This is a genomic window from Tateyamaria armeniaca (assembly GCF_045797845.1).
Taxonomy (GTDB): Bacteria; Pseudomonadota; Alphaproteobacteria; order Rhodobacterales; family Rhodobacteraceae; genus Tateyamaria; species Tateyamaria armeniaca.
On record NZ_JBHDIY010000004.1, the window covers coordinates 1 to 55894 of the forward strand.

General features: G+C 59.7%; 67 protein-coding genes and 4 pseudogenes (1 of these 71 cut by a window edge). 39 read left to right on the forward strand and 32 right to left on the reverse strand.

All coding sequences use genetic code 11. The annotated features are described in order from the left end of the window. The 3 genes from ACERZ8_RS21175 to ACERZ8_RS21185 all read left to right on the forward strand — a co-directional run. A partial coding sequence (locus tag ACERZ8_RS21175) for a PP2C family protein-serine/threonine phosphatase (protein WP_407594426.1) occupies positions 1-281 on the forward strand: 281 nt, incomplete at its 5' end. A gap of 82 nt (positions 282-363) precedes the next feature. After that, on the forward strand, positions 364-1104 hold the full coding sequence (locus tag ACERZ8_RS21180) for a M15 family peptidase (RefSeq protein WP_407594427.1): 741 nt from the start codon (positions 364-366) through the stop codon (positions 1102-1104). 2 nt (positions 1105-1106) lie between these two features. Beyond that, the gene (locus ACERZ8_RS21185) at positions 1107-1232 is read left to right on the forward strand and encodes a M15 family metallopeptidase (protein ID WP_407594571.1); all 126 of its coding nucleotides are present in this window, start codon (positions 1107-1109) and stop codon (positions 1230-1232) included. Between the two features lie 237 nt (positions 1233-1469). Here ACERZ8_RS21185 and gmd read toward each other — a convergent pair whose 3' ends face one another. From gmd to ACERZ8_RS21230, 9 genes and pseudogenes are all read right to left on the reverse strand, one after another. Then, the gene (gene gmd / locus ACERZ8_RS21190) at positions 1470-2588 is read right to left on the reverse strand and encodes a GDP-mannose 4,6-dehydratase (protein ID WP_407594428.1); all 1119 of its coding nucleotides are present in this window, start codon (positions 2586-2588) and stop codon (positions 1470-1472) included. A gap of 31 nt (positions 2589-2619) precedes the next feature. Continuing rightward, the gene (locus tag ACERZ8_RS21195) at positions 2620-3750 is read right to left on the reverse strand and encodes a WcaI family glycosyltransferase (RefSeq protein WP_407594429.1); all 1131 of its coding nucleotides are present in this window, start codon (positions 3748-3750) and stop codon (positions 2620-2622) included. 164 nt (positions 3751-3914) lie between these two features. Beyond that, positions 3915-4625 carry a sugar transferase gene (locus tag ACERZ8_RS21200; protein WP_407594430.1) on the reverse strand — a complete coding sequence of 237 codons (711 nt, stop codon included), beginning with the start codon at positions 4623-4625 and terminating at the stop codon, positions 3915-3917. A gap of 406 nt (positions 4626-5031) precedes the next feature. Then, positions 5032-6439: pseudogene (locus ACERZ8_RS21205) on the reverse strand (mannose-1-phosphate guanylyltransferase/mannose-6-phosphate isomerase); the annotation flags it as partial. Positions 6440-6453: 14 nt separating this feature from the next. Then, positions 6454-7473 (reverse strand): polysaccharide biosynthesis/export family protein, encoded by a 1020-nt coding sequence (locus ACERZ8_RS21210; RefSeq protein WP_407594431.1) that lies wholly within the window; start codon positions 7471-7473, stop codon positions 6454-6456. Between the two features lie 358 nt (positions 7474-7831). Further along, positions 7832-8482: a YjbF family lipoprotein gene (locus ACERZ8_RS21215; RefSeq protein WP_407594433.1), complete on the reverse strand. Its 651-nt coding sequence runs from the start codon at positions 8480-8482 to the stop codon at positions 7832-7834. Continuing rightward, complete coding sequence (locus tag ACERZ8_RS21220) at positions 8479-9198, reverse strand: YjbH domain-containing protein (protein WP_407594434.1); 720 nt, start codon at positions 9196-9198, stop codon at positions 8479-8481. Before ACERZ8_RS21220 ends, ACERZ8_RS21215 begins: the two co-directional genes overlap by 4 nt. Next, complete coding sequence (locus ACERZ8_RS21225; protein WP_407594436.1) at positions 9155-9964, reverse strand: YjbH domain-containing protein; 810 nt, start codon at positions 9962-9964, stop codon at positions 9155-9157. Before ACERZ8_RS21225 ends, ACERZ8_RS21220 begins: the two co-directional genes overlap by 44 nt. Beyond that, entirely contained in the window at positions 9961-10395 is a 435-nt protein-coding gene (locus ACERZ8_RS21230; protein WP_407594437.1) for a YjbH domain-containing protein, read from the reverse strand. Before ACERZ8_RS21230 ends, ACERZ8_RS21225 begins: the two co-directional genes overlap by 4 nt. Before the next feature lie 332 nt (positions 10396-10727). Here ACERZ8_RS21230 and ACERZ8_RS21235 point away from each other — a divergent pair, with 332 nt between their 5' ends. The 3 genes from ACERZ8_RS21235 (at position 10728) to ACERZ8_RS21245 (ending at position 12102) form a co-directional block, all read left to right on the forward strand. Continuing rightward, positions 10728-11453, forward strand: coding sequence for a metallophosphoesterase (locus tag ACERZ8_RS21235; RefSeq protein ID WP_407594438.1), 726 nt, complete (start codon positions 10728-10730; stop codon positions 11451-11453). 125 nt (positions 11454-11578) lie between these two features. Next, on the forward strand, positions 11579-11809 hold the full coding sequence (locus tag ACERZ8_RS21240) for a type II toxin-antitoxin system CcdA family antitoxin (protein WP_407594440.1): 231 nt from the start codon (positions 11579-11581) through the stop codon (positions 11807-11809). Next, the gene (locus tag ACERZ8_RS21245) at positions 11809-12102 is read left to right on the forward strand and encodes a CcdB family protein (RefSeq protein WP_407594441.1); all 294 of its coding nucleotides are present in this window, start codon (positions 11809-11811) and stop codon (positions 12100-12102) included. The genes ACERZ8_RS21240 and ACERZ8_RS21245 overlap by 1 nt, the downstream gene beginning before the upstream one ends. A 187-nt stretch (positions 12103-12289) precedes the next feature. On the opposite strand, the gene ACERZ8_RS21250 is transcribed toward ACERZ8_RS21245, so the two are convergent. Further along, the gene (locus ACERZ8_RS21250; RefSeq protein WP_407594443.1) at positions 12290-12550 is read right to left on the reverse strand and encodes a hypothetical protein; all 261 of its coding nucleotides are present in this window, start codon (positions 12548-12550) and stop codon (positions 12290-12292) included. A gap of 203 nt (positions 12551-12753) precedes the next feature. Here ACERZ8_RS21250 and ACERZ8_RS21255 point away from each other — a divergent pair, with 203 nt between their 5' ends. From ACERZ8_RS21255 to ACERZ8_RS21270, 4 genes are read left to right on the forward strand one after another with little or no spacing between them, the layout of a single operon-like run. Further along, complete coding sequence (locus ACERZ8_RS21255; RefSeq protein ID WP_407594444.1) at positions 12754-13278, forward strand: Wzz/FepE/Etk N-terminal domain-containing protein; 525 nt, start codon at positions 12754-12756, stop codon at positions 13276-13278. Next, a complete protein-coding gene (locus tag ACERZ8_RS21260) occupies positions 13259-13537 on the forward strand; it encodes a hypothetical protein (protein WP_407594446.1) in 279 nt (92 codons plus the stop codon). Before ACERZ8_RS21255 ends, ACERZ8_RS21260 begins: the two co-directional genes overlap by 20 nt. Further along, a complete protein-coding gene (locus ACERZ8_RS21265) occupies positions 13509-14396 on the forward strand; it encodes a GNVR domain-containing protein (protein ID WP_407594447.1) in 888 nt (295 codons plus the stop codon). Before ACERZ8_RS21260 ends, ACERZ8_RS21265 begins: the two co-directional genes overlap by 29 nt. Continuing rightward, positions 14338-14907: a tyrosine-protein kinase family protein gene (locus ACERZ8_RS21270; RefSeq protein WP_407594449.1), complete on the forward strand. Its 570-nt coding sequence runs from the start codon at positions 14338-14340 to the stop codon at positions 14905-14907. Before ACERZ8_RS21265 ends, ACERZ8_RS21270 begins: the two co-directional genes overlap by 59 nt. Before the next feature lie 31 nt (positions 14908-14938). On the opposite strand, the gene ACERZ8_RS21275 is transcribed toward ACERZ8_RS21270, so the two are convergent. The 3 genes and pseudogenes from ACERZ8_RS21275 to ACERZ8_RS21285 form a co-directional block, all read right to left on the reverse strand. Continuing rightward, positions 14939-15289 (reverse strand): hypothetical protein, encoded by a 351-nt coding sequence (locus ACERZ8_RS21275; protein ID WP_407594450.1) that lies wholly within the window; start codon positions 15287-15289, stop codon positions 14939-14941. A gap of 33 nt (positions 15290-15322) precedes the next feature. After that, positions 15323-15403, reverse strand: a pseudogene (locus ACERZ8_RS21280) (hypothetical protein); the annotation flags it as partial. Further along, entirely contained in the window at positions 15400-15699 is a 300-nt protein-coding gene (locus ACERZ8_RS21285) for a hypothetical protein (protein ID WP_407594451.1), read from the reverse strand. The pseudogene ACERZ8_RS21280 and the gene ACERZ8_RS21285, both read right to left, overlap by 4 nt. A gap of 865 nt (positions 15700-16564) precedes the next feature. Between ACERZ8_RS21285 and ACERZ8_RS21290 the strand changes: the two genes are divergently transcribed. The 21 genes from ACERZ8_RS21290 to ACERZ8_RS21390 all read left to right on the forward strand — a co-directional run bounded on the left by ACERZ8_RS21290 (position 16565) and on the right by ACERZ8_RS21390 (position 34428). Then, on the forward strand, positions 16565-16921 hold the full coding sequence (locus ACERZ8_RS21290) for a hypothetical protein (protein WP_407594453.1): 357 nt from the start codon (positions 16565-16567) through the stop codon (positions 16919-16921). Between the two features lie 162 nt (positions 16922-17083). After that, entirely contained in the window at positions 17084-18013 is a 930-nt protein-coding gene (locus ACERZ8_RS21295; RefSeq protein ID WP_407594455.1) for a hypothetical protein, read from the forward strand. A gap of 68 nt (positions 18014-18081) precedes the next feature. Next, positions 18082-18732, forward strand: a complete 651-nt coding sequence (locus ACERZ8_RS21300; RefSeq protein ID WP_407594457.1) for a sulfotransferase domain-containing protein — start codon at positions 18082-18084, stop codon at positions 18730-18732. Between the two features lie 72 nt (positions 18733-18804). Then, a complete protein-coding gene (locus ACERZ8_RS21305) occupies positions 18805-19431 on the forward strand; it encodes an NAD-dependent epimerase/dehydratase family protein (RefSeq protein WP_407594458.1) in 627 nt (208 codons plus the stop codon). After that, on the forward strand, positions 19391-19795 hold the full coding sequence (locus tag ACERZ8_RS21310; RefSeq protein WP_407594460.1) for an NAD-dependent epimerase/dehydratase family protein: 405 nt from the start codon (positions 19391-19393) through the stop codon (positions 19793-19795). The genes ACERZ8_RS21305 and ACERZ8_RS21310 overlap by 41 nt, the downstream gene beginning before the upstream one ends. A 48-nt stretch (positions 19796-19843) precedes the next feature. Then, positions 19844-20983 carry a glycosyltransferase family 4 protein gene (locus ACERZ8_RS21315; RefSeq protein WP_407594461.1) on the forward strand — a complete coding sequence of 380 codons (1140 nt, stop codon included), beginning with the start codon at positions 19844-19846 and terminating at the stop codon, positions 20981-20983. Positions 20984-20994: 11 nt separating this feature from the next. Next, positions 20995-21453, forward strand: a complete 459-nt coding sequence (locus ACERZ8_RS21320; protein ID WP_407594462.1) for a polysaccharide biosynthesis protein — start codon at positions 20995-20997, stop codon at positions 21451-21453. 2 nt (positions 21454-21455) lie between these two features. Continuing rightward, positions 21456-22043 (forward strand): polysaccharide biosynthesis protein, encoded by a 588-nt coding sequence (locus ACERZ8_RS21325; protein WP_407594463.1) that lies wholly within the window; start codon positions 21456-21458, stop codon positions 22041-22043. Next, a complete protein-coding gene (locus ACERZ8_RS21330) occupies positions 22043-22327 on the forward strand; it encodes a hypothetical protein (protein WP_407594465.1) in 285 nt (94 codons plus the stop codon). Before ACERZ8_RS21325 ends, ACERZ8_RS21330 begins: the two co-directional genes overlap by 1 nt. A 316-nt stretch (positions 22328-22643) precedes the next feature. Then, positions 22644-23402, forward strand: a complete 759-nt coding sequence (locus ACERZ8_RS21335) for a hypothetical protein (protein WP_407594467.1) — start codon at positions 22644-22646, stop codon at positions 23400-23402. A gap of 137 nt (positions 23403-23539) precedes the next feature. After that, positions 23540-25777 carry a glycosyltransferase family 2 protein gene (locus ACERZ8_RS21340; protein WP_407594468.1) on the forward strand — a complete coding sequence of 746 codons (2238 nt, stop codon included), beginning with the start codon at positions 23540-23542 and terminating at the stop codon, positions 25775-25777. A 154-nt stretch (positions 25778-25931) separates the two neighbouring features. Continuing rightward, complete coding sequence (locus ACERZ8_RS21345; protein WP_407594470.1) at positions 25932-27170, forward strand: hypothetical protein; 1239 nt, start codon at positions 25932-25934, stop codon at positions 27168-27170. Further along, the gene (locus ACERZ8_RS21350; RefSeq protein WP_407594471.1) at positions 27088-27867 is read left to right on the forward strand and encodes a hypothetical protein; all 780 of its coding nucleotides are present in this window, start codon (positions 27088-27090) and stop codon (positions 27865-27867) included. Before ACERZ8_RS21345 ends, ACERZ8_RS21350 begins: the two co-directional genes overlap by 83 nt. An 8-nt stretch (positions 27868-27875) precedes the next feature. Continuing rightward, positions 27876-28787: a phosphoadenosine phosphosulfate reductase gene (locus ACERZ8_RS21355; protein ID WP_407594473.1), complete on the forward strand. Its 912-nt coding sequence runs from the start codon at positions 27876-27878 to the stop codon at positions 28785-28787. Beyond that, a complete protein-coding gene (locus ACERZ8_RS21360; protein ID WP_407594474.1) occupies positions 28784-30034 on the forward strand; it encodes a hypothetical protein in 1251 nt (416 codons plus the stop codon). Before ACERZ8_RS21355 ends, ACERZ8_RS21360 begins: the two co-directional genes overlap by 4 nt. A gap of 122 nt (positions 30035-30156) precedes the next feature. Beyond that, the gene (locus tag ACERZ8_RS21365; protein ID WP_407594476.1) at positions 30157-30762 is read left to right on the forward strand and encodes a hypothetical protein; all 606 of its coding nucleotides are present in this window, start codon (positions 30157-30159) and stop codon (positions 30760-30762) included. A gap of 195 nt (positions 30763-30957) precedes the next feature. After that, positions 30958-31200 carry a hypothetical protein gene (locus tag ACERZ8_RS21370; RefSeq protein WP_407594478.1) on the forward strand — a complete coding sequence of 81 codons (243 nt, stop codon included), beginning with the start codon at positions 30958-30960 and terminating at the stop codon, positions 31198-31200. Next, complete coding sequence (locus tag ACERZ8_RS21375) at positions 31142-32239, forward strand: sulfatase-like hydrolase/transferase (RefSeq protein ID WP_407594480.1); 1098 nt, start codon at positions 31142-31144, stop codon at positions 32237-32239. Before ACERZ8_RS21370 ends, ACERZ8_RS21375 begins: the two co-directional genes overlap by 59 nt. A 61-nt stretch (positions 32240-32300) precedes the next feature. Continuing rightward, entirely contained in the window at positions 32301-33089 is a 789-nt protein-coding gene (locus ACERZ8_RS21380; protein ID WP_407594482.1) for a hypothetical protein, read from the forward strand. A 28-nt stretch (positions 33090-33117) separates the two neighbouring features. Then, a complete protein-coding gene (locus ACERZ8_RS21385) occupies positions 33118-34089 on the forward strand; it encodes a hypothetical protein (RefSeq protein ID WP_407594483.1) in 972 nt (323 codons plus the stop codon). 12 nt (positions 34090-34101) lie between these two features. Further along, positions 34102-34428, forward strand: a complete 327-nt coding sequence (locus tag ACERZ8_RS21390; RefSeq protein WP_407594484.1) for an alpha/beta hydrolase — start codon at positions 34102-34104, stop codon at positions 34426-34428. A gap of 469 nt (positions 34429-34897) precedes the next feature. Here ACERZ8_RS21390 and ACERZ8_RS21395 read toward each other — a convergent pair whose 3' ends face one another. From ACERZ8_RS21395 to ACERZ8_RS21425, 7 genes are all read right to left on the reverse strand, one after another. After that, complete coding sequence (locus ACERZ8_RS21395) at positions 34898-35380, reverse strand: hypothetical protein (protein ID WP_407594485.1); 483 nt, start codon at positions 35378-35380, stop codon at positions 34898-34900. After that, positions 35322-35780, reverse strand: a complete 459-nt coding sequence (locus ACERZ8_RS21400; protein ID WP_407594486.1) for a hypothetical protein — start codon at positions 35778-35780, stop codon at positions 35322-35324. Before ACERZ8_RS21400 ends, ACERZ8_RS21395 begins: the two co-directional genes overlap by 59 nt. Before the next feature lie 118 nt (positions 35781-35898). Beyond that, positions 35899-36087, reverse strand: coding sequence for a hypothetical protein (locus ACERZ8_RS21405; RefSeq protein ID WP_407594488.1), 189 nt, complete (start codon positions 36085-36087; stop codon positions 35899-35901). 248 nt (positions 36088-36335) lie between these two features. Then, positions 36336-36572, reverse strand: a complete 237-nt coding sequence (locus ACERZ8_RS21410; RefSeq protein WP_407594489.1) for a hypothetical protein — start codon at positions 36570-36572, stop codon at positions 36336-36338. Continuing rightward, positions 36508-37509: a hypothetical protein gene (locus ACERZ8_RS21415; RefSeq protein ID WP_407594491.1), complete on the reverse strand. Its 1002-nt coding sequence runs from the start codon at positions 37507-37509 to the stop codon at positions 36508-36510. The genes ACERZ8_RS21410 and ACERZ8_RS21415 overlap by 65 nt, the downstream gene beginning before the upstream one ends. A 156-nt stretch (positions 37510-37665) precedes the next feature. Continuing rightward, the gene (locus ACERZ8_RS21420; protein WP_407594492.1) at positions 37666-38256 is read right to left on the reverse strand and encodes a hypothetical protein; all 591 of its coding nucleotides are present in this window, start codon (positions 38254-38256) and stop codon (positions 37666-37668) included. Beyond that, positions 38202-38459 carry a hypothetical protein gene (locus ACERZ8_RS21425; RefSeq protein ID WP_407594493.1) on the reverse strand — a complete coding sequence of 86 codons (258 nt, stop codon included), beginning with the start codon at positions 38457-38459 and terminating at the stop codon, positions 38202-38204. Before ACERZ8_RS21425 ends, ACERZ8_RS21420 begins: the two co-directional genes overlap by 55 nt. A 284-nt stretch (positions 38460-38743) precedes the next feature. Between ACERZ8_RS21425 and ACERZ8_RS21430 the strand changes: the two genes are divergently transcribed. From ACERZ8_RS21430 to ACERZ8_RS21465, 8 genes are all read left to right on the forward strand, one after another. Beyond that, complete coding sequence (locus ACERZ8_RS21430) at positions 38744-39223, forward strand: hypothetical protein (protein ID WP_407594495.1); 480 nt, start codon at positions 38744-38746, stop codon at positions 39221-39223. 135 nt (positions 39224-39358) lie between these two features. Next, positions 39359-39790 carry a hypothetical protein gene (locus ACERZ8_RS21435; RefSeq protein WP_407594497.1) on the forward strand — a complete coding sequence of 144 codons (432 nt, stop codon included), beginning with the start codon at positions 39359-39361 and terminating at the stop codon, positions 39788-39790. Positions 39791-39823: 33 nt separating this feature from the next. Continuing rightward, positions 39824-40432, forward strand: coding sequence for a MotA/TolQ/ExbB proton channel family protein (locus ACERZ8_RS21440; protein WP_407594498.1), 609 nt, complete (start codon positions 39824-39826; stop codon positions 40430-40432). 83 nt (positions 40433-40515) lie between these two features. Beyond that, a complete protein-coding gene (locus tag ACERZ8_RS21445; RefSeq protein ID WP_407594500.1) occupies positions 40516-40752 on the forward strand; it encodes an ExbD/TolR family protein in 237 nt (78 codons plus the stop codon). A 170-nt stretch (positions 40753-40922) separates the two neighbouring features. Then, on the forward strand, positions 40923-41249 hold the full coding sequence (locus ACERZ8_RS21450) for an ExbD/TolR family protein (protein WP_407594501.1): 327 nt from the start codon (positions 40923-40925) through the stop codon (positions 41247-41249). A gap of 408 nt (positions 41250-41657) precedes the next feature. Further along, entirely contained in the window at positions 41658-42695 is a 1038-nt protein-coding gene (locus tag ACERZ8_RS21455; protein WP_407594503.1) for a hypothetical protein, read from the forward strand. Beyond that, positions 42614-43075: a hypothetical protein gene (locus ACERZ8_RS21460; protein ID WP_407594505.1), complete on the forward strand. Its 462-nt coding sequence runs from the start codon at positions 42614-42616 to the stop codon at positions 43073-43075. The genes ACERZ8_RS21455 and ACERZ8_RS21460 overlap by 82 nt, the downstream gene beginning before the upstream one ends. Before the next feature lie 283 nt (positions 43076-43358). Then, positions 43359-43730 (forward strand): hypothetical protein, encoded by a 372-nt coding sequence (locus ACERZ8_RS21465; RefSeq protein WP_407594507.1) that lies wholly within the window; start codon positions 43359-43361, stop codon positions 43728-43730. Positions 43731-43739: 9 nt separating this feature from the next. On the opposite strand, the gene ACERZ8_RS21470 is transcribed toward ACERZ8_RS21465, so the two are convergent. The 12 genes and pseudogenes from ACERZ8_RS21470 to repA all read right to left on the reverse strand — a co-directional run. Beyond that, positions 43740-44552, reverse strand: coding sequence for a hypothetical protein (locus ACERZ8_RS21470; protein ID WP_407594508.1), 813 nt, complete (start codon positions 44550-44552; stop codon positions 43740-43742). Next, entirely contained in the window at positions 44485-45441 is a 957-nt protein-coding gene (locus ACERZ8_RS21475; RefSeq protein ID WP_407594509.1) for a serine/threonine protein kinase, read from the reverse strand. Before ACERZ8_RS21475 ends, ACERZ8_RS21470 begins: the two co-directional genes overlap by 68 nt. 474 nt (positions 45442-45915) lie before the next feature. Further along, entirely contained in the window at positions 45916-46128 is a 213-nt protein-coding gene (locus ACERZ8_RS21480) for a hypothetical protein (protein ID WP_407594510.1), read from the reverse strand. Continuing rightward, positions 46125-46739, reverse strand: coding sequence for a PP2C family protein-serine/threonine phosphatase (locus ACERZ8_RS21485; RefSeq protein ID WP_407594511.1), 615 nt, complete (start codon positions 46737-46739; stop codon positions 46125-46127). The genes ACERZ8_RS21480 and ACERZ8_RS21485 overlap by 4 nt, the downstream gene beginning before the upstream one ends. A 105-nt stretch (positions 46740-46844) precedes the next feature. Further along, positions 46845-47444: a type VI secretion system-associated protein TagF gene (gene tagF / locus ACERZ8_RS21490; protein ID WP_407594513.1), complete on the reverse strand. Its 600-nt coding sequence runs from the start codon at positions 47442-47444 to the stop codon at positions 46845-46847. Positions 47445-47448: 4 nt separating this feature from the next. Next, positions 47449-48138 carry a hypothetical protein gene (locus ACERZ8_RS21495; RefSeq protein WP_407594515.1) on the reverse strand — a complete coding sequence of 230 codons (690 nt, stop codon included), beginning with the start codon at positions 48136-48138 and terminating at the stop codon, positions 47449-47451. Then, on the reverse strand, positions 48060-49415 hold the full coding sequence (locus tag ACERZ8_RS21500) for an ImcF-related family protein (RefSeq protein ID WP_407594573.1): 1356 nt from the start codon (positions 49413-49415) through the stop codon (positions 48060-48062). Before ACERZ8_RS21500 ends, ACERZ8_RS21495 begins: the two co-directional genes overlap by 79 nt. 36 nt (positions 49416-49451) lie before the next feature. Then, positions 49452-50394, reverse strand: a pseudogene (tssM, locus tag ACERZ8_RS21505) (type VI secretion system membrane subunit TssM); the annotation flags it as partial. Positions 50395-50657: 263 nt separating this feature from the next. Then, complete coding sequence (icmH, locus tag ACERZ8_RS21510; protein WP_407594516.1) at positions 50658-51947, reverse strand: type IVB secretion system protein IcmH/DotU; 1290 nt, start codon at positions 51945-51947, stop codon at positions 50658-50660. A 520-nt stretch (positions 51948-52467) separates the two neighbouring features. Then, positions 52468-53669 (reverse strand): annotated as a pseudogene (gene repC, locus ACERZ8_RS21515) (plasmid replication protein RepC). Positions 53670-53843: 174 nt separating this feature from the next. Continuing rightward, positions 53844-54839 (reverse strand): plasmid partitioning protein RepB, encoded by a 996-nt coding sequence (repB, locus tag ACERZ8_RS21520; RefSeq protein ID WP_407594517.1) that lies wholly within the window; start codon positions 54837-54839, stop codon positions 53844-53846. Next, on the reverse strand, positions 54829-55894 hold the 3' portion of the coding sequence (repA, locus tag ACERZ8_RS21525; protein ID WP_407594518.1) for a plasmid partitioning protein RepA. Its footprint extends 122 nt past the window's final position; the window shows 1066 of its 1188 coding nt (coding positions 123-1188); its start codon lies beyond the right edge, outside the window; it ends in the stop codon at positions 54829-54831. The genes repB and repA overlap by 11 nt, the downstream gene beginning before the upstream one ends.

A 55894-nucleotide genomic window follows, 5' to 3' on the forward strand; every position in this document is an offset into this window, starting at 1 on the left:
TGTCCTGGGACGAGGCAGAACAACACCCCCAATCCAACGCGATCACCCGCGCTGTCGGGGTGGGGGATGAGCTTGAGCTGGAAAAAATCCGCGGGCAGATCCTGCCGGGTGACCGGTTCCTTTTGTGTTCTGACGGGCTGACCAAATACGCGACATTCAATACGCTCAAGAAAATCCTCAGTTCCGAGCCGATCGAAACAGTCGCCGAGACACTATTGCACCTTGCGCTGGAAGGCGGCGGGGCTGACAATATTTCGATCATCGTGATCGATATCCACTAGGGTGCAGGGCCACATTCCACTGATTTGAACCGGCAAGGGCCGCATCCGCGGTCCAGTGACTAAAGAGGGCAAGACGGGACGTATGGAAAAGGGTGTCATTCCAATCATTCTGGGTGTGATGGGCGTGATCGTCGTTGCACTTGGTGTGCTTGTGTATCTGCAACTGCGCCCGACCCCCGAAATCCGCTATGAATCCGACGGTGATACCGAATTTGCCGGCCCCGCCATCGACAGCGGCGCGCGGATCGAGATCGAAGTGCTGCGCGCCCAGATCGAAGCGCTTGGTGTGCAGATCGAACAACTGGAACAGCGCATCATCGAAAACCGCGCGCCCACCAGCACCGGCCCCACAGGTGGGGTGCAGGAACAGGGTCAATTCATCGGTGACGGGGTGGATTCGATCAGCGGATCCCATGCGCAGGTGGTCCTGATCGCCAACCGGCGCAACCTCAATCAGGGCCTGCGCATCGCGTCGCCGTCCTATCTGGAAAGCGTGTTCGGCAAGCCGCGTGAGAACCTGACATCAACTTGCCAGGGCATGACAAACCAGCGCCTCGCCTCCAAGCTCAAGACAGAGCAGGTCGGGCCAGTCCGTGTGCGCATGCTGCAACCGGCCCTCGATTCACTTGGCCGCGTGTTTGATCAGATCAAGGCGACGGACGAAAACCTCTATTCCCGCATCAACACCGCTGGCGCGTTGTGCGTACGCCACATTCGCGGGGCGCCGGGTCGGACATCGACCCACGCTTTTGGCCTGTCGCTGGATCTGAACATCGACGGCAAGCTGGATCGGCTGGGCGACGGTAAACGCAACTTGGCCTGACCATCCTTGCCGACTTTTTCCGCGCCGAAGGCTGGTACTGGGGAGCAGGATTCTCGCGCGAGGACAGCATGCATTTCGAGGTCAGCCGCGATCTGGTCGAAAAGTGGATCGCCGAGGGGCTGCTTTAGTGTCAACCCGGTGAGGTGACACATCTGGCCAGTCGCGGTCGAATTTGCTTGCGATATGCCTGCACACGTTTGACGCCTGAGACTTTCGCAATGACGAACCATTCACTCGTGAGCTCCGAAGGTCCTGTGATCAGTCTCGTCTTCAGGGCTCGGCTGCACAGATTGTCTTGTGGAAAATCGACTGAGCATGGGTCACTGGCACGTGATGCCGCCAACACAATGACGTCAGGATTACTTTCAGCCCTCGACTGAGACGGGCAGTTCAAGCCCGTGTTCTTTGAGCAGGGCAGTCCGGCGGGCCGATTTGTGATCTTCTGCGACCATCTCCGCGCACATTTCCTGCGCGGTGATCTCAGGCACCCAGCCCAGTTTTTCCTTGGCCTTTGCCGGATTGCCTAACAGCGTTTCCACCTCGGCCGGTCGGAAATAACGCGGGTTCACACGGACCACTACGTCGCCTTCCTTCAGTGCAGGGGCCATGTTCCCGTTCACTGCCACAACTGTCGCGACCTCATCGACGCCTTCGCCGGAAAACTCCAGATCAATGCCAAGCTCTTTGCCAGACCACAGAATGAATTCCCGCACCGAATATTGCTTGCCCGTGGCAATGACAAAATCATCCGGTTCGTCCTGCTGCAGCATCATCCACTGCATGCGCACGTAATCCTTGGCATGGCCCCAGTCGCGCAGCGCGTTCATATTCCCCATGTAGAGGCACGGCTCCAACCCCATCGAGATGTTGGCAAGGCCGCGCGTGATCTTACGTGTGACAAATGTCTCGCCGCGCCTCGGGCTTTCGTGATTAAAGAGGATGCCGTTGCAGGCAAAAAGGCCATACGCTTCGCGGTAATTCACGCATGTCCAATACGCATAAAGCTTGGCGACAGCATACGGCGAGCGCGGATAAAATGGTGTCGTCTCGGTTTGAGGAGATTCCTGCACCAACCCATACAGTTCCGACGTCGACGCCTGATAAAATTTCGTCTTTTGCTCAAGGCCGAGGAAGCGGATCGCTTCCAGCAGTCGCAAAGTGCCCATAGCATCCACATCTGCCGTATATTCCGGCGCTTCAAACGATACCGCGACATGTGACTGTGCCCCAAGGTTGTACACTTCGTCCGGTTCGATATCGCGCAAAATACGCGTGAGGTTGGATGTGTCGCTCAGATCGCCGTAGTGCAATGACATTTTCGGCTGGGCGACGTGCGGATCTTCGTACAAGTGGTCGATCCGCTGGGTATTGAAGAGCGACGCGCGCCGTTTTATGCCGTGCACTTCGTACCCCTTTTTTAAAAGGAACTCGGCCAGGTAAGAGCCGTCTTGGCCTGTTATTCCTGTGATCAGCGCTTTTTTCATTTTGTTCTCACGGTGTGATTGTTTGCAGTGATCAAGGAGATTCCTGGCGTTCGGTCAGAACATGGAGACGGGCGAGCAGCCCCGACAGAATCTGTTGCTTGTCCCACCGCTCAATGGCGGTGTGCCTTGCCTGTTTGCCAAACTTTTCGCGTTGCGTTGGGTCATCAATCAGCCGAACAACCGCTTCTGCGAGGGCGTTCGCATCTCCGGGCAGCGTGATCAGTCCGGATCCTAAGACTTCATCGGCAAGGGCCGTGCCAGCATCCGCGGTCGCAACAACCGGCTTACCGGATGCAAGCATGTTTGTGAGTTTGGATGGCAAGACAAGGTCCGCGGCACCTGACAGTTGCGGCAAAACATGTATGTCGGCGATGCCCATCAGATCGGACAAGCGCGCCTTTGGTTGCAGGGGGTAGAAGGCGACGTTTTCCAGGCCCGAGGACTTTTCCTTGAGCGTTTTGAGAGCTGGGCCATCGCCGAACACCGCGAACATGATGTCTTTGCGCGACTTCAGTATCTGAGCCGCTTCGGGAATGATCTCAAGACCTTGTTTGTTCGCTATGTTGCCCGAGTAAAGGATCACGTGTTTAGCGTTTATTCCCAGCTCTTGTTTGAGTGGCGACGGCCCATCCAATGGCGACACAGCCTCAAGGTCTGCCCAATTTCGGAACTCGTAAACGCGTTCCGGATCGACACCTTTCTCGACGAGTTTGACAAGCATGGGCTTTGAAATGGTCGTAACCAGATCAAACCGCGTCAGACACCAGCGTTCAAAACCGGAGGCCGCGCGACTGAAAAACCCGCTGTCCTTGAGCAAACCCGTCGCAAAGGCAGCCTCCACTTCAAAATCTTGAACATGAAGCCATTTTCTTGCCCCGCACAAAAGCGCGGCAAGATACCCGATAGGCGCAGATATGAGGGAGGGAGCAACCACAACGACCAAATCGGGTCTGTGACGCAGGCTGTGCCAAAGCGCCGGAAAAATCGCCGTCACAGCAAAAGACGTATGATGCAGAATGCGCCGGATTCCTGTTGGACGCGCCGGAACATAATGCGGGCAATGGGTGATACTCAGCTGATCGTTGAGCCGCCGCGTTTTGTACCGGAACAGAGGGTAGCCGTCCGAAAATTTTCCAAGCCGGGTAGTAGGGTTGCGCGGCAACCACCTTGACGTCGACACCATTGCGGGAAAGCCATTCCGCTTTTTCGGTCGCGTACAGACCAGTGGATATAATCTCTGGTGCGAAATTGATGGAAACAACTAGTAACTTCAAAACTGATTAATCCATCCAACGACCAGGTGGAAACGTGTTCGATTGATTGGAGTTAGATACCTGTGCGGAACAGGACGCAGCGGACTGTGGTCAGCATCAGTTTGACATCCAAGGCCAGCGACACGACCTCGTTGTAACTCACATCCAGCGCGACACGTTCATTGTACGACGTGCCGTTGCGACCGTTGACCTGCCACAAGCCCGTGATCCCGGGCTTCATCCTGAGATAAATGGCCTTACGCGTCCCGTAGCGGCGCAATTCGTCCTCAACCACTGGCCTGGGCCCGACAAAGCTCATCTCACCCCGGATCACATTGATGATCTGGGGCAGCTCGTCGAGGCTGGTCTTGCGAATAAAGGACCCGAACGCAGTGATGCGCGGGTCATTTGACAGCTTCTGGTTATTTTCCCATTCCTGACGGGCGGCAGGATCGCGTTTCAAAAGGTTGTCCAGCCTGACCTCGGCATCATGGACCATGGAACGCACTTTCCAACATTTGAAAGTTACGCCATCCCGTCCGACCCGCTCATGACCATAAAAACCAGGACCACCATCACGGCGGGCAATCAGCCAAAGGATTGCAATAACGGGAACAAGCAATGGGAGCAGAAGACCAGCGCAGACGAGGTCAAAAAGACGTTTGCCATACCGCGCGTACAGCCCGTCGTTCTCAGTCTCAGGAACAGCCGTAACGTCCGCCGCAATGGCAGAGAAGTCTTCATATTTCAATGCACCAGCCCCCCGACGGTCCGTAGCAACCAAATTACAATTCGTTCAACACCTATCCGACTCGTTGCTTCGCAGCAAATGGAGGATTTGTAAAACGACGTTTTAGGCAATGTCGCGCTGGCATTATGCTTAATTGCTGAGCGGGGAAAAGTACAGAGATCCCGCGATCTTAAAGATATCTATACTTCTCAAACAGTTACCGATGCCAGAAAAGCCGCGAACGCTCGGCGCTTTTCCGTAACCCAGCATGAACGTCTGCACAGGAAATAAGCGCGCATACGCAGCATTATGGTGGCGCGCTTGTCAATTGGAGCGCTCAGCAAGTGTATTTTTCGGAGACGCATGTGAGTCTCGCCCCCCCGAATCTGATCGGGTCTGAAGGGTTGTGCCGTGGCTTGACCCACCCGGTCTGCGCCAAGGAGCTACCCTTCGCACCCTGACCGCGCGCATAGACGTCTTCGTAGCGGATGATGTCGTCCTCACCCAGATACGATCCCGTCTGGACTTCGATCAGAACCATGGGGACCTTGCCGGGGTTTTCCATGCGGTGCACGGCCCCAAGCGGGATGTAAACGGACTGGTTTTCGCTCAGCAGTTTGACCTCTTCATCCACCGTCACACGGGCCGTGCCTTCGACGACAATCCAGTGCTCGGCACGATGGTGATGGCTTTGCAGGGACAAGGCGGCGCCGGGGTGCACGACAATCCGTTTGACCTGAAACCGGTTGCCGATCACGAGGCTTTCGAACCAGCCCCACGGGCGGTGATCCTTGGGGAACTGTTCGGCCTGCAGCGCGCCTTGATCTTTGAGCAACTGCACAGCCAGTTTGACGTCTTGCCCACGGGTCGCATCCGCAACCAGAACCGCGTCATTCATCGCCACGGCCACGATGTTCTTGAGGCCGATGCCAACCAAGGCCAGCTCATCATTTTCGGAGCGCAAAAGGGTATCGTCGCAATCAATCGCAGTGGCGTTGCCATGGGTCGCGACGCCCCGTTCGTCCTTGGGGCTTTCGCGCAACACCGCGTCCCATCCGCCCAGATCCGACCATGCCGAAGAATAGGGGACCACGGACAGGTTGTCGGCCTGTTCCATCACCGCGTAGTCGATCGAAATGTCTTTGGCCTGCGCCCATGGTTCAGCGGCAAGGCGCAGAAAACCAAGATCGGCCTGGGCGTCCGCAACCGCACTTGAGACCGGTGCCATCAGATCGGGGGCATGGGCCGTAAACGCATCGATGATGGTGCTGGCCTTGAACATGAAAATCCCAGCGTTCCACATATGTTTGCCCGAGGCAACCAGAGTGGCCGCCGTGTCCGCGTCGGGTTTTTCCACAAAGCGCTGCAAAAGGCACGGCACCGCCATCTGCCGGGCCTGCAAGTTCAAGGTACCCATAGCCGGTTTCGGGATGCGTGGGCGCAATGCCGAAGGTCACAAGCTGACCTGCGCGCGCCACTTCAAGGGCGGTCTGGGCGGCTGCGAGAAAACTGTCAGCATCTGGGATCAGGTGGTCAGAAGGGCAGACCAGCATCACAGCCTCGGGATCCTGCGCATGAAGATAAAGTGCTGCGGCCAGCACTGCGGGTGCCGTATTGCGCCCGGCGGGTTCCAACAGAATGGCGCCCGGGTCAATTCCGACTGCAGCCAATTGTTCGGTCACAATGAAACGAAAATCCGACCCCGTCACGATCAGTGGTTTCTCAAAGCCGGCCATGCGGCTGGCCGAAGCCTGAAACAAAGTCTGTTCCCCAAGCAAAGCGGCAAATTGCTTGGGATAGCTTTTGCGAGACAGGGGCCACAGGCGTGTGCCCGAGCCGCCGCATAACAGGACCGGAGTAATAGACATGAAAATGGCCTTCTTTAGTTGTCAGTCGCGATGCGCGCCGTGTTCAGCAACGACGGAACGACCTGCGATATTGCTCGGTTCCATCGGGTAATGGGCTGTTGTGCAATGAATATGACATCATCGGGGCGTAATTCGAAATTCGTCATCAAAGCATAGTTGGCTGCGTTGCGCGCATCCAGATGCCATGCGGTGACAGCGCCGAATTCGCGGGGATCCTGACTGGCCCGCAGCACGTAGATTTGCGAAATGTCGCCGAGAATCACTGTAATCCCGCGTGCATCCTGAAACAACGCATCGGCCAGCTTGGCCCTGCGTTCATAGGGCAAGGCATAGCGGGACTGCAATCCGACCTCACCCGTCAAATAAACATAATCCCGATTATCTGCGCCAAGCTCGCGGCGCAGCTGGAAGTTGGTGCGCGCCTCGTCAAGTTGCCCGCGCCGGATGCTCACTTCGGCCTGCAATTCGTTGAGGGCGGCACTGCGTGCCTGCTGGCGGGCACCGACAAGGGCGATTTGCTGTTCGAAATAGCTTTGCGCCTGGTCCAGCTCGTATTCGGTGTCCACAAACACCGCGTCCCCGTCTGTCAGCCGGGTGCGCAACAGATCGGCGCGGCTGTAAAGGGTGGTCAGTGGAATCTGGTAGAGGGTCCCGTCACGGTAGATGCGCACGGACGCAAAATCCTGATCCTGCACAGTCACACTTCCCGCAGCGGCCAATGCATCGCCAAGAAACAGCGGCGTCAGCCCGATGGGCACTACAGCCGGATTGCCAACTGCGCCGCCGATGGAGACTTTGCGCGAATTGAATTCGGCGATCTCAAGGCTGAAGGTCGGGTCGAACTGGTTTTCAACAAGTCGCTGGAACAGCACGTCCTCGGCGGATTCGATGGTCAGTCCGGCGATGCGGACGCGACCCACATTGGGAATATTGATCGATCCGTCATCCTGCACGGTGTATCCTTGACGCGCGTTCTGCGCGGCCAACAGGCCCGACAGTTCCTCGACCGTCGATCCCGTGCTTGGCGTTGACAACAAAACCACGTCTCCGACGCCGATTTGATAGGCCTCCGACGGGACCGCTGGTGGCACTCGCAGGGCCAGCGCACCCGAGGCGCGGCTCCAGATCGAAGGTGGGGTCTGGCAAGGCGCCGGCCCCGCGCAACCCCGACCCGCCCCCGGCAGTCAATGAGAACACGGCTGGCAAGGTCTTGGGCTGGAACGCGGATCGGTTGGCTTGAACCACCGTTTCCGCGCTGATCGGTACCACGCGGACGTTGGTTCCATCCGTCGGCCCGGATTGAACGGAAGAAGATCGATAGACCGTCCCGCAGCTTGTCATGGCAAGCATGGCCCCTGCCAGTACCAGATATCTCAACATCTCAACTCTCCTTCATCTCGGTACGATGCGGGTCGAAATCGCACCGATGACAGGGCCAGCCCATTGCCGGGACAATACGATGTCCCTGCCGGATGAGGCCACCCAATACAAGTTTACAAATTCCTGGTCCAGACTGCGGCAGCTTTCGCGCATCAGCCGTGTGGCCGTGGGCGTGCCGAATAGGTCGATCTCCTCCGGACCGCGATCTTCGATAAGGCAGCGATAGGTGCGGGTGACTGCAAAATCGTTGCCGTCCAGGTAGGTGTGGAACCGGTCCGACCAGCCCTCCTGTAAGGACAACACCAGCGCCAAGGGCTGTTTCAGGTCAGAGGCAAGCAACCCCTCACCCAGACCCCGCGTGCTGTGCAGCATTCCGTTCTCAAGGATGATGTGCGTGCCATCCGAACTCAGCCAGTAGGCAAAAGGACCGTCCTGACGTTCCAGCAGGATGTCCGCTGACACGTTCTGTTCCACAAATGCCACCTGCAATCGGGGCGCGTCACGTTCGATCAGGGCGGTGAAGCGCGGCACGAACTGCGCTGCCCCACCCCGGTTTGTCAGAACGGCAAGCGACTGGCCCAGCCCGCTTTCGTCATCCACGGCGGTGCCGCACGCGGCCAGCATCGCAAGCGCCATCATGAAAAAGGCAAAACTGCGCTTCATCGGTAAAAACGCCCCCATCCGTCGCTCAGGCCCTGCGCCCGGTATTCCCGCGTCACACCGTAAAGGCGGTTGGCCACGTTCAACCGCGCACCCCCGTCCCGCAACACAGGCTGAATGGTTTCTGAATAGACCGAACGCGATGGCCGCCCGGTCAGCCAGGACACCGGCACGGTAAAGCGGATGCCCTTGTCAAAGGACCCTTCGCCGAAATCATCAAACGACACGTCGGTCAGCGTGAAATAGCCCCCGATCCTGAACCCGTTGTTGAATTCGCGATCCAGCGAGAACGTCGCGCCCCAATCACCCGCCAGGTAGCGCCCCACATCGATCTGCGTGATGAAACCGTTGCCGAAATCATAATAGGCCGAGGCATGGCCGGTGATCACATCGTAATCCTGCAGGCCGAACAGCATGTCGAAATCGCGCTGCTTGGCATAGTTGATCTCGACCCCCAGCGCCAAGCGGCTGTCAATGGGATACCACAACAGCTCACCCGACACCCCGGCAAACATGTTCTCAAGATACCCGCCCGTGACCCGCGCAAACATATCATCTCCAGGGCGCCACATATATTCAGCCGTAAGGCGATTGATCTCAAACTCGGATTCCTGCGCATAAAGCACGGAATCCGAACGCACACGCTGGATCACCGAATTGGACTGGCGTGTGGCGTCATCGATATTGCCGTCCAGCGGCTGGCGGAACAGGCCGTCCAAAGGTCAGGCCGGGACGCGGCGCATAAGTGAACGAGAATTGTGCGCCCACTTCGTAGCGCACAGGCTCATTTGGATCAAAGAACGAGAATGTAAGATATGGGCCAAGCCCATAGGTGAATTTCGGATAAAGGCCCGGCACTTCGCCGTCACGATCCGAAATTGGGGCATCGTCGATCCGTGTGCGCGCCAAAGACCGCCATGCACCGTCATAGTCGGTATCAAGCTCTTCCAGATCGCTGCGTTGCAGGGTGATGGTACTGTTGGCGACCCCCCTGACCTGCGGGATGATGACAAAGGTTTCGATGTTGCTTGGCAAGGTATTGGCCATGGCCCGCGCCGTGCGCCCGATGGCCTGCGCCTCGACATCCCAACGGTTGTTCTGGATACGCACAGTTGCACGCCCGGCCTGGACCCGAAAGGCCTCAAGGTCGATGCCATCGTCCTGCAGGACCTTTGCAAGCTGATCGCGGGCCACGGTCAATGCCCTCCGATCATTCAACTGCATGTCCGCAAAAGTCGCCGCGTCACGGCCCAGAATGGGCATTGGCGCAGCATCAAGCCCACCGGGCTGGCGGCGTTTCTTGGGATCGAGTGTAAAGCTGTATTGAAACCCGATTTCACGCCCCCCAATCACAAAGGCACGCAGGTTCGACCCACTGGGATATGAATAGTTGAGGCCGATGTTGAAGGGCGAGTCGATCTCGATCACACCGTTGCCGACTTCCACATCATAGGCATCCGATGAGTATTCGAGCTGAAAACTCAAACGGTCGGTCGCACGGTATTCCACCCCCGGCGAAAAGGGCGGCGAGGCCCTCGAAACCACGCTCCAAAATCGAGCTGACCAGTGGTGTTTATCCCGCCTTCATTTGCGTTTGGGCGGTTTTCGAAACGTCCCGCAAACTCGGCAAGTGGATTTCTGAACGAACCGCGTTGCGCCAGCCGTCCCCACCCCATGCCGCCCGTAACGGTCAGGCGGTCACCAAAGGTCTTGGTCGCGACAAAGTATTCGCCAGACAGAACCCCGGTTCCACCGAAGTCACGCAGGCCAAAGGCCAGTGCCGGGCGTCGGTCGGTCTCAAACGCAAGCTGGTAGTGAATATCGAAACTGCGGTCGAACAGATCGCCGTTGTTTTCCGCCCGGCCCGAAAATTCCCTGATGGCCCCATAGCGGAACGATCCGTAAAGGCGGGGCAACAACTGAAAAGTGAACGTGTTGCGAGAGATGTTACCGAAGGTATTCGCAGATCAATGCAACCTGTCCGTCCGGCATGACCTGCGCCGTTGGCATGTCAATGAGGCCGGGCGTTCCGTAGGTTGACAGCGTCTGCCCAGAGGCAGATCCCCCCGACAAAGCCGAGGCATCCACATATTACTGCCAAGACCCGCGACTTCATGCGCCGCCTTTCCCACTACCCTGTCCACCAATACCAACCAATGGCGAACGTCTTCACTTCCCGTCGAACAATCCTTATGACTTCAAGACCCGTTGCGTCTCAATTGCAACACCACCGGCTTGAGAAACTTGCATGATTACACGTCTGTTTCGGCGATTTGTCGCTGGTCCGGAATTTCCGGCGCCCGCTCCGGACAGCCCGTTCATTGCGGTCGGTGACATCCACGGGCGTATTGATCTGTTGGAGCTGTTTCTGGAGATGGGCCCGGCCTATCCGATTGTGTGTGTCGGGGACTACGTAGACCGCGGGGAGCACAGCGCAGAGGTTCTGCGGCTTTTGTCGCAACGTACCGATATCACCTGCCTCTCTGGCAACCACGAAGAGATGATGCTGGGCTTTCTCAAGTCCCCGGAAAAAGTGGGGCCAAGGTGGCTGCGCTATGGCGGTTTGCAGACGCTTGCCAGCTTTGGCATTTCGGGCGTGACAAACGGCGGCAACGCGCAGGCACTGATCGCGGCGCGGGACCAGTTGAAAGACAAGATGGGGCCCGAACTGATCAGCTGGATGCGGTCTTTGCCGACGCGCTGGCAATCAGGCAATGTTGCCGTGGTGCATGCCGGGGCTGATCCGCTGCGTAGCATCGACAATCAGGACACCGAAGCATTGCATTGGGGTCACCGTGATTTCGCCAAGGTGGACCGGACGGACGGGGTGTGGGTCGTGCATGGCCACACAATTGTCGACGTGCCCCACGCACGCAACGGACGCATTGCGATTGACACCGGAGCCTACGCGACCGGCAACCTCACCGCCGTACTGATCGAACACGGCAAGACATCATTCGAAACGGTCGGTTGAGATTGCGTTCGCCGAAGGGTCGTTCCATTTGGAACGCAAGCAATTTTTTGCGCATATCGATGCGCATGATTGACGCGCATGAGCATGCGCCTTATCGTGCTACCATCCCAGGCACAGGACACGTCATGCCCGCCCCGCTGCGCAAACCAACAAATCTGTCGATCGACGCCACTTTGCTGCAAGAGGCGCGCGACCTCGATATCAACCTGTCGCGTGCCGCCGAACAAGGTCTGGAAGATGCTGTCGCGCAGGCGCGTGCGGCGCAGTGGAAACGCGACAATGCCGCAGCGCTCCAAAGCTCGAACGCGTGGGTGCAAGACAACGGTTTGCCGCTGGCCAAATACCGCAATTTTTGATGGCGCGTTTCGACCTTTATGCCAGCGAGGACGGCTACCTGCTCGACGTACAGTCCGATCTGATCGACGTGCTGACGACACGGGTAGTGGTACCCCTGATGCCACTTGATGCGGCCCCTACCCCGGCGCGACGCCTTAATCCGGTATTCGACATCGACGGAACGCAAGTCGTGATGGTCACGCAATTCCTCGCAACCGTGCCCACGTCGATCCTGACCGATCGCCACAGCAGTTTGGCCCACGCGCAGGACGAGATCACAACAGCGCTCGACATGGTGTTCACCGGGTTCTAATGCCCTTCGCCGGCATCAAGGCAAGGCCACAAAACTCCACACCCAAGCGAAACCAGCCGCCGCTCTCAAACTGTGAACAGGTACGACCCCTGAATAAGCTGTCGCGCCAAACCGAAGAAAGGCCTCCATTTTCCAATGGAAGCCTTTCCAAAATTTCTGGCCCGACTATGAGGACCCGCAGACTGATTTAGTTGGTCGACGTCGTGCTTGTTGTCGATGTTGTGCTACCCGATCCACCGGCCGCACCCAGCAGGACTGCCGCCGCAACACCACCGGCCAAAGCGCCGTAGTTGGGCGTACCTGTTTGTGTCGTATCCGGCAGGTTCTGGCACGCCGCTGCTTCTGCATTGGCAGCGAGACTGCAATCAACGGCTTGAGCCGTGGCAAATTGGACGGACCCCATCACAAGTCCGGCAACCGTCAGGCTGGTGTAGAAAGATCTGAGCATCCGAGCGCCCTCCAAATAACTATAGTTTGTCGTAACACAGCTTTTCTCGTACATACAGCCGAAACCATAGGACAATCAATGCACACATCCGCCTATGGCGTAAAACCGCACTATTTTTTGGTCGCAGTCGCCTTGTTCGCGGTATAGTAGGCGCGCAGGTATAACGAAAAAACCCGATGGCAGGGGCTTAGACAGTTAAAAACATGCAAGTTTCCAGAAACATCGCCCCGAGCGAGGCGCAATCGGCAAGCCAGATTAATACGGTCGCAGATGACGATGTCATCGACCTTGGCGCGTTGTTTTCCACGTTTTGGCGCGGAAAGTGGTTTATCCTTTTCACGACATTAATGGCGATTCTCGTGGGCGGTTATTATGCCTACGTTGTGGCGACACCAATGTATCGCTCAACGGCTGTTGTGATCCTTGAGACCAATCAGGAACAAATCGTCGATCTGCAAAGTGTGGTTGGGGGCATTTCGGGCGAAACGTCCGAAGTGAACTCCGAAGTCGAAGTGCTGCGCGCCCGCGGGTTGATGGGAAAAGTGGTCGACCGTCTAAATCTGACCGAAGATCCCGAATTCAATTTCGCCCTGCGCACGCCCTCGGCCCTCGATCAGGCGAAGACTCAGGGTCAAGAGTATCCTGGGTCTGAAGGCCGCCCCAATCGTGCTCACGCCCGAAGAAGAGGCCAAGCGCACCCGCGATTCCGTGATTACCAATCTCCTTGATGCGATCTCTATTCGGAATGTGCCGCAAAGCCTTGTCTTTCAGGTCACCGTGCAAACACAAAATCCACGCAAGTCGGCGCTGATCGCCGATACCGTGGTCGATCTTTATATCCTCAACCAGATTGAGGTGAAATTCGAAGCCACCGAGCAAGCCACGATATGGTTGAGCGAGCGGGTGTCCGAATTGCAGACGCGTCTTGAGCAGGCCGAGGCCGACGTTTCCGAATTCAGTGCATCGACCGGAGCTTGTGTCGATTGAGGGCCTCCAAGCACTTGAACGTCAGATCAAAGATGTGCGCGACCGCATCTCGGGGGCCGAGGCCACCCGTGCCGGGCTTGAAGCTGAAATCGCCGCAATGAACGCTGCCGGAACCCGTGGCGAACAGGCTGCACTGGCCAATGACGCTCAACTGAACCGCCTGCTGCCACGTGCGGCGAATGACGATGGCATCGCACAGGCCTTTGACACGCGTCTGGAGCAGGTTCTCCAGCGCAAACAGATCGAACTGACCCGCGCCGATCAGCAACTGCGCGCCCTGCGTGGTTCCGAAATCGAGTTGAACCGCGCGCTGGATCAGCAGGGCGAAGACCTGATCACACTGCAGCAGTTGACACGCGAGGCCGAGGCAACTCGGGTACTCTACGAGTATTTCCTGACCCGTTTCAACGAAACGTCGGCCCAGCAGGGCATTCAACAAGCGGACAGCCGTATTCTGTCTGATGCCGTAATGCCGTTGGAAGCAGCCGAGCCGCGCACATATCTGATCCTCGCGATGTCGGGCATTCTGGGCCTGATGCTGGGCACCGGCCTCGTCTTGCTGCGCGAAATGCGCAACAACGGGTTCCGCACTGCTCAGGACCTGGAGGCGTTCACTGGTTACTCCGTGCTGGGTCAGATCCCCAGCATGCCATCTTCAACACGGCGGAAGGTGCTGCAATACCTGTCGGACAAACCGACTTCGGCGGCTGCGGAATTCATTCGCAACCTGCGCACCTCGATAATGCTGTCTAACGTCGACAAACCGCCAAAAGTCATTTTGTCGACGTCTTCTGTGCCCGGTGAAGGGAAAACGACAAACTCTCTCGCATTGGCACAAAAACCTGTTGGGCTTGGGTAAACGAGTACTGCTCGTGGAAGGCGATATCCGGCGTCGCACCCTTCATGAATACTTCGAAAACGTGCCCCGGCACGGTATCGTTTCCGTCCTTAACGGCGACAAAACACTGGCAGAGGCCGTGTTTCGAAATGAAAATTTCGGTGCCGACGTCCTGCCCGGTGAAAAGACGGGAATCAACGCTGCCGACCTCTTTGCCTCCGACAAGTTCAAGAAACTGGTCGAAGAGGCGCGCGCGTCCTATGATGCCGTCATCATCGATACACCGCCTGTCCTTGTCGTGCCCGACGCGCGCATCATCGCAGAGCAGGTGGACGCGATCATTTTCACCGTGCATTGGGACAAGACCAGCAAGGCTCAGGTCGATGAAGCGTTGCGCATGTTCCACAATTCGGGCCAGCGCGTGACCGGACTGGTGTTAAGCCAGATCAGCGCACGCGGCATGAAGCGGTATGGGTATGGCGGAAGCTACGGGGCCCATTCGGTGTATGGGGCGAAGTACTACACGAACTAAGGTCCAGTGCGCACTACAGCACACCATAACCTCACTTTTTCTTCTGAATGAAAACCATCAAAGTTGCGCCAAGTGCTCTGGGCAGGATCGCTTGAACACCCATCATCAAGCGCCACGCCACATAATTCGCGCCGAAATATGCAGGCTCTGAGTTCCATGTGTAGGAATGGTGGCTCCACCGTTCTGGCGGGAAGCGGTTTTTGAGATCGCTGATCGTGTTCAATCGGTACCTTGTGGGAAAAACGTCTTCCGCCTTCCGGCCGGGTTGCAGCGTCTTCAGAAAACTGACGTGAAACTTATTGGGCACAAGGTTGGCACCAAGGCTGATATATCCCCATTTGTTGGGTGTTCGGGCACATAACCATCCGCCGGGTTTGAGCACGCGATCAATTTCCGCGGCAAAGCCAGCGGCATCGTCAACATGTTCGAACGTGTTGTCGGAACAAATCGGGTCGACAGATGCGTCATCAAGGGGCAGGCGTCCATCGTCTCCTATGACGTGTGCTTCACCTGCAGCGACGGGTTGGTTTTGACCACCGGGTCGACATCCACGCCGATGACCCGGGCACAGCGATCACGATGGCTGAGCAGCGCGCGTCGGTATGGCGCTGGATCTTCCTGAAAATTCGCGCCGCGCCCGGCGCCAAGGTCAAGCACGACATGGTCCGGTTCGGTCAGCGCCGCGATGCGGGCGAAGAATTCTATGGTGCCGTCAATCCGGGTGAACCCGCCCGCGCCCACCTCGGGGTAGGTCCGCAATTTCGTTGCGTTCACCGCTTCTGCATCTGCCAATGGTCTATCCCTCGGTCAATTCGGTGCGACAGCAACTGATATGTAGAACGCTTGCTGCGTCGAGGGCGAACGCCCGAAACGGGCAGGACTGATGGTGACACGTTTGTATCAAGGCAGGTTCTTTCTGTTTTCCAGCAAGTTTAACGCGGGCAATTAAACCCATTTCTCCCGGATTGGAAAGCGGGTGGCACCGGCCCCATCAACAGTGCCGCGCAAAAACGGATTCCGGTAAATTTATTTAGCGCGGACCAGTCTGTGCGCGGGTTTCCTAGGCTGGAAGTGGTGCATCCATCGGGTGAAGTGGACGGGGGACCGGCCGTTTTCCGCCACAGAAATTCCGGGTTTCAAAGGGAAATGTCCGGTTTCGGTGATAGCCGTGACTTGTGAACAATGGCGTTGATCCGTATGGCACTCCATATTGGTGCCCCGAGCGACCACTTTGATCACTGGTTCGAAAGTCTGTGAGTACTCCACTATGAGAATTCCCACGAGCTTTGCCAAAACAACTGCCATCTCCTCGACAGTGGGCGCCATGAGATCTGCTATGTACCGGGGCGTAACGAGATCCGATACGATGCAGGTTGCGTCGCTCATGGGGCCAAGTGAGTATATCCACATGCACGACGATTCATTTGTGACCAACGCCGGCAAAGGGCTGGCGGCAAAGCTGACGGATCTTGGAATGAAGGGAACGGACATGGCGCGTGCGCGGCTGGCAAACAAGCCTTTTCAAATTCTTTGGTCTTGGACGATTTCCGGCAATTCCAACCGGCGTGTGACGGGTATGATCCATGCACGCACTGCTACGTTATGTACTCGGCTCCGATCGACTGCCAAACGAGACCCAAGAAAGCGGCGCGGGTAAGTGTCCGGGGCTTCGGTACATGAGACCAACCTGACGGGCGCATCGCAGATGTCGCTGGTGCGAATCTTCGCCAGCCTTCTGGTTTTGTTTGCAATCGTGTTCGTGTCGTTCTTCTGGGTGCTTGGCACCTCTGTTCCGCCCGGCTGGCGCGCGCTTACATACGTTTTTATCGGCCTCGCCTTTGTCATTATCCGGCAACGCGGCGCGCAGGAGTTTTCGCCAGCCTTGTGGTTGCTGATCATTGCGACCTACCCCTTCTTGCTCCGATGTTGTCGCTCGATCTGCTGGGGTACGCGGCATATTCGTCCGGCTCCATCCGACACCAGACCGATGAGGCGATTGTCGTGCCACTTCTGATCGGCGGCTTGGCGCTGGTCTTTCTGGCCCTCAATCTCACAACCGTTCAGATTTTGTCGTCGCAAGGCAATTTTCAGCTGGGCGGCGCAAAATGGCGACCTACCACAATCGTTGTAATCTTCCCGGCATCTGCGGCTGCTTTGCTAGTCGCCAACCTTCTGGATGCGCCACCTTCTCTTCTTGAACCTTGGTCGCGTCGCTTACAGCGTCATCAAGGAATCCCGCGATGATGCCTTGAACTTCGCGACAGGACTTGTCGTGGTGTGCGGCGCGGCCATGCTGTTGTCGCTGTCTATCCTGCAAAGGGTTCAGGGAATTTCACCTCGGATCAAGCGACTGGCATTGATCATCTGTCTGCTCACCGTGCTGTTCGTGTCCATTTGGCAGCTGTTGAGCGCCAGTCGGGTCGAAGCGATCGGACTGCTTTTTGGCCTGTTCCTGACGCAAGGGGACCGTGTCAGCCGATTCACCCGACGCACATCGATTTTTGTGGTCATCGTGTTGTTTGGTCTGGTTGGGTATTTGCGGCAGTTGCTGTCTGTGTCCAGCTATCTTGACCGCTCGTTTGTGTCATGGCCCGGCGGTATCGAGAACGTATTCAACACCTACGTGTTTGCTCTGATTTCCGTGCGTGATGGCGATTTGCCAGTGTTTTTCGGTCAGACCTACCTTGATCTGCTGCAACGTCTGCCCCCGGGCTTTTTCGGTCTGGACCGTCCCCCACGCGCCTATGACTATCTGGCAGAACGTACGCGGCTAATCGGTGGCGAATACTTTCTGACGGAGCCGTTTATGAATGGACTGGGGCTTGGGGTCGCCATTTTCCTGTGCGTGCTCGTGTTCATCCTGAACTCTTCAACCCGTGTACTTGCTGATTTTCACCAGCATCCAAGGCGTATCTTTGCAGCATTGATTTCCATGACTGTTCTGACCTTTTCCTTTCGCATCATGTGGTACGGCTTCGAACACACGCTCAAAACCATAGTCATCGGCTGCATTCTGGCCCTTCCGCTACTTGCACTTGGCCAAAGGCTGCGCAAAAGACTACAAACCCGTCCTCAGGCACATTCCCAAATTAACTCTAATCTGTGAGGTCGTCGTTGCTGTTACCACAGGTAAATTCCACTGCCCGCCATTTAGGTGATGTTGTCTTGCGCCCCGTGTTGGGGTCAGTGGTCGTAAGCGAGTATCCCAAGTCGGGGGGCACCTGGATCGGGCAGATGATCTCGGCTTTGGCAGACCGGCCATACGTGCGCGAAGGACTTGTGCCGTTTCGTCCCTATCTGATCCACAAACATTGCCTGCCCGGCGTATTGGCGGGGTCTGCGCCGATCATAATCTTGCGGGATGGGCGTGATATTTTAGTGTCGTATTATCACCACAGCTTTTTCCTGCATGATGAGCGCACAGCGCGGCTAACCAAATTCACCGCAAACAAGGTGCCACTGGACGACGCCAGCGCGGTGCGCGAAAATCTGCCACGCTTCATCGAGCAGTCGTTCACCAACCCGGTCTATCCCCGATTCTCCTGGACTGAATTTTGTGCGGCATGGAAAGACGTTCCAACGGCCTGCACCCTCAGCTATGAAGAGGCGCGAACTGATCCCGTGGCCATGCTGACGCGCGCACTTGAACATCTGGACAAGGACGTGCCCAAAGCGCGTATCGCCGAAGTTGTTGAGGCGTTTTCTTTTGAGCGGATGTCTGGCCGGGCAGTCGGTCACGAGAGCGAAGAGGCCGTGTTTCTGCGTAAGGGGATTGTGGGCGACTGGCGGAATGCTTTTTCAAAAGGAAGCCGCCGAAGTGTTTGACCATTATGCGGGCCAAATGCTCATCGATCTTGGTTACGAGAATGACAATAGCTGGGTAGCGGAGTGTGCCTCGTGATCAATGAAGTTGCTAACAAGCGGGTCGTCTGGATTACGGGTGCTGCCGGTTTTTTGGGTCAGGAACTTGCACGGCAAATAGGCGCCGAACCTGGGACTGTGTGTTGTGGACTTGGCCGCGGCGCGTCACCCCAGCCCGATATGCATCACGTTGAGGCAGGCGATATCTCGGTCGGGGCGTTGGACAGGTTGCTTGCGCGCACTGGCCCACCTGACGCGATCTATCATCTTGCCGGTGGGTCTTCGGTCGGGCGGTCACTCGCGGACCCGATGCTCGATTTTACAAATTCAGTACATTCCGCAGCTGTGCTGTTTCAATGGGTGTCTGACAATGCGCCCAAGGCGCGCGTGTTGGTTGCATCCTCGGCAGCAGTTTACGGTGCGGATTACACGGCACCAATCACGGAAAGCTCCGCCCTTTGTCCGATCTCTCCTTATGGATGGCACAAGAAGATGGTCGAAGATCTGGCAGTGCTTTGGCATCAGCACAGCGATCTTGATGTCCTTCCTGTCCGCATATTCTCGCTGTTTTGGACGTGGACTTCGCAAACAATTGTTCTGGGATATTGCGGGGCGGCTTCACATGGGCGCGCACGAGATCAAACTCATGGGCAGTGGCAATGAACAGCGCGACTGGTTACTGGTCAGCGACGCCGCAGCGCTCATGATCGCGTTGGTCAAAACAGCGCCCATCGGTTGCGGGCCGGTCAATCTGGGGTGCGGGCAGGCAGTCAGTGTGCATGACGCGGCAAATGAATTTGTGCGTGCCATCTCACCGGACGTGCCAGTGTCATTCAGCGGCGTGCGCGCGGCGGGTGACCCGGATATGCTTGTGGCGGACACGACCAAGCTAAAGGACATCCTGACCGTGAAAGGTGCTCCACCTCTCCTCATGCCTCCCAATCCGCTCAAAAGTTTTGGCGAGGTCGCGCAGTGGTACAAGAACGCCTGGGACGAAGACGTGCCCAGAGCCGGAAATGCGGTCTGAGTATGAGCGATGATTCATCTGAAGGCGCGGTAGGTTTCATACCTGCCCTTGTCATCCTCTTGGATTGGCGGCCAGAACTACGTCTTCAACCTTGTCTCCACATATCGCGCGGCCCGGCCTGATCGAAAAATCTTCCTTGTTTCTTCGTTCGACACAGTCCCCGACATTTTGACGCCGTTGGTCGACAGTGGCGAAGTCGTGGTTCTGAAAGTGCCTGAGTTGAACGCTTTGCGCAGCCCCGTCGTGTTGGCGCGCATCTTGCTGCGTGGCTTTGCTCCGGACGTCTCCCAGAAAATCCAGGCCGCGGGGATCACACACGTATTTTCGCCGACGCTCTATCTTGGCCGCCGTCCCGGCATAACAGTGATCACTTGGATTCCCGACTTCCAGCATCGCTTCCTCCCGCACCTATTTTCGCGCGCGCGGTGGTGGATGCGAGAGTTTTCATACCGGCTGTGCGCGCGCTCTGCCAACCGCATCATTCTGTCGAGCTTTGACGCGAAGCAAAGCTATCAAAAGATGGCGCCAGATCAGCCCGACAAAGCGGTGGTCGTGCCATTCACGCCAACTTTGGACCCTCTCAAAAAGAATGAGCTTGCCAAGATCCTCGCTGAACATGACCTGGACGCCCCGTTCATTTACCTGCCAAATCAGTTCTGGAAGCACAAAAACCATATGCTTGTCATTACAGCACTTGAGGCACTTGTCGCGCGTGGATGGGACGGGCTCTTGGTCATTACGGGCTCGGGATATGATCACCGTGATCAGGCTTACGTCGAAACGCTAAAGGCTCGTCTGGCAAAAATGGAAGAAAAAGGGTCAGTGCGCATGCTGGGACAAGTTCCGCGTGAACATGTGCTGGCATTCCTGCAATGTGCCCGGTGTTTGATCAACCCATCCCTGTTCGAGGGGCGGTCTTCGACCGTAGAAGAAGCCATAGCGTTAGGAACGCCGATGATCCTGTCCGACCTGCCCGTTCATCGCGAACAGGCCGGGGACATGGCCAAATACTTCGACCCTGCCGACCCCGAGGCTTTGTCCGAACTGATCGCGCAGGTGCCGTTGGAGCGCGGTGACACCGCAACCCCGGACCATCGAACGGAATTGGCGGACGGTTTTGCGGCGCGGCAGGCGAAATTTGCCACACAGTTATGCGTGGCAATCGAAGGTCCGCAAGCCGGGATTTAGGGTGGGCCAAAATGCATAGGTTATCCTACCTGATAACACTGGGGCTTAAGAGCAGCTCTCTGGTACTGGCATTTGGCGTGCTTTGGGTGGCCGCGCAGGCGCTTGACCCTGCATCCTTCGGTGTCTTTGCATTCATGATCAGCGCTGCACGCGTCGGGCAAAGCATGGTCGGGATCGGATTTCCGGGTGCCAGTCTGCGTTGGCCGTCTAAAATGCTGGCCGAAGGCACGCCCGGCGCGATTGACCGTTTCTTTTCGACATGTGTTGTCTGGACATGCGGTGCAGCGCTCGTGGTGTTTGTGATCGCGCAGGTACTGCCGGATGGCGCGCTGCCGATACCAAGAGCCACGTTGGGTGCTTTTGCCTGTATCGTACTGGGATTTGCCCTGAACGAAGTGACAGCGAACTTGCTGCGCGCGCACGGCCGGGTGCAAGGCGGGGTCCTGTTGTTCGACATCGTCTTCCGCTAGTCTTGTTCGTCACCATCGTCCTTACCGGTTTGGGGCTGGACCTGCTGAATGGCGACACAGAACCATTGGTGACGATTTTCTGGATTTACTGTTTTTCAGTTTGGTTCAGCGTCTTTGTGGGTCTGACGTGGCTTGCCCTCATGCACGGGCTACGCATTGCGCGTCCCGATGTCAGGTGGGTGATATGGCGCAACGCTGACCTGCGTGCGTTCTGGGGACTTGGCTTCATCAATGCAGCACTTGCGCATTCCGACGTCATCATTGCCATGTTTTTGCTGCCGCCAGAAATAGTGGCAATTTATGCGGTGGCAAAGCGCATTTCGATGCTGCTTTTCTTCTTCCTGATCACCGCCAACTTCGTCACGGCCACGCGGATCACACAAGCCCACACACTTGGCGACATGGCCGAAGTGCAAAAACAACTGAAATTCTCGCTGATCTATGCGAGTCTGCCGCCTTTGCTGGTGGGACCGCTTCTGTTTGCCCTTAAGGTTCCCATCATGACCTCCTTCACCCCGATCGAGTTCGCCTGTCTACGCTCGGCGGTGCCGCATCCGGCCTTGGTGGTTTGTCCCTACTGCTGGGCGTGATGTTGCTGACGCAATTCATCAATTGTACCTTTGGCGCAACGGGTCTGGCCATGGCGCAAATGGGGGCGGCGGGTCAGTCTTTGCGGGTGAAAATTGTGACTCTGGGCATATCCATCTGTGCTGTCACAGTCGGGACACTTGCGTTTGGCGTCATTGGCACTGCTATCGGGTTTCTGATGGCAAATTTTGTTCAGAATGCTTGGCTCGCCTGGATCGTCCGGCGCAAGTTCGGCGTGGACCCGTCCTTTTTTGTCTATCTGTACCCAACTGGAAAGGCGACCTAGTGTCCTTGATCCCAGAAACCTCTCCGGGTCTGAAGTGGAGCGACGCGAAAAGCATGTTTTTCGCAGTGCCACAGCGAAGGGTGAAAAAATGGCTAACCCCAAGTCAAATGTCACAATCGTCTACATCGCCGGACTTGATCGTTCCGGCAGTACACTTCTGGCCAACCTGCTTGAGGCAGTACCCGGATCGATTTCCGTTGGTGAATTGCCCGTCATCTGGCGCCACGGGTGGAAAGACGATTGGCAGTCAGCAGATGGCACACGGTTTTCAACGTCGGAGTTCTGGCAAGGCGTCATCGCACAGATGCACGAACGGATGCCCGAATTTGACCCGGAAACAGCGCTCGCGCTGTGGCATCGGATCATCAAACGGCGTCACATCATTCCGCTTTCGAGGGCCCTGCGCCTCAAGCTGACTGATGATGAAATCGCATATATCGACCTGTTTTCAAACCTATACCGCGCCATCGCCGCCGTATCGGGAAAGCCGATTGTCATCGATTCAGGCAAGGTGGCCTATCATTCCGCCTTGATGCAGTGGGCCGGGGAACGCATTCAGTGGCGCGAGGTGCATCTTGTCCGCGATCCGCGCGCAGTCGCATTTTCGCGCCAGCGCATCAAACAGAATACGAATGTGACCGACGGCAAGGCGCTGATGGTGCGGCACGGTCCGATGCGTGTTTCCGGGCGTTGGTTGTGGGCGAACAGTCTCATTTGGGCGAGCCGCAGGAAAAACACACCTACAACCCGTGTGGTCTACGAGACACTCGCCGATTTTCCGGCCGCCGAGATGACGCGCCTGACCCATACCCTTGATCTGACCAGTCAAGCTGAGGCGGAAAAAACCTTCAAACCCTTGGAAACGGGCAGTTACATGCCACCCGCAGGCGTGGCGTTTTCCGGCAATTCGAGCCGATTTGACCGCAAGCAAACGAAAATTCGTCCTGATGATGAGTGGAAAACATCACTGCCCACACATGACAGACGGGTGGTGACCGTCTTGACGTGGCCGTTGCGAGGACTGTTCCGACCCCAGCATCCCGACTCCACTCAAAATCGGTTTTCTGAACGGTAAGCTTTTTCCTCTATTCACCAATTGGATCCAAGCCTTACATCTCAAACTCAGACGGGCTAGACACAACTCACACCTGTTCGGATACATAGTTCCCTCGTGATGACAGCCTCACATCTCATCCTCCGGCAGCGCCTGCAATGACCAGTGAAGTTCTGCATCGCAAACTGGCCGGGCAAGTTCTGAACGATGGCGTGCTGGTCGACGCCGTCAGTGACGGGCAAACCATCACTCTATACTTCGACGCAAGCATTGCACCCAAATCCATTATCCCCCCCAAAAACGCCACCCTTGTGTTAGAGAAAAGCATCGGTGACGGCCCGATCCTCACCTATGCGCTGCCCGAAGGCACTGCGCCGCGGTTCAGCATCGGCGGGCAAGACGTTGATATCGCGCCCGGGCCGGTTGAACATGATCTGTTCGACGGACTCAATTGCTTTGCCTCGATCCGCAATGGGGAAAGCGCGGACACCGTTCTCGCGTGGCTTGCCTATCATATCGAACATCACGAGCTTGAGGGCGTGGTTCTGATCGACCGGGCCAAACCCGGAAGTGACAATCAATTTGTCCAAGATCTTGAAAAAGGCATGGCGGCGCTCGGGCTGTCCTGCACCGTCCTGATCCTGTCCAGCGATTTGCCTCTTGGCCAGCCGGGTCAGCCACCCGAGACACATCCGTTCAGCGTGCCCGGCGCGCCCGGCAAGGACCGGATGAAGGTGCCCAAGTCTGACCCCTGGTCTGCCCCGCTCGGCGCTTTCGGCATCTTCGAAATCATCCGCGAACGATACCTGCATACTGCCCGCGCCGTGGCCAACATCGAAGTGTATGACCTTATCACACGCGGCGATCACACCGTCTTCGACGCTACGGTGCGCGCTCAGGGCGGCGTGATCCAGCTACAGGGCGAACAGTGCTATCCGTGGCGGGTGCGCAATGGCGATCCGATCCGGTTTGGCGATCACATCTGTGTCCAGTTCGACAAGACCAAGACACGCAAACGGTTCTGCATCGCCCCGGATCGCGCGCCTGACACGGCTGTCTGGCGGCCCGTTCGCATCGGCAATGGCGAAGCGGACGAGGGTGCGACCGGCCACTTTTACCGCCACATGTCCCTGCGCCACCCCACACGCGCTGTGGCCAAGATCGTACCCAAATCCTCTCTGATCGAAAGCGACGATTTGCTCAAACGGGCGAAGGACCTGTTCGACCATGACCCGGTGCGCATGCCCGAAGACAAGCTCGACAAAGTGCCCAAAGGGCGCGGGCGCTGCGCCATCGTCACAACGATGAAGAACGAGGGGCCGTTTATCCTCGAATGGCTCGCTTATCACCGCGCAATCGGGTTTGACGACATCATCGTCTATACCAACGACTGCACCGATGGCACCGACACGATGCTTGAAATGCTGCAAGCCAAGGGCATCGTGCAGCACCGGATCAACAACTTTCAGGACATGGGACTCAAACCTCAGCACGCCGCCCTGCAATCCGCCGAAGACGAAAAGGTGATCAAACAGGCAAAGTGGGTCACCTGCATCGACGTCGATGAATATGTGAACATCAAGGTGGGGGATGGCACGCTGGATGCGCTGTTCACTGCCGTGCCCGACGCCAACATGATCTCGATGACATGGCGGCTGTTCGGCAATGCGGATGTGCATGAATATGTCGATGTACCCATCACCGAACAGTTCACGCGCTGCGCTCCGGAACTGGCCCGCAAGCCGCATCAGGCATGGGGCTTCAAGACGCTGTTCCAGACCAACGGAATCTTCAAGAAACTGGGCGTGCACCGCCCCAAGGGCCTCAAGCCGCAATTCTGGGATCGCATTAACTGGGTCAACGGGTCGGGCAAGCCGATGCCGCGCGATGTCTACCGCAATGCGTGGCGCTCGACCACGTCCACCTACGGCTATGATCTGGTGCAGCTCAACCACTACGCCGTGCGCTCTGCCGAAAGCTTTCTGGTCAAGCGGGATCGGGGCCGGGTCAACCACGTGGATCGCGATCAGGGCCTCGCCTACTGGTTTCGGATGAACAACAACGCCGAAGCGGAAACCTCGATCCTGTCCCGCCTGCCGCGCATGAAAGAAGAGCTGGCGCGCCTGATGGCCGATCCGGACATCGCCGCCGCACACGCCCATTCGGTTGCCTGTCACCGCACCAAGATCGACGCGCTCAAGGCGACCGAGAACTACGCCAAGTTCTACGCCGAACTGACCAGCCCCCGGATGGAAAAACTCTCCACTCTGCATACACATTTCGGCGCAGCGGTATTCCTGTCCGGTCCCGAAGTCGTGCCCGACGACATAGTGGCCAAAACGCAAGGCGAGGACTGGTTTTTCACCGTCGAACAACAAGGCAGCACACAACACTGATCCCGCGTCCATTTTCCGCCACATTGCTTGTCTAAGAACTTCGACGAGGCAACAGTGCACCCATCAGAACTGTTTCAAAAATGGAAACAAAGTGCATAATAAGGCCAAAATGGCCACGAAGGCAGACGAGCAGCGCAGGAAAGCCCCGTAAGAGATGGCGAAATCCGAAGAGAAAAAGAAGGTGGAGCGCGAGGCGTGGCGCAGCACGCTTGCACAACGCGCCGAAAAGGAGGGGTTTTTCGAGGAAATAGGCCCTCTGCACAAGGCCATCCACATCCCCGAAGCGGGCGAGTTGGGCAAGACGCTTGTTGTGGTGTTCGACAATTTGGATGACGTCCGTCAGGACCCCAATCGCCTCCCATGGGCAGTCGATTTCATCTCGGCCCAGGGCTGGTCATCGCTGGGTGTGATGGCCCATGGGCCCACTTGGTACCGTGATCCGCACATGTATGCGTTCTTTGACAGGCTGCGGGACGAAAAATTCTTCGACAAATTCGAACGCGTCGTCTTTTACGGCACCTCAATGGGCGGATACGCCGCCGCCGCCTATTCCGCCGCCTGCCCCGGAGCCACGGTCGTCGCCATCAGCCCGCAGGCCACGATGGACCGCGACCGAGCAGGCTGGGATCACCGCTATCGCCGGTCGTGGCGGCACGACTATTTCGGCCCCTACGGCTATGCGCCCGAGATGTCGGCAGATGCGGATAAGGTCTGGATCTTTTACGATTCACGCATGCCGCAGGATGCGATGCACGCCACGCTGTTTCAGGGCGACAACGTGATCGACATGGGGTGCCCGTTCATGGGCCACGGCATGCTGACGATGTGGCGCGACATGGGCATTCTGAAACCCATCGTGTCCGGTGTTATCAACGGCACGCACACACCGACGGACGTGCGGCGACTGCTGCGCGCGCGCCATGGATCAAAGATGTACCAAAAGGCGCTCCTCCATCACCTTGAAGGCACGAACAAACACCGGCTCCTGATCCGCTACTGCTTTTCCATCCTCAAACTCCGCCCCGCCCCCCATTTCAAACAGGCCGCCCAACGCGCGCGCCAGCGCCTGCGGAAAACGCATGAAACCCCTTCCCAATATTGCCTCTCTCTGGATCGGTGGGCGTCTGTCCTGGCTGGAACAGCTGTGCCTGAAATCCTTTGCGGATCAGGGCCATCACATCACGCTTTACAGCTATTCGCCCATCCCCAACCTGCCCGAAGGGGTACACGCGGGCGATGCGGAGGATATCTTCCCCTCCGAGCCGATGCTGATCCACGCCCGCAACGGCAGCCCCGCGATCCATGCCGACATGTGGCGTCTGCACCTGCTGGCCAAGACCGACAGCATCTGGGTCGACGCCGATATGTACTGCTATCGCCCCTTCGATTTTGACAGCCCGTTTGTCTATGGCTGGGAAAAGCCCGGTCAGGTGTGCAACGCAGTATTGGGCCTGCCATCGGACTCAAAGACGCTTGTCGGCCTTCTGGATTTCTTCAAGGACGAATACGCCATCGCGCCATGGCTGAAGAAGTGGCAGCAAAAGGAACTGCAGGCCGAAAAGGACGCAGGCAACCCTGTGCACATGACAGAACAGGCATGGGGGTTCACCGGCCCGGCTTCAGTCACCTATTTCCTTGAAAAGACAGGGGAAATAGAACACGCCGAGCCGCAAACCGTGTTCTACCCGATCTCGTTTCCCGACCGGAACCACATGATCATGTCCCGCTTCAACATTGAGGAACGGCTGACCGAACAGACCCGCGGTGTGCATTTCTGGGCCCGCCGGATGAAACCGCGCCTCGAGGAAAAGGAAAACAACACCCCCCGCCGGGGCAGCTTTATGGAGGGGCTGATCGCCAAACACGGGATCGACCCCGCCGCCGCCCCGATCCCTGCGAAAAAGAAAGTGTCGAACGCACCCGTCAATGACCCCGAATTTCAGGCAAAGATCGGCATCGAGGCCCTGAAGGGCGAGGCGTCGTTCACCAAAATCTGCCGCGATCACCTCGTCGATAAGCAACTTGTAAAATCCTGCCGCGATACGATCGTGAACAACGCAGCGACACTGTTCGCTGCCAAGGACGGATGAGGCAGGGTATGAACAAACGCATCGCATGGGCTGATACGCTTGCCGAAATGGGCGAGGAACGTGGATTTTTCCGCCAGCTTGGCGATCAGCACAACGCGCTGTACCTCAAAGGCGACAAGACGCTGGTGGTGACCTTCGACAACCTTGACGATGTCCGTCAGGACGTGGCTGATCGCATGCCATGGGGCAGTCAGTTCATCTCGTCTCGCGGCTGGTCGTCGCTGGGAATCGGCGCGCATGGCTGGACGTGGTATCGCGATGACGCGGTGCACGACTTTTTCGATGAATTGCGCGACACCGGCTTCTTCGACCAGTTCGACAACGTCGTGTTCTACGGCACGTCCATGGCCGGATATGCCGCCACCGTGTTCTGCGCCGCCGCCCCTGGCGCCAAGGTGCTGGCGATGAACCCGCAGGCCACGCTGGAACGGCGGATCACCTCCGGATGGGAGACCCGCTATCACCGCTCGTGGAAACAGGATTTTTCCGGGCGATATTCCTATGGCCCCGACCAATCGGCCAGCGCCGACATCGTCTATCTGTTCTTTGACCCGTTCGTGGCCGAGGATGCGATGCACGCCGCCCTTTATCAGAACGAAAACGTGGTCAAAATCCGCTGCCGGCATTTCGGTCACGGTCTGACCAGCGCCTTCAACCGCATCGGCATCCTGAAAGAAACGGTCGAGCTTTGTGTGAACGAAAAACCGCAGGCCCGACAGATCTACAAGCTGATGACAGCCCGCAAGGCCCTGCCCCGCTACCAGAAATCCGTTCTGAACATGCTGCTTGAGCGCAAACGCCCCCTGCTCATCCACCGCTGGTGCCGCAAGGTGATCGAGATGTCAGGCGACAACCAGCGCCCCCATTTTCGCCGGGCGATGAAGCAGGCGGCCAAAGCCCTGCGCCCGGATCAGTTGTGAGTGACACGCCGCCTTCCCTGCCACAATGGTACGCGGAACTCCCCAGCGCGGCGCGCAGCGAGGATTTCCACCAGCAGGTCGGCACCGCCGAACTCCTGCTGTGCGAACGCGACACGAAACAGCTGATCATCAGCTTTGGCCACGCCGAAGACACCGACCACCCCGAACTCGACTGGCCTGCATGGACCGACCGGCTGGCCCGCGATCAGGGGTGGAGCCATCTGGCCATCCTCGCCCCCAAGGGTACCTGGTTTCGCGACCCTTATCTGATCCAGACGCTCGAACAACTGCGCGATCTCGGCTTTTTCAAACGTTTCAAAAATGTGGCCCTGTTTGGCGCGGCGACAAAGGGCGGCGGTTTTGCGGCCCTCGCCTTTGCGCCCTTGATCCCCGGCGCGACCGTCATCGCATTCGATGCGCAATCGACACTGCGCTCCGCATCTGTCCCGTGGGAGGATCGGTTCGCGCCCCAGAACCCATCCAACTGGTCCCTGCCCTATTCCGACACGACCCGCGCGTTGACCAACACGGCCCGCGTCTACGTGGCGTATGACCCGTTTGAGCGGTGCGATGCGCAGCACGTCGCCCGCCTGCCCGACAAGCGGATCACGTCCTTGCGCGCCTTTGGTCTGGTCGATGACATAGGCATTGCGCTGAAACGGCTTGGGCTGCTGAACGACATCCTGATCGCCGCCGTTGCTGGTACGCTTGAACCGGCAGAATGGTATGAAAAGCTGCGCCAGCGGCGCGATCTGTACCTCTATCGGCGCGGGATGGAGCGTCATCTGGCCGCGCGCGGCAAGGATACGCTGTCGGCCGCCTTTGTCACCGCCTTTCGCAAGCGCACCCGCGCGAGAAAAGCACAGGTCGAAGCGCCGGACCGCTATCCACCGGGCCAGCCCAGACACAAACACCCGGCGCCCTGCCGCCAGATTTCCCCGATGCCCCGACCGCACCCGCGCTGGCCGGGCGGCGCTGGCCGCGCACCCTTGGCAATGTCTCGGGGCCTGCGGGATGAACCCTCGGGCTTTCGCTATCTGTCCGATCAATATGACGGGCGGGTCATGGGGTTTGAGGAACGCAACGAGGTCACCTTGGGCGAAACCCATCCCCTCGCCATCGGCATGGCTGCCTTTGGCAATCGCGCAGGGCTGCCCCGCGCGCTGCCCGAAGATTTCCGATTTCACGTGGTGGATGAAACCTCGCGGGGCGCGGTGCCCCAGATCAGGCCAAATCCCATGGCGTAGCCGCCCAACGCCATGCCGCCGCACAGCGCCACGCCTATCGCACGATCATCGCGCTGTCGCAGGCACAATCCGGGATCACCGCGGATGAGGCGCAGCCCGACAGCCCCGCCTATTCCACGCTCATGCAGCGGATCGCCGCGGCGCGCGCGGCCCTCACCGACTGGAACAAGGGATTTCATCTCGATCGCATCGCTCTGTCGCTGCTGACCGGCGCGCCCGGCACGTCCCAGCGTGACGCGTTGCACCACTACGGCGATGTCGCGCACGCCATCCGTCACGACGCCGCCATCGCTGCCGGACAGGCGAGCTTTCCCCATGTCGTCACCTCGCAAAGCGCCGGCACAACTACGGACGGCACCAGCGAGGTGATCCTCGCCGAAGGGCAACTCGACATCGAACACCCGACCCTCGGGATCATCGTGGCCACACCCACCTATCCCTATCCGCTGATGGACGACATGCCCGCCACGCTCGACCCCGCCGCCAATATGCTGGTGGACGAGATCGAGGCGCTGGCGGTCGCAACAGTGCAAGAGGGCGAGCGCTGGTTCTGCCCCTCGATGCAAGAGGCCACAGGCACGGGCCGTACGATCCGCATCCGCTTTTCGACGCTCAGCGACCTGGTTCTGGGCGAGGGAACACACGGCTTTGCCGTCACCTGCGCAGGACCCGCCCCCCGCGATCACCAGCGTTTCAGCGCAAGGGAACGAGGTCACCCTGACACTTGATGCCGAATTGCCCGAGGGGCCAGCCCACATCACCTACGCATGGGGCGCGACCGCGCAGCACAGCGCAAACCGCACCGCAAACACAGGTGACCTGCGCGATCAATGGACCCATCCCAGCGTCATGCAGTCCGGCACCATTCTGCACCGCTACGCCCTGTCGGGCCGCGTGCCCCTGACGACCGGTGGTGCAACGTTATGAGCACCCGCAAGAACATCCTCCTGATCAGCCTTGATGACGCGTTCTCCTACTGGAAATACCGCTCCGCCTTTGGGGCAGAGCTTCAAACACCAAATCTTGACCGGATCTGCGCACAATCGAGCGCCTTTCACTCTGCCTATTGCCAGTGTGCCGGTCTGCGGGCCGTCGCGCTCCAGCTTTATGTCGGGGCTTACGCCGCATCAGCTTGGAATATTCGACAACTACACCAACGTTTTTGACGTGCTGCGCCCCGAACAGATGTGGTCGTACCGGCTGAAACAGGACGGCTATTATTGTTCAAACGCGGGCAAGGTGCATCACCGGTTCAAGCCGCTGCCCGATCACATCCATAACGTCCTCTATTCCCATCCCTCCGAACACCTCAACATCGGCCCCGGTAAGAACGCCAAGATCAAGAACTATGGCGGGTTGATGAAAGGGCACGGCACCACCGATCCGCGCTATGACGACCGGTACTATGACGCGCAAAGTGCTGCATCGGCGGTGAACTTCCTGCAAGGCTACGACCGCCCCGCCCCTTTCTACCGCGAGGTCGGGTTCTATCACCCCCACTCGCCCTACAAGACCCCCGCCCGCTTCAAGGAGATGTATGACGAGGCGAGCTTCATGCAGCCCAAAGCATGGACCAAGCATGACAAGAACGCCTTTGCCGACACGTTCATGGCCGAGAACATGGACAACTCCGATCTGGTCCTCTGGCGCAAAAGCGTGCGCAACTACTTTTCCGCCTTCACCCATGTGGACGAGCATCTGGGGCGGGTTTGGGATGCGCTCAAAGCCTCCGATCACGCTGACAACACGGTTGTCATCATCCTTGCCGATCACGGGTACCACCCCGGCGACAAGAACCGCTTTCGCAAATACACGCTTTATGAGGAAGCCGCGGGTGTGCCGATCATCATCCACGACCCCGACCGCCCCGAGAGGCGTGCGATCACCGATCCGGTTGCACTGCTCGATGTCGGGCCAACGGTGCTGGACTATGCCGATAGCGCGCCAATGCAGCACGCCGCAGGCCAATCACTGCGCCCACAAGTCAAGGGGGCGAAAAATCCCGACCGCGCCGTGCCCACCTTCTTTTTTGGCAGTGCGTCGATCCGCAAAGGGGATTACCGCTACACCCGCTACCAGGACGGCTCCACCCAGCTTTTTGATCTGACCAAAGATCCATGGCAGTTGCGCGATCTGTCAGGCAGCGACGCCATGGAGGATATGCACCGCGCACTGGTCAGAACCTGCCGACGCTATGGCCTTTGAAATCATTGATACACACACGCCCCTGCCCGAACCCAACGCCTGTTGCACTGTGACCTAAGGAGTGCTGCCGCCGGATATTCTGACCGGCCAAGGCGCGATTTCGGTGGGCAGTCTCACCAATCACGACACCAGCCCCGGCTATCGCAAGCAGTTCGCCATACTGCGGGAAAACGGCACGCTGGGTCTGGCCGAGGGCGCGCGCGCGCTCTACCTCGCCGCCGATTACAAGACCGGTGCCGACTATTTCGGGGTTACGGGCAACGACCGCGGCAACCTGTTCAATTTCATCGGTGGGCACAACCGCTTCCTGCTCGACATCGACTGCGGGGCGGGTGACGACACCATTCTGGGCCACCTCGACCAGTTGCGCGCACGGCTGAACGCGGGCAACAACAGGGTGCTGACCGGGCACACCGGGTCGGAAATCTTTGCCGGATCGGGCCACGATCGTATCGAAACCGCAGACGGGCACAATCAGGTGCATGGGGGCACAGGCGACATGGACGTGATCACCGGCAAGGGGCACGACGTGATCACCACCAAGGCGGGCCGGAACCGCATTGTATGCGCGGGCGGCACAACGGAAATCATCCTCAAAGGGGGCCAGAACCGGATCGAGATTTCGGGCGGGGACGTCACCGTGCGGGTGCACCGCACCGGCCTGCCTCAGACCATCCTTGGCCTGAATGACGGTCACATTGACCTCAGCGATTGGGAAATCCTCGGCCCCATCGACGTTACAATGCAGGACAATGGCGACACCTGCGCCACCGCAGGCAGCGAATTCATCCGTTTTGTCGACACCAGACCCGATATCGTCAAAAGTGCGATCATGGCAGGCCCGCTGTGACGTATCCTTCCGCGCAAGAGACCCAGACATGCCCAAACTGATCATCCATATCGGCTCGCAAAAGACCGGATCGACCTCGATCCAGACCTTTCTGACGCAGCAGAGCGACAAGATGGCCGAGGCGGGCCTGAGCTATATCAAGGCCGGGCGCGGACCCGCCGCGCATAACAAGCTGGCATTCAAACGCGACACCGAACAGTTCCCCAAGATCATGAACCGCGTGGTGGCCGAGGTCGAAAACAATCCCGACAAGACCCACGTGATTTCTGCCGAGATGCTGTTTACGACGCGCATGGCCCGGTCTCTCGCCGAATATCTGCCAGACGATCTGCGCGCTGAAACGCAGATCATCGCCTACATCCGGCGTCAGGACAAATTCCTTGAGGCGATGTACAAACAGGTGGTCAAGACGGGCCGCTTTAAAGGCACGGCACAGCAATACGCGCAAAAGCGCGAGGCGGCGCTGATGTATTCCAAGATCCTGGGGACCTACGCTGAAGGGTTCGGCACCGAAAACGTCAAGGTCCTGCCTTACGAGCGGTCGCAATTCCTTGAGGGCGACGTGATCCTCGACATGTGTGCGCATCTGGGCATGACCAACGTCACCCGCGACGACCTTCCGGAGAAGTTCTCCAACATCACCCTGTCACGCGAAGTGTCCGAGATGCTGGGGCTGATCTCGAACGCCACCGACATCAACATCGCCGAACTGATCCGCGTGATCATCCGCAACAATGCAGAGGGCGCGTTTTATTCGGGCGACAGCTATTCGCCGCTGGAACGGCGCGAGATTGCGGACAAATATGTCGAAGACAATGAACTGGTGCGCGCCACCTACCGACCCGACCTTGAACATTTGTTCGACCTCAGTGACCTTTCCGGCGACCTCGACAGCGCGGGCATCCCCGCAGAGGAACAGGTGATCCGGCTGCGTCAGGCCCAAATTGCGGTGTTCGAGGCAATCGGCCAGTCCCACACGTCGGTGTGCGCGCCAAGTTGACAGCAAAAGCCCATGATGACCCTGATCCGCCCACTCACCTTTGACTACGCAGAACGCAGGGGTGGTGCGCTTGGGATGGACCTTTATCACCCCGGTGGCGGGGTGCGGCCCCTCGTGCTGTTCGCCTATGGCGGCGGGTTCACCAAGGGGTCCAAGGATGCCAACGTGCACCAGCCCCTTGTCCAGCACCTGTGCAGTGCGGGTTTCGCGGTTGCGGTGCCCGACTATCGACTGAAAACGGGCGCTGGTGATGTCGCCCCAGACGATCTCATCCAAATCACCCGCCTCGCGAACCCGGGTGGACAAACAGGGCTGGGGGCTGAAGCGCCGCCTGTTTGACGTGCGTCTGTTCACAGCTTGTGAGGATTTGTCAGATGCGCTGCGCTTTTGCCGCACGCAGGCCGACATTTTGAAGATCGCACCAGACAAAATCGGCATGTTTGGCGTCTCGGCAGGGGCATTGGCAGGCAACACGCTGTGCTATCCCCCCGGTGTGTGGCACGCGCGCTTCGAACACCCCGACGCGATGGTGTCACTGTGCGCCCCTGTCGTGCACCCGTGGCGTATCCGGGCAGATGGCCCACCGCTCCTGGATCATTCACGGGCGCAAGGACCGCATCGTGCCCAGCGTGGCGAGCATCGCAACTGCCCAAGCCGCCAAAGCAACCAGCGCGCCAATCACCGTCACGATCCCGCCGGACGCGCCCCCATATGGGCATCGACACCTATGTCCTGTCCCGGCACAGCACCAGCGGGCAGTTATACATCGACGAGATGATCGCCCATTTGCAGCGCCATACAGGGCCGATCAAAGCCTGATCAGCTCAACCCCTTCGATCTGCGCCACGTCCGCCAGATCATCTGCATAGTGCTGATCCATCCGCGCCTGCGCCTCGTCACTCCAGCCCGGAATCGCGATTTCAGCCACCACGTCCTCCTCTTTGGCAAAGCGCTTGAGGAAGATGCCGATCACACGGGCGCGCAAGGCCGCAGGCATGTCCGGGTGATCCTTCAGGTAATCGGCAAGACGCGCGCCGCCTTCCTCGTTCATCAGCCCGTTGGCGACCTGCATCTGCGCTGCGTCGGAAAAATCCGTATCGGTCTGCGCCGCCGCTTTCAGAACACGGCCCCAGATCATCGGCGACTCCTCGGCCGCCCACGCGACGATCGGCACCTCCGGACAGCTTTGGCGCACCTCGCGCAACACCGCCGCCCACCGCAATTCAAACGGATCAGGGGCGATCACATCGATGCCGAGATATTCGCCGCTCACCCAGGCCTGCGACAACATCACCGCCGGATTGCACAGCGAAATCGCAAGGTGACAGGCGCAGGCGCAAAGATGCTTCGGTAATGCGCAGCGCGTGGACCAACTCGTAAAACCAGTCCTCCTGCGGGGCAGAAATGCGGGGCGGCTGCATCAGCTCAACGATCCTGAGAACAAAGTGCAGATCGCGGTTCGGGTCCTGCTGATCCAGCCCTAGCATCTCGTTCAGGTCCGCAGTTGTGGCCGGTGTTCCGTCAAAGGCGGCGACGCGCGCGGCCAGCTGATCGCGGTAATGTTTGGGGCGCGGGACCACAACGCCATGCTCGGCCAGCGACGGATCCGCCAGAAGGCTCCAGATCAGGTTGCGCCCGCCATCAAACTGGGTGCCAATCTGAAGCGTGTAGCATGAAATCTGTCGCGCCACACCGCACCTCTTTCGTTACCGCACGCACCAAAACAGGGCGTGATGCCCGTCAGACCGGGCAATACGATATCTGAGGGGGGACTGGCCAGACGCGAGAGGCGCACGGCCAGCGTCAGTTTCAGGCGGCTTCCGCGCTCAGGGCCGAGCGGACCTTGCCAAGCGACTCCATCGCCGCGCCACGCACGTTCACCGGCTTGAACCCGTTGCCGCCATCGACGGCCTGAAAGAACGGCGTGTCCAGTTCCTTCTGAAATTCCACCAGCAACTTGGCCGCATCCGCCTTCAGCTTTTCCTCGCTTGGTGCCATCAGGCTCTTGCACAAGTGCTTCCAATACATCCTCAAGCCGGGCCGTCCAGGTTTTCGAGATACGTGAACAGCTGTTTGGACCCCGGTGGCGATGTCGGGGAATTCGGTCAGCATCACAGGTTGCGACGATGGCGTCCTGCAACTTGGTCAGTTCCGCCTTCAGGCTTGTGCGCGTCTTGACCCAGTCCAGCCGGGCACGCACGAAAGGCACCACGCCCGCCGGAATATCCTGTTCGGCCGCAGTCTGTTCAGCGGCCTGTGCTTCGGCAATCAGCTTTTTCAGACCGGGCGCGGCCTTCGGTCCCACCCGGCAAAAATCGCCTGCCTCGCCCTTTTTCGATGAAATAACCCAGAACGGCGCGCATCTTGCTGACATCGCCCAGATTGCGCTGCAACAGATCAAGGGCAACAGGTTCCAGATCAGCGCGGGCATCGCGCCACTGCGTGCGCCCCCAGATCAACGTCGCCCTCGGGTTGCGCGTCATTGGTGTCTGCCTGATTTTCAGCTGCCTCAGCGGTATCCGCCCCCTGCCCTTCAAGGCGGGTGATCGCCTCGTTCAGCGCCTTGGCCGTGCCCGTCGCCTTTTTGACATTGCCAGCGTCGATCTGATCGACCAGCAGCTTGTGCACGCCCATCAGACGGGACGCGCCCTCGGCATTGCCAAGGGCCTCGACACGGCCCAAGAGCGCAATCGATTCTTCGCGCAACCGTTCCAGTTCGGGATCGGGGCCTGCATCGTTGCCCTTGGCGGCAAGTTTCCCAAGGGCCGTTTCCAGCTTGGTCAGTGTGTCGTCGGCCTTGTCCAGATCACTGGACTTCAGCGCACCAAGGACAATGGCGAAATGTTTGTTCATCGCCGCCTGCGGCTCAGCGGCCAGCCCGGCAATCGACGTCTTCACCTGCCCCGCACGGGTCGTGAGTTGCTTGAGGCGCGCACCATCATCGACGGTCTCTTCGCCGTTTTCGGACGCATCAGGTGCAGTGTCGTCTTCTGCTTCGGTGCAACGCTGCTCGTCGAGGACTTCTTCATCGACGTCATCGGAATCCAGTTCCGGATCCTCGGGCAGATCCTCGATGTCCTCTTCGATAATGTTGCCATCTTTGTCCATGATGATGACATTCATGGGGATCTTTTCGAACTTCAGAAACTTCTTCAGCTTCTTGGCCATCTGCGGCATTTCGCGGGTGCAGGTCATCATCATGATGCGGCCCTTGGCGCGGGCCGTGCCCAGACCCAGCTTTGCCCCAGTGCCTTCGGCGCGGGCCACACGCCCCATGACTTCGGGCTTCTTCTTGCGGTCCAGAACGAACACATCTTCCTTGGGATCGTTGCCGGGACAGTAGGCAAAATTCAGGTCACGCTTTTTCGCGATCTTGACCATCTTTTTCAGTTCAGGACCTTTTAGGGCAATATCGGCCATGACAAATTCCTTCTGTGGCAATCAGGCGGGCCCGGATGGGCGCACGCCGTTCTGTTCCAGCCTACACAAAAACGGAAACCTGACAATTCCCAAACGGGTCACAGAGGCTGCGTATGGCCCATCTGTTCAGATGTAGTGTACCCGATAATCTGGGGATCAGCGCAGAACGCCCGATCCGCCAATCGACAGCTTTGGCTTGGGCTTGGCCGCCGGGGCAGTGCGTGCCGGTGCGGGGGCCGCCGCGCGCGGTGCCGTCTGGGTGCGCGTGGTTGCAGGCCGCGAGGTTGTCGGGGTCGTGCGACGCGGTGCAGCCGCCACAGGTGTCGGGCAAGCGACGTCGCCATTCAACATTATGGCGCGGAACAATTCCTGCGTGGGGGCCTGATCCGGCCAGTCCACCGATGCCAGTTGTTCGAAGTACTCGCCGACAGATCGGCGTGACCCCGGGCCCCAGGCACCATCAATGCCCGAACGATAGCAGTTCATCCGCGACAGTTCGATTTGCAGCACGCGGTTCAACTCGTCCGAGCCGGGGTCAAGGTGGCCCTCTTCGATCAGACGGCGGAACATCTCGGGATCGCTTTCGCGCAGCGCCTCGCGTGCGGCCAGGTCATCCAGTGCAAAGCCCATCGCATCCACCGTGCCGGGCAGCAGGCTTTCCAGCCCGAATTCCTCTTCCTGACCGGGGGCGATCAGTCCGATGATGATTGATGGCTGGGGCAGACCAGCCGCCGCGCGGGCCGCCACGGGGGTTGCGCCAAGCTGGGTGGGATCAAAAACCGGTGCATTGTCTGGGCTGCGAATGCCGCCAGCACAAGGTTGTCACCATCGTCTGCGACGTCAAAACCGATCGGCGCAATCTCAAGCCCCTGCGCCAGCGCCATGGGCGCAGGCTGCAGCGCGATGGCAGCAACAAGACCGGTCAAAGCATAGCGGCAGGAACGAAACACGCGATTCACCTCAGGACAAAAGCAACGCGCGAACCATACCGCGCACCGTGCCCGTCTGCAAAGTATTGTCGGCCTCCAAGGCCCACGATTCTGCAAAAAACGATACAACCGTAGATAAAATGTCGTTACGTCGCCAGAATGAATTGGCAACAATCCGCCACAAGACTTTGAAATTGTACGCGTAAAACCACCCAAATCGGCAAACTGTTGCCGGAATTCCGCATTTGAGACGTTTTGCGATCCTTTCCCCTCACGAATTAACGAAGCCATGCTATATCAAACTCATGAAAAATGTAGCTATCCTCTCCGTATCGCTTGTCGCCCTCTCCGGGACGGCTGGTCTTGGTCTCTCCGCTCTGCATGAATTCAACATGAATGTGCAGACTGCGGCTCTGGCGACGCCGGACAGCATTCCTGCTGACAGCGGGTTCGTGATCCCCGATTATGTGCCGGACACCGCGCAGTTCACAGCTCTTGCCCCGACACTTGAGGCCCCCGCGGTCGTAGAAGCGCCGGTTCTGGCCCCGGTCGTGACAGCCGCACTTGGCGATTTCGAAGTCACACCCGAGGAAATCGCGCCCGCAGCGGCAGCGCCGGTTGAACTGGCCCCTGCCGTGCGCGAGGCCGCGCGCCCACTGACGCGTTCCATCGCACCAAAGAGCAAGGCGGCGTCAGCCCCTGTCTTTGTTGAGCAGACGCAGGCCTTTGCACACACACCCAATGCCTCGACACGCATTGATTATGTGATCGGCGTCTATCGCTAAGAACCGGTATCGGTTCACGCGGGTTTTTCGGTCTGCGTGGATCGACGCAAGTTTTCCAATCAAGAGTTGACACGCTTCGGCGTAGCCCCGCTAATGCGCGTATCATTTCGATGAGCGCATTAATTGGAGGTTCACATGAATCGAACTCTGTTGGCATGTAGCCTTGCCCTTGTCCTGACGGGCACATCTGCTCTCGCGCAGGACACCACCGCCGAAATTTCCCTCGAACTCAACCGTGCGACGCCCTCTTCTGAAGGGGGCTGTCAGCTTGTTTTCTTTGGACAAAACGGACTGGATCAGGATTTCGAGGAAGTGACATGGCGCCTCGCCGTGTTTGGCTCTGACGGGGTGTTCCGCAACCTCCTTGGCCTGCCCCTCGGTGCGCTCAGCTCGGGCAAACGGCGCGTGGTTCAGCACAACCTGCCCACCGCCCGCAGCGAGCTTTCCGAAATCATCGTGAACGACGTGGCAAGCTGCGCGCTCGCAGGCGACAGCGGAACAGACAGCGACGCCTGCCTGAACCAGTTGACCGTCACCTCACGCACCGATATCGCCTTCGGTCTCTAAACGACCCAACCACGGCCCGAAACGAGAACCTTTATGTCTATTTTCCAGATCGCTTCCCTTGGTGTCTACGGCCTCCTGGCCCTCCTGTCGCTCGTGGCCATCGCCATCGGGCTTTACAAGATCGCGCAGTTCGCCCGTCTCGGCGTCGGACGGCGTTCAGAGGCGGAGCGTATTCTGGACGACTGGCTTAATGGCCGCGTGGACGAGGCAATCAGTGCCGCAGGGCGACGCCGCTCGGTGCTGGCGCGCATTCTTCAGGCGGTGTTTTCCGGCATTCAGGCGCGTCCCGCCGACGTCACCTATGCCGAAGAACTCAGCCGCCAGACGGCCATTATCGAACTTGCCACGATGTCCGAACGGATGCGCGCGCTGGACATGGTGGTGCAGGCCGCGCCCATGCTGGGCCTTCTGGGCACGGTTGTGGGTATGATCGACGCGTTTTCGGTCCTCGCCGTCGCCGAAGGGGCGGTGGACCCGGCCACGCTTGCGGGCGGTATCTATGTCGCCCCGACAACCACGGCTGCCGGGCTGATCGTGCGGCCCTGTTCGCCTTCTTCATCGCCACATGGCTTGAGGGCGGATCGACCGCGAACGCAACATGATCGAGGCGCTGATGTCGGCGGCCATTCACGGACGGGTTGACCCCAACTCGGCCAAGTAAGCGGGTCCGCGACAGATGGCATCTCGAAGAGCCCCTGCCCGAGCGCCCAAGGCGCTACAAGTTCGTGCTGACACCGCTGGCAGATGCCATGTTTCAGTTGCTGATCTTCTTCATGCTGTCCTCAAGCCTCGCCCCCTACTCGCTCATCACCCTCAAAACGGCCCCGCAAGACGTCTCTGAAGAGGATGCAAACACCGCAGGGCCCGGCAACGACCCCAATCAACTGGCCCCGCCGCCCTCTGCCACAGACATCACGCTCTGGACGGTCAGCAATGGCAGCGTCCGCCTCGGCCGGAATTGACTACAACATCGACCAGCTTTCGGCACTGGCCGAAGCGCTTGGCGAAGGGACACCGGGCAGTGTTGTGCTGATCGTAACGAATGAGGCCCGCGTACAGGATGTCGCCTACGCGCTCGAAGCACTCGAAGGGGCCAATGTCGGCGCCGTTCAGATCAGTCGCGGGGGGCCTGATGTCCAAGACGCGCCTGCCCGAACCCCATACGCCCAAGGCCATCGACAGCTCGCTTGCGATCGTGAACATCGTGCTTTTGCTGATCTTCTTCTTCCTTGCGACGGGCACGTTGATCAGCTCGGACTCGGTCGAAATCGACCTGCCCGAAACCACGGAACTGCCCCTTGATCTGCTGCCCAAACCGCTGCTGACGGTCGATGCGAATGCGGCCATGACGCTGGACGGCATCCCGCTTGAATCAGGGACTCTTGGCCGAGGCGCTGATCGACTTTCCGACGCTGCACGTTCTGGCCGACCGCAACCTTGGCGCAGGCACCCTGCTTGACCTTCTGGCGGCCGAAGAACTGGTCGCCGTCAGCGTCAAACTGGTCACCTTGCACGGGCAAGCCGCCGAGGACGATCCATGAGCTTTCTGCCCACGGCTCCCCTCGTGCCGTCCCGTGGTATGGCTCGTTTGTGGCTTCGTTCCTGGGGCATGCGGGGCTTGTGTCCTTTGTGCTGTTTTCCGGTGTGATCGCATGAGCTGCCGCAGCGCCCCGAACCTGAGACGCCCGAAATCACCGTCAGCCTCGAAATCCTCGACGCCGCCTTTGTCGAGGAACTGGAACCGGTCGATGACAGCAACCTCGTGCCCGAAGATGCGGTAGTTACTGAACCCGAGGATATTGAGGCGGAAACACCCGAAGACCTTGCAGCGCGCTGAGCCCGGACGAAGACCTCCTTGCCCCTGAGGATGACGCCCTGCTCGCCCCCGAAGAAGAGGCTGCTGGAGCCGGAACTGGAAGCCGCAGAGCCGGAGGTCGTGGAACCCGAACCGCTGGAACCCGAAGTTGCCGAACCAGAAGTGATCGAACCCGAACCGGTTGAGCCGGAAGTGGCAGAACCCGAGGTGATCGAGCCCGAGCCAGTGGAACCCGAAGTGATCGAGCCCGAGCCGGTGGAGCCGGAAGTGGCCGAAGTGCTGCCCGAGCCGGAACCCGAACCCCTGCCTGAAGTGATCGAGCCCGAGCCCGAAGTCATCGCCGAGGCCGAACCCCTGCCCGAACCGACGCCGATTGCCCCCGAACCAACGGCCCTCTGTGATCGACGATCTGTTGTCTATCGACGACGGCGTGGTGAACCCGCTTGCCGAAGGGGTAGCGCCGTGTTGCCCCCCGATGATGTGCTGCCACTGACCGAGGATTTCGCGGCCCTCGCCCCCGAACCCGAACAGCCCGACCCCGGCATCGTCACCCCTGATCCCGTCGAGGAACCAGCACCCATCGTGCTGCCCCAGGAACCCGTAGAAGAAGCGCCAATCGAGGAAGAACCGGCCCCGGAAGTGGCCGCATTGGAACCCGAGCCAGAGCCGGAGCCAGTTCCGGAAGTGGTCGAAGAAGTCCCCGAGGACATCGTTGAAGAACCCGCAGCACCGGCCGCCCCCGCGCGCCAGCCACTGGCCAACCCAACCGCGTCCGATGTGGCCATCGGCCAGTTGCTGCGCCGCATCCGGGCCAGCGCGCAGGAACAATGCACGCTCGCCCTGCCCCGCCGTGCGGGGGGTGACGCGCTTGCCGGTCTGTCCATGATCGGCGCGGACGAGGCTGTGCTTGATGCGCAGGCCACGCTGATCCTTGACGGTCTCGACTTTACGCCCGTCCAGACCCGAGAATTGCTTGACCCGCGCCAGTGCGCGCAGCACTTGATGCGTTGCGCGCCTCGGACGGCTATCCGGCCAACCGGATCGGACTGTCGCTCGACACCGCCACACTGGTCAGTGGCGACGAGTTGACGGGCCGCGTGTTGGGCGCAGGCGGGCTGTTTGTCACGCTGCTGCTGGTGGATGACAACGGCGTGGTGCAAGACCTCGCGCCGTTCGTGTCGCTTGATGGCAATGTCCCTGTGTTCCAGGCCCCTGTGGCCCGCGCAGGCGCGTCGCGCGCCACGCGGCAGGTGCTGGTGGCCATCGGCACCCAAGCGCGAACCGCTGGACCTGTCGGGCAGCATCGGTCGCGAGGCACAGGACGTCTTTGGCCCGATCCCCGCAGAGACGCTAGAAAACATGGTGTTTGGCGTCGCGACCTTCGACGTGCAGTGATCCTGCGCCAAAAAATCGCCGAACATCTGATCCTGTCCCCAACATCATTGCCACGCGGTCAGCGCCGGCGTTAGCTTGCGGCATTTACAACGTCGTTTATTGCAGATGCCCGGCCACAGGCCATTTTCAGACAGCGTGCCGGGTCGAAAGGATACAAAAACATGTTCCCACCCAGCGTATTGGCCGCCATGGCGCCCCTTCTCATGTCAGCCCCCCTGACCAAACATCTGGAGGACGCCTGCAAAGAGGCCTCGAAAGAGATCCAGGAAAAAGGCCAAGTCCCTTACGGCCCAGAAATTCACCCAGAAAGTCCTTGATGGGGTCGTGTGCAAACAGGCCGGAAAGCTCGATCAGACCGTGACCAAGGTGACGACCGGCATCTTCAAGAAGCAGATCGATAAGACCAAGAAAATCGTGGAAAAGGACATCGAAAAGAAGGGTGCAGGGACGTCACAGGGCGTCGCCCTCACCGGCCTGCGCAACGATCTGGATGCCGCCAAAAAGCAGCGCGAAGCCATGGAAAAGGGCAAACCGATCAAACTGCCGAAACCCAAAGGCGGCGGCGTGCATGTGCCGATCAAGTTCAGGGTGCTGACCCGCGACAAGGTTGAACTGGACGTCGAATTGTTCTTCGGCGTCGACCTCAAGGATGCGGCCAAGGGCAAGCTGCCGATCACTTATGGCGTGATCGGCCTTGGCGGGCGGTTCTCGACGAGACACGCGCCCTAGCGGGTCAGCTCAAGAAAGGCGATGTCCACCGCCCCCTGCCCATCGACCGCCAGTTCGCGCGTCATCAGAGGCAGAATGGCGTCTGCGGTTCGTGCCGTCCTGCATCGCTCCGGCGCGCACAAGTGCGTCCTCGGATGCCAGCGCGATCACCATGTAGATGCCCGGTGCCGCAGATGGCAGACGGAAGGCGAAGCGGCGCTCGTCCCCGATGGGATCGTCAAACTGACGCATCAGCGAAAACACCTGCCCGTTGGGATCAACCAGCGCCAGCCAATTCTGCCGGCCCGCAGTGCCATGTACTGTGCCGCGCACGCCGGTAGAGCGGGACATCGAATTCTCGGTCAACGCAATCTCGATACCGGCCCCCCGCGTGCCCTGAAAAGCGCGGGCAAAATCCAGAACCGCACATTGGGCCTGCGAAATACCGCGTGGGATCACCTGCGGATTGCTGCCAAACTGCGCCCCAAAGGACGAACTCAGACCCTGCAAGGGCAGAAGATCATTGGCAAATCCTTCGATAAAGCCCGCATTCGGGCCTTGCGTCCGCAGCCCGGCAAAGGCGCGGTTGTCCGGCACAGTTGTGGCCAGAAACGCCGCACGCGTCCCCTCGACACGGGTCAGGCCCTCTTCGACCGTGGCAATTTCGGTGCTTTCTTCGGTCTCACCGCCACCTGTCAGAACGTCACCGCCAAGGAAATAGGCAGCAGCACCCGCAGCGGCAATCGCAAGGATACCAATGCCCAGAACCAGACCCTTACCGCCTGATTTCTCCTCTGGGCGGGGGGTGGCAGGGGCATGGTGCCGGCGACGCCGTGGGGCCACCCTTGGCGGTCGAAGGCACCGATTGCAGACCCGGCACAACCCGGTCCGCCACCGGCGGCTGGGTAAAGCGCAGGCGGGATCCGCCAAGGCCGGTCTCACCCTTCAGCACGCGCAACTCTTCGATCACCGCGGCCATGCTGGGCAACCGGTCCTTGGGATCGGGTTGCAGCATGTGCGCAATCAGGCCCTGAAACTCTTCGGGCAAAAAGGACAGGTCAGGCACGGTCTGACGCTTCTGCACGGCCTCGACGAAATTCGTGCCCATCGGCATCGGGGTGCCGGTCAGCATCCCAATCATCAAAAGGCCCAATGAATAAACGTCGCTTGGCCCCTCGGCCTGCCCGCCAAAGGCGCCCATCTGCTCGGGCGAGACGTATTTCAGCTTGCCCGCAAACTCGTTGCCGATGGTCGCTTCCTTGACGTTGTCGCTGCGCGAAATGCCAAAGTCGATCAGGACCGCTTTGGAAATATCGCCGCCTTGCAACATCACGTTGTCCGGGGACAGGTCGCGGTGCACAACGCCAATATTGTGGGCACGGTCCAGACCATCGGCCAGACGCATGGTCAGCTCGATCACCTGATCGCGGTCCAGCGCACCCTTTTCCTTGATCGTGTCGGACAGCTTGGTGCCTTCGATGAAACCCATGACCAGCGCGTGCAGGTTGATGTTCTCATCCGGCGGGACATAGGCGAAATAGCGTACAATGGCGTCATGATGCAGTTGGCGCAGGGTGCGCGCCTCGCGGCGGAACATGGCGGCGACTTTGTCGTCTTCCGCCATTTCCGGCAGGATCACCTTGATGGCGACGTTTTCGCCGGTGCCGATCTCGACCCCGCGGAACACACGGCCCATGCCGCCCTGGTCAGAGCGCTCCTCGACCCGGTACATGTTGTTGATGATCGTACCCGGCTCAAGCGTGCTGAGGGGCGTAGGCGCCGCTCCGGGCGGCGGAGGGACGACGCTAACGGTGTTTGTGTGGGGTCTTGGGGCCCTCCCCCGCACCGGGGTTCTGTGTGGACGGTGGGGGCTGTGTGGCGGCCGGGGCCTCGTCAGGGCGGGATGTGCCACGGCGCACGTCGGTGACAACCACGGTGCGGTCGTCATCTTCCTGGGGCGGCGGCGGCGGGGCTGCGGCCTCGGCCGGGGTTTTGGGGCCGGCGTGGCCACAACCGTGGCGTCAGCATCGGTCGTGTCGTCAAAATCATCCGGAATGATATCAGAACCCTGCGCCGCCTCCGCAGGTGCGGGGGCGTGGACGTTTCTTTGTCCGGCTCCGGAACGGCCTGAAACAGGATCGTTCTTTCGTCATCCTCATCTGACCCGGAATCTGCCGCATTGCCCGGCACTGGTCTTTCTTGTCGTTCATAACTCGCCCCTGAATTCGGGATAATCACCTTCAATCGTTAACACCGGGAACCCGGCTTTATGACAACGCACCATGATCACAGATACGTTATCTTTGCCTCCCCGCAGCAGCGCCATCGAAATAAGCTGTTCGCACAACGGTTCTAAAGAGCCGTGAAGACCGCTGTACAGCACATCGGCCAGTTCCGCGTCCTCAAAATACTCAGTCAAACCGTCAGAGCACAAAGAAAGACATCGCCTTCCAAAAGGGCCCCTTCAACCATGTCACATTCCGGCAACTCGGTCACGCCGATGGCGCGCGTGATCACGTTTTTGCGTGGCCAGTTCTCTGCCTCTTCGGGTGTGATGGCGCCAGTGTCAAGCAGCGCCTGCACTTCGGTGTGGTCACGGGTCACGCGGGTTAGCTGATCGCCGCGCATCCGGTAGATGCGGCTGTCACCCGACCAGATGCAGGCAAAGTGATCCTGCTGGATCAACAACGCCACGACGGTGGACCCGATGGTGCCACTGCCAAGTTCAGCGGCCTTTTCCTGAATGCGGGTGTTCGCAGCTGTCAGGCGGGCCATAAAGCGGGCGCGCAGGTCCATCGCCCCGGTGGGCAGGCCAGCAGTCTCCATTTCCTCACAGATGGTCTGGCTTGCGAAATCTCCGGCAGTGTGCCCGCCCATCCCATCTGCCACGACCCACAGGCCGGATGCAGGGGCGGCCATGACGCAGTCCTCGTTCAGCGTGCGCACACAGCCCACATCGGTGCGTAACGTCGTCTCGAACGACATCATCTCGTCGAAGCCATCACCCTCTTGTCCATCATCCCTGCCCACTCCCTACGTCATCCTGTTCCAACGCTTCTGCGTCGATTGTTGTCTCTGTCGCGCGCACCCGGTCCGCCAGCAGCCAGCGCAGCGCCTTTGCATCCGGCAACCCGTTCACCGACAGCCACCCGGCCTCCCGCAGGGGCTGCCCTCGTGCCACCAGTGGCTGCGCCCATATTGCGCGCAGTACGCATCTGCCTCGGCGGCATCTGCGAACAGGCGGGCCAGATCATCATCGCCCCGCATCCCCCATAGCATACCTGCCTGCTCTGCGTCATAGGGCGTGCCTGCGGCGGGCGGCGCATCATATCCGGTCACAAGGCCCTCCACACCGCCCTGCCCCGCTGTCTGGTCCTCGATCTGGTCCAGATGGGCGGCCAGCGCCACGTACGGGCTGGCGTCATGGGATGTGTGTACGGGGGGTGGTGTCACCGACCCCGTCAGGCCCAGCATCAGCGGGTAGCGGCGCCCGACCTTGTCACTGGATGCGCGCCAGACCCCGCACAGGGGCACACCCAGCACGTCAGGGCCGATCCAGAACCGTAAATCCGGCGCAGTATCCCACACCGTGTCCCAGTGCGCGCCCAGCAGATCACGCGCGCCGGGCATGACATCCTGCACCCACGCCTCCAGACGGCTGCGCACATCGCGCTCCATCCCCCATGACAGGAAATCCCCGAACCCGGGGTGCTTGCCGTATAAAACGACACTCATGTGCCTATTCCAGTGCGTTCTGGCACGTAATCTCCTTAAAGGCGTCGCTTAAAAATGGTACATCCGCCCCTTGGAACTCAAGCCTAAACGTTGCCGTATAGGGACCAATGCGGTGCACGACCTGCGCGAGCGGCCCGCGCGACTGCAAATTGTCCCCGCTTAGCAGGGTCAAAATGGACCATCCGCCACCGATCAGCGTGGCAGGCGGAGCATCCGGCACCGCCAGCAAAATGGCCGACCGTTCGCTCCAGACGGCCTGCGCAGGCGGTCCGCCCGGGCTCAGTTCCAGAACCTGTTCACCGACGACGACCGTGACCGGCTCGATCACCGGGCTGACGGCCATCAGGCGCACCGAAAACGGAACCACAGGGTCCGCCTGCCCCTGGACAAAGAACGCAGCCCGCACAGCCTCTGCGGCGTCAAACCGGGCCTCGGCACGCTGCGATAGCGGCCCGGGCGAGGATTGGCGCAACCGCTGCATCTGCCCGCCATAGCCAAAGACGGACGCAAACTCTGCACCCACAGCCGGCGCACCGGGCAAACAGCGGGCACGGTCCAGCGCGATCAGGCGGGCATCGACATAATCCGCCGACAGCGCACTGCGCACCTGACCGATCAGGCGCAACACAGGATCAGGCAGCGGCCCACGCTCGGGCAAGGCCACCAGCAGATCCCCCTGCCCTGTCGCCGCCACGTTTTGCGCCTTGGCCAGCCCGTCCAGAACAAGGTCCAGCGGACGCCCCCCGGCACCCCCGCCAGCATCTGATGCCACAGCGCAAAGGGGCGTTCGACCCGCCCCGCCTGTACGATCATCCCATCCGACCCGGCAAAATTTTGATTACTTTTCAATGCATTAACATCTACTTCACTCAGCCGGGTCTGAGTGTCTACCACGGCTGACAAACGCACCAGCAACCCGCCCGCGGCATCCGCCAAGGCGGCCGTATCACCGCCCGTGTCCACAACGGCCACCCGGTCGAGCATGCGCGTCCAGACCTGCTCGAAATCGCGGGCATAAAGGGCATGCACCTCACCGGACAAGGCTGCATCCGACTGCAAGGGCTGCGTATCAGCCCCGCCCAACACCCAGGCATCGGCCTCAAGCTGCGCCGCGGCATCCAGCAAGGCCGTCTGGAAAAAGCCCCAATAGCCGTCGTAAGTGAACAGACCCGGCACGCCCAGTGTCTCAAGCGGGCGGCCATCGGTGGTGGCCAGCAGGGTCGCATCCCCCATCTCGTCGGCCAGTCGCAGCGGCGGCAAGGTACCCGCCTGCGAGCGGATTGCACCATAGGCACGCGCCGCCGGGGGCACATCGGCAATCGCCTCGCGCACACGGCCAATCAGGGCTGCATTGGCCGCAACCAGTGGAGTGGCACGACTGTCGAGTTCCAGCATGGCGGCCAGATGGGCGTTGATGGCGCGGTACTCGGCATCCGCCCCGGCATAATCCTCGGCCCAGACTTGGGCGAAATAGGACTGGATGGCCAGATCATCCTCGCGCCCGTCCTGCTCCTTAGCCAACAGGATATAGACCTTGAGGGCGCGATAGGCGTCGATCTTGCGGTCATCTACCAGATATTGGGCAAGATCCTCTTCGACCTGCAACATCATGCGGGGACGCAGTAATTGCTCCAGACTGTCGGAATAGGCCTGCACCGCCGCACCCCGCAAGGCATCGCGCCGTGACAGGCCCAGATCCTGCGCAAAATCCTGTGGGCGCGGATTGGCATAGCCCGCAGGCATTGCGCGCAGGGTGCCAAGCGCAGGCAGCAAGGGCCGGGTCGAGGCATCGGCAATCCGTTGCGGCCCAAGGAACGCACCGGCGCGCTGTTGATAGGCCTGCGTTTGGCCCGCAACCTCGCGCACCAGCGTGGCGTTTTTCCAGAAACTGAACCCCAGAATACCCATGAGGGCCACACTGACCAGCGTGATGATCCCCTTGCCAAAGGCGCGCCCGATGGCGCGGCGCATCACGCGGCCCCGGTCGTATCCGACCCAGTCGCGCTCGGCAAAAACCACCTTTTTCAGCAGGTCATGCAGGAAATAACTGCGCCCCTTGCCCGACAGGAACCCGGTTGCAGCCTGCCCTGCCCCGCCACTCATCGCGCCCAACACCTGATCGATGGGCGTGCCGTCCTGCGTGCCGGACGTGAAATAAAACCCGCGCAGAATCGCGCGGATGGCACTGGGGTTTTTCGAACACCGCACTCAGGAACGTTGTCACGTTGCGCTCCAGCAGGGCCATCTGTTCTGGGAAGTCGAATATGGCGATGCGGGTCGCTGAATCCGTCTCTTCCATCAGGCGATCCGTGACCTCGTCCGACAGGCGGCTGACCAGTTGATCAAACTCGCGCGACACCGCGCGATGTGTCTCTTCGCGGCGGTTTCGGGTCTGAAATGTCGCCCCCCAAACCCCCTTGCGGCGATCCGCATCAAAGGATCCGAAATACTCGCGAAACCCTGCGATCATGTCCGCCTTGGTAAAGATCACATAGACCGGCACATGGGTTTTGAAGGCCTCGTTCAGCTCGGCAAGGCGCGCGCGCACAGTCTCTGCATGGCGCTTCAGACCCTCGGGGCTTTCGGTCATCATGTCCGCACAGGAAAACGCCAGAATGACTCCGTTGATGGGCTGGTCGGGCCGCGCGGTCTTCAACTGCCCAAGGAAGGATGACCAGCTATTACGGTCTGCGGTCTCGTCACTGTCCTGCGTGGTATAACGGCCCGCCGTGTCGATCATCACCGCCTCTTCGGCGAACCAGAAATCACAGTTCTTGGTACCGCCGAACCCGCTGATCGACGCAGCATGTTCGCCCGGAAATTCGAGCCCCGAATGAACCAGCGCCGTGGTCTTGCTCGCCCCCGGCGGCCCGATCAGGATATACCACGGCAGATCATACAGCGCCGATGCACCGCCCGTTTTTTTGAGCCGGACAAGGGCTGCGCGCATCCGTTCCGCCAGCAGCGGACCATCGCCCGCCTGCGTGGCCAGCAGGCTGTCTTCCAGATCAGCGGCCGCCTTGCGCCGCGCACGCCAACGCACCAGCGCACTCAGCAGCAGCAATGTCAGGATGCCCGCAATCAGACCCGCCCGCACCGGCACCGTGGCCAGCCATTCGATCCCTGAAATGGGCAAGCCAATCCAGATCGCGGCACACAGCGAGATCACACCAAGCGTGGTGATCAGGGCGGACAACCAGTTGAAGACGCGCGTCACAACTGCTCCTCTCTGCGCAGCAGAATATCCACCCGCCGGTTCTTGGCCCGCGCCTCGGGTGTGTTGGCCGGATCAAGCGGTTTTGACGGGCCGACGCCCACAACGGACAGGCGCGACGGGTCCGACAGATAGGGCGCCAGCACATCCCGCACCGCAGCGGCGCGCGCCTCGGACAAGGCTTCGTTGGTCTTGTACTGCCCACGCCCGCTCAGCGGGATGTTGTCGCTGTGCCCTTCGATGATGATGCCACCCGGTTCGACCTCCAGCACAGAAGCGATGCGCGCCAGCAATGGGCTCTGCGTATCCAGCGTTGGCGCGCCAGACCCGAAACTCAGCGCAGAGCCGAGGCGGATCGCGATGAAATCCCCCTCTTCCTGCACCGTGGTCAATCCTTGGGCAATCACGTCACCCAACTGGTTTCGCACCCGGTCGACCTGGCCTGTGGGCGGCGCTTCGTAAATGACAAGCTGGCGCGTGACATTGGGCAGTTGCACCCGCGCAATGTCGACCTCCGGCACCGGCCTGTGCAGGCTGATGATGCTGTTCTGGGTGCTTTGCGCCTCGTTTGTCAAAATCCACGCGAAAGAGACAAACATCGCAACGACCATGGCCGCCGCAACCCCGGCCACGATCCAGATCGGAACCAGCGGGCGCAAACGACGGCCTTTGAGGACGATGGGTTTCCACTTTTTCGACAGGATCGGGGCAATGCGCGGCGTGGCATTGCGCAGCCGCTCATATCCGGCTTTACGAAGCGTTGCGAGGGCGCGCGGTCCGTCAGGCGCCGTGCGATATTCGCCCTGAAACCCAAGGGAAAGGCAGGCCAGCATCAGCTCCAGCAAATGGGTGCGTTTGCCCGGCCGGGTCAGAACCTGCTCGTAGCGATCAAAGAAGCCCGCACTGGAATCCGGGTCGTCGAACAGCGTTTTGACCAGCGCATTTTCCTGCCAATACGCCGCATCCGAGCCGGGCAGGGTGGCGGCAATGTCATCACAGGTCGCGGCCAGCGCATAGCGCCCTTCATCGATGTCCTTGGTCGCGATCCGGGCGGTTTCGCACGCCTCGGCAAACTTGGCGATTTCGGTGCGCAGATGGTCTCGCAACGGGGCGCCGTGCATTTCGACCAACCCGGTGCGCAAACGGCCCAGCAGCCCCAGAACGTCACTTGCCGCCGCCAACATCGGGTTCGAGCTTTTGCCGATATTGCGCCCCGACGTGCGCACCGCAGCGCGCAGAGAGACTTTGTTTTCCTTGGGCGGAACGGCCTCTTTTTTCTGGCGTTTCATCTGCGAGGGCAGGAGGGGTTTCGGGGCAGGGGGCGTCGGCTCGGGCAGCTTGGCCCCGATGATGGTCGTTTCGTCCGACGGCTCGGGCGCCTTGACCTGATGAAGGGAGTCTGGACCGGATTCGGACGCGGGGCAGGCTGCGCCTCTGGCAGTTTCTGACCAAAGACCGTGCGATCGTCATCGTCAGGCCGGGGCGGCCTGCCCCCTATGACCGTACGATCCGCGTCATCCTCCTCCGGGGTGTCAGAGCCCGACATGCGACCCCCTGTCTTGAGGATGCGTGACGCCTCGTTCCTGAGGTCTAATCCCTATCATCGCAACCATTCCGCCCAGCCCTTGTGCAGCGGCTTTTGCCTGCCAGGCTGACCCCTCATTTTCACGAGAGGACAGCGACTTAACTGCCCTTTCCGGCACTGTGCTGTTTTCGTTCCCTTGGGTCAAGTTTTGAGGGGATATCAGGGGCAGGGGGCAGAGTTGACAGCTGTCAACTTTTTCCCACCCGAACCAGAGTTGACAGCTGTCAACTTTTCGCCCCTGCACCTTGTGGACGCTGGATTAACGCCATGACCACCCGGGCAACAGAGTATTTACCGGACTGTGCCTGCTGTGTCAGCGTGCGCAGATAGCCACCCGGAGAGCGGATGTCGTCGATGCGCTGCACGAGGCAGCAGACAGTGATCCCTGCGACCTCGCGGCCCATGGCGTGCACGGCATCTTCCCAGGCGGACGGGCTGATGCCAATCATGCCGCGCAGGAATGCGCCCAATCGTGCAAGGTCGGCAAAACTGGCCACTGGGGCTTGGGCGTATTCCAGTGCTTCGGGCACGGCGCGCAGCACCAGCCCAAGAGGGATGGGGACATCCGGTTCAACAACAGAACCGTCCTTCGGGTCAGAGGCATCCACATCCGCCGCCCTGCTTTTTTCTAAGCAAGGTTCAAGATCAGAAGAGTCTGTATTTGAAGTCTGATGCTGACGCTCAGATACGGCGTCATTGCCGCTCATATCTTCTGCTTTGGAGACATAATTCAAGGTCTGTGCCAGCAGATCAGCCACCTGTACGGCAGCCTCTTCCAGCTCGGCCAAAGAGAGCTTGCGGCGCAAGGTGCGGGTCAGATCCAGCAGTGCGGTCAACAGCGCCTCCCATGGGCCTGTGTGTCCCTGTTCCAGCCCATAGAGTGCCAATTTTTGCGCGTCACGCTTTTGCAGAGACACCCGTTCGCGCAGAGTGCGCAACCGTTCCGCCGCCCTGCGCGCAGTGTCTGCAGCCTGGGCGATTTCGGGCGCGCGTACAAGTAGGGGCGCAGGTCAAAGCCGAAGGCGCGCAGAACGGTGCCATCGTGATCGCGGCGGGCATAGCGTTTGCCGTTGGGGCTGTCATGGCGCAGGATCAGACCGCTGTCGACCAGCCGGGCGAGGTGACGGCGCAACGTGCTTTCCGCCATGCCGTGACAACGATCAGACAGCGCGCGATTGGACGGGAAGACGACCATGTCGGCATTTCCGCCGAGGTTCTTCTCGGGATGAAAGCTGAGCAAGGCTTCGAGCACGCCGATTTCGCGGTCGGTGATCTGAAACGCGTCGCGCGCAGTACAGAGCGTGCGCAACAGTTCCCATTTGTCGATATGGGGCAGGGTAGGGGCCTCGGCCGCCTTTGCGGCAGCCTTCAAAAGGCCAGCCGTCACTGGCCGCTGCCCAAAGGGCGTCGTTACAAGTCGTTCCATAAGCTGTTCACAAGGCAAAAAAGTGCCGTTCACCCGCCAGGTGTTGTTGACAGCCGACTCATGGAGCGCGTAGATTCGGAGGTGCTAGAACCAAATCGAAGCCTCTCGGGTCGTTATGATCTGGGGGGCTTTGTTTTTATCGGCGGTGCCTGAGTTGTGCCTCCTGTTGTTTGTTTACTGCTCGGGGTCATCATCGGACCGGGATTGCACCCAGGTCCGGTGAATGTCGGAAAGATTGTCGACAAGCCAGTTCTCGAACCCGCCTCCGCCATCGCGGGGCAGGGTGAGGACAACCTTGTCATGGCCCATCATTGCGCGGGCGATAGGGGTGCCGGTGGTCGCACCCATCACGGTGCGGCGACTGGCGCGGGGTTTGGCGGGTCCATCCGCGCCCGTATGTTTCTGGGCAGGCAGTGCGCTTTCATCGCCGGTTTTGATGGCGATTTCGAAGCGGTCGTTGCTGTCGCTGTCAGGTGTTGCCCGCACCGCGATCATGTCGATCATGGTCTCCGCGTCGACATCACCCGTCTCTAACTTGCTGGCCAGAGCCGACCAGCGGTCCCGACCCACGGAAGGTGCGGCGCCGATCGTGGCGATCAGATCAGGCCCGATCCGGTCCACAATCTGCAGCATTCGCGACACGACTGTCTTGTCAATGGCCAGCGCGTCGCAGATTGCGGCCCGTTCATAGCCTGCGTCCCGCATCTGGGCGGCGAAATTGGCCTTTTCGATGAATGACAGACCGCGCCGCGCGTTGTTTTCCTGGCCTTGCGCCATGACCAGTGCACTGTCATCGAGATCGCGCAGCAGCGCCTTGACCGGATGGCCAAGGTCGCGCATCGCAAGCACGCGGCGGCGGCCATAGACGATCTGGTACCGCTCGGGATCATCCGGGTGGGGCCGCACAAGCACCGGCACCTGCTGCCCGTAATCGCGGATCGAGTCGCGCAGGGCGGCATCTTCGGCGTCGTCAGTTTCAAGCCGGTCCTGAAGCCCGCCCGCGTCGATCATGAACGGGTCAATGTCGAGCAGCGCGCGCGCCTTGAGCGCCTCGATCGACTGGCTGACCGCACCAATCGCCCCTTTGAGCGGGCGTTTGGCGGCGGGGGCGGTTTCGGCGGGTTTGGCCCCGTCGGCCATCAACCCATCAAGCAGGTTTTTACGTGCCATTGCGCCCCCATGCGGTTTGCACCAGCCCTTCGATTTCGCTGTTGACCGCGTTGATGGATTCCATCGCGCGGTCGTAGGTGGTGCGGGTGAACTGGCCTTTTTCGACCTCGTAGAGTGTCTGTTTCGTGATCCCGGCATCCGAGATCGCGGTGGATTTCAGCACGGTGTTGTTGAGCACATGATCGCCAAAGAGCGAGCGCATGAACGTCACCATCTGGTTCTGAGGCCCGTCGCCGGGTTCATAGCGCGTGACCACGTAGCGCAGCCAGTCATAGGACATATCGCCCCCCGCATCCGCCACCACGCCCAACAGGTTGGACGTCATCAGCAGGAACTGGCACATCGACATCACGTCGAGCATTTGCGGATGCACGGTGACCAGCACGGCGGTCGCCGCCGACAGCGCGGACATGGTGAGAAACCCGAGCTGCGGCGGGCAGTCGATGATCACCACGTCGTAGTCCTGTTCAACCTCACCCAGCGCCGTGCCCACCCGGGTAAAGAACATCGCCCCTTCGCGCGCGGCAAGTGCGCGTGGGGTTTCGTGCTCGAACTCCATCAGGTCGAGGTTGCCGGGGATCAGGTCGAGATTGGTGAAATAGGTTTTGCGGATGAGGCTTTGGATCGGTACCGGGTCATCATAGCGTATCGCGTCGTAAATCGTGCCACCGTCCAGCAGATCGAATTCGGGCTGGAATCCGTGCAGCGCCGAGAATGAAGCCTGCGGGTCCAGATCGATGGCGAGCACCCGGTAGCCGTCGAGCGCCATTTTCTGGGCGAGGTGGGCGGCGGTGGTGGTCTTGCCCGAGCCACCCTTGAAGTTGATCACGGTGATGACCTGCAAACCGTCGCCCGTGCGCCGCCCGGGCAGGTACGTGCCGGGGGATTTCGCCCCTTTTTCGAGCATCTGGCGCAGGGTCTGGATGTCTTGCGGCGTGTAGTGGCGCCGCCCGCCTGCGCGGATTTCGGGTTCGGGGCCACGCCCGTCCAGATGCAGCTTGCGCAGGTAGGCGTCCTTGACCCCGAGCAGGTCGGCGACCTCACCGGAGGTGAAG

Excerpts from the sequence above, each read along its gene's own strand:
- ACERZ8_RS21335 (WP_407594467.1), top strand. The coding sequence starts at position 22,644 with ATGCCCGAATTTGACCCGGAAACAGCGCTCGCGCTGTGGCATCGGATC.
- ACERZ8_RS21295 (WP_407594455.1), top strand. The coding sequence starts at position 17,084 with ATGCGCCACCTTCTCTTCTTGAACCTTGGTCGCGTCGCTTACAGCGTC.
- ACERZ8_RS21330 (WP_407594465.1), top strand. The coding sequence starts at position 22,043 with ATGTTGCTGACGCAATTCATCAATTGTACCTTTGGCGCAACGGGTCTG.
- ACERZ8_RS21340 (WP_407594468.1), top strand. The coding sequence starts at position 23,540 with ATGACCAGTGAAGTTCTGCATCGCAAACTGGCCGGGCAAGTTCTGAAC.
- ACERZ8_RS21345 (WP_407594470.1), top strand. The coding sequence starts at position 25,932 with ATGGCGAAATCCGAAGAGAAAAAGAAGGTGGAGCGCGAGGCGTGGCGC.
- gmd (WP_407594428.1), bottom strand. The coding sequence starts at position 2,588 with ATGAAAAAAGCGCTGATCACAGGAATAACAGGCCAAGACGGCTCTTAC.
- ACERZ8_RS21375 (WP_407594480.1), top strand. The coding sequence starts at position 31,142 with ATGTCGGGGCTTACGCCGCATCAGCTTGGAATATTCGACAACTACACC.
- ACERZ8_RS21440 (WP_407594498.1), top strand. The coding sequence starts at position 39,824 with ATGTCTATTTTCCAGATCGCTTCCCTTGGTGTCTACGGCCTCCTGGCC.
- ACERZ8_RS21385 (WP_407594483.1), top strand. The coding sequence starts at position 33,118 with ATGCCCAAACTGATCATCCATATCGGCTCGCAAAAGACCGGATCGACC.
- repB (WP_407594517.1), bottom strand. The coding sequence starts at position 54,839 with ATGGCACGTAAAAACCTGCTTGATGGGTTGATGGCCGACGGGGCCAAA.
- ACERZ8_RS21355 (WP_407594473.1), top strand. The coding sequence starts at position 27,876 with ATGAACAAACGCATCGCATGGGCTGATACGCTTGCCGAAATGGGCGAG.
- icmH (WP_407594516.1), bottom strand. The coding sequence starts at position 51,947 with ATGAAACGCCAGAAAAAAGAGGCCGTTCCGCCCAAGGAAAACAAAGTC.
- ACERZ8_RS21500 (WP_407594573.1), bottom strand. The coding sequence starts at position 49,415 with ATGCGCCGCGCCATCGGGCGCGCCTTTGGCAAGGGGATCATCACGCTG.
- ACERZ8_RS21475 (WP_407594509.1), bottom strand. The coding sequence starts at position 45,441 with ATGTACCGGGTCGAGGAGCGCTCTGACCAGGGCGGCATGGGCCGTGTG.
- ACERZ8_RS21370 (WP_407594478.1), top strand. The coding sequence starts at position 30,958 with ATGAGCACCCGCAAGAACATCCTCCTGATCAGCCTTGATGACGCGTTC.
- ACERZ8_RS21310 (WP_407594460.1), top strand. The coding sequence starts at position 19,391 with ATGGGCGCGCACGAGATCAAACTCATGGGCAGTGGCAATGAACAGCGC.
- ACERZ8_RS21410 (WP_407594489.1), bottom strand. The coding sequence starts at position 36,572 with ATGACGCGCAACCCGAGGGCGACGTTGATCTGGGGGCGCACGCAGTGG.
- ACERZ8_RS21180 (WP_407594427.1), top strand. The coding sequence starts at position 364 with ATGGAAAAGGGTGTCATTCCAATCATTCTGGGTGTGATGGGCGTGATC.
- ACERZ8_RS21430 (WP_407594495.1), top strand. The coding sequence starts at position 38,744 with ATGAAAAATGTAGCTATCCTCTCCGTATCGCTTGTCGCCCTCTCCGGG.
- ACERZ8_RS21415 (WP_407594491.1), bottom strand. The coding sequence starts at position 37,509 with ATGGCCGATATTGCCCTAAAAGGTCCTGAACTGAAAAAGATGGTCAAG.
- ACERZ8_RS21435 (WP_407594497.1), top strand. The coding sequence starts at position 39,359 with ATGAATCGAACTCTGTTGGCATGTAGCCTTGCCCTTGTCCTGACGGGC.
- ACERZ8_RS21235 (WP_407594438.1), top strand. The coding sequence starts at position 10,728 with ATGATTACACGTCTGTTTCGGCGATTTGTCGCTGGTCCGGAATTTCCG.
- tagF (WP_407594513.1), bottom strand. The coding sequence starts at position 47,444 with ATGAGTGTCGTTTTATACGGCAAGCACCCCGGGTTCGGGGATTTCCTG.
- ACERZ8_RS21365 (WP_407594476.1), top strand. The coding sequence starts at position 30,157 with ATGCAGCGGATCGCCGCGGCGCGCGCGGCCCTCACCGACTGGAACAAG.
- ACERZ8_RS21240 (WP_407594440.1), top strand. The coding sequence starts at position 11,579 with ATGCCCGCCCCGCTGCGCAAACCAACAAATCTGTCGATCGACGCCACT.
- ACERZ8_RS21350 (WP_407594471.1), top strand. The coding sequence starts at position 27,088 with ATGTGGCGTCTGCACCTGCTGGCCAAGACCGACAGCATCTGGGTCGAC.
- ACERZ8_RS21215 (WP_407594433.1), bottom strand. The coding sequence starts at position 8,482 with ATGAAGCGCAGTTTTGCCTTTTTCATGATGGCGCTTGCGATGCTGGCC.
- ACERZ8_RS21450 (WP_407594501.1), top strand. The coding sequence starts at position 40,923 with ATGTCCAAGACGCGCCTGCCCGAACCCCATACGCCCAAGGCCATCGAC.
- ACERZ8_RS21405 (WP_407594488.1), bottom strand. The coding sequence starts at position 36,087 with ATGGCACCAAGCGAGGAAAAGCTGAAGGCGGATGCGGCCAAGTTGCTG.
- ACERZ8_RS21255 (WP_407594444.1), top strand. The coding sequence starts at position 12,754 with ATGCAAGTTTCCAGAAACATCGCCCCGAGCGAGGCGCAATCGGCAAGC.
- ACERZ8_RS21245 (WP_407594441.1), top strand. The coding sequence starts at position 11,809 with ATGGCGCGTTTCGACCTTTATGCCAGCGAGGACGGCTACCTGCTCGAC.
- ACERZ8_RS21455 (WP_407594503.1), top strand. The coding sequence starts at position 41,658 with ATGACGCCCTGCTCGCCCCCGAAGAAGAGGCTGCTGGAGCCGGAACTG.
- ACERZ8_RS21250 (WP_407594443.1), bottom strand. The coding sequence starts at position 12,550 with ATGCTCAGATCTTTCTACACCAGCCTGACGGTTGCCGGACTTGTGATG.
- ACERZ8_RS21395 (WP_407594485.1), bottom strand. The coding sequence starts at position 35,380 with ATGTTGTCGCAGGCCTGGGTGAGCGGCGAATATCTCGGCATCGATGTG.
- ACERZ8_RS21320 (WP_407594462.1), top strand. The coding sequence starts at position 20,995 with ATGCATAGGTTATCCTACCTGATAACACTGGGGCTTAAGAGCAGCTCT.
- ACERZ8_RS21390 (WP_407594484.1), top strand. The coding sequence starts at position 34,102 with ATGATGACCCTGATCCGCCCACTCACCTTTGACTACGCAGAACGCAGG.